The organism is Pseudobutyrivibrio ruminis, from assembly GCF_015057245.1.
GTDB classification, from domain to species: Bacteria; Bacillota; Clostridia; order Lachnospirales; family Lachnospiraceae; genus Pseudobutyrivibrio; species Pseudobutyrivibrio ruminis_E.
The window spans coordinates 1-57,671 of sequence record NZ_SVET01000012.1 but is presented as its reverse complement, the minus strand read 5'-3'; the positions used below and the strand labels follow the sequence as shown (position 1 = coordinate 57,671).

Here is a 57,671-nt window from a genome sequence, read left to right as displayed (position 1 = left end):
GTTGTCCAAGCAAGGAAATAAGCATCCTCACCTACGATTTTGAAACGAACGATTGCAGAACGTTCCTTAACTGTCTTGTATCCCTGTGCAACTTCCTGTGCAGAAAGTGGAGTACCACAACGAGGGCAATATGGAACGATTTTGAATCCCTTGTAAAGGAGCTTCTTGTCCCAGATAGTCTTAAGTGCCCACCACTCTGATTCAATGAAATTGTCATCGTATGTGATGTAAGGATTGTCCATATCTGCCCAGAAACCTACTGTGCCAGAGAAATCCTCCCACATACCTTTATATTTCCATACAGATTCCTTACATTTCTTAATGAAAGGCTCCATACCGTATTCTTCGATTTGTTCTTTACCATTGAGACCAAGAAGCTTTTCAACTTCAAGCTCTACTGGAAGTCCATGTGTATCCCAACCAGCCTTACGAGGAACGAATTTGCCCTTCATAGTCTGATATCTAGGAATCATGTCCTTGATTGCACGAGTCTCAACATGTCCAATGTGAGGCTTACCGTTTGCTGTTGGAGGGCCATCATAAAATGTGTATGTCTCTCCCTCTTTTCTTGAATCCATTGATTTCTGGAAGATATCGTTTTCTTCCCAGAACTTTTGCACCTGCTTCTCCCTTTCAACGAAGTTCAGGCTTGCGTCTACCTTGTTGTACATATAAAAGTAATTCCTTTCTAGAGGATATCCTTTCTCGTCAGATATCCCTTCTCTTATTTAAATATGCCAAAAAGTGCTAAAAGCACCTCTAACCAAAATTATAATGTATCATCGTTATCCAATGAATGGAGCTCGTCCTCTAAAAGTTGATTATCATCAAGATAATTGTCAAAGTAATCTTCATCGTACTCTTCGTAGTACTGAATGAGATCTTCACTTGCGTCATAAATGTTTGCTATGTTTGCAATAATAAATCCATAGCAAGCTCCGCAAAGAACAACACTTAGAACTGATGTGATGATACCTGCAATTGCAAGGCCCTGGCTACCCTTTTGTCCCTTTGCCTGTGATAAATAAATACCTCCCAGAACGATTGAAACCAAGGCTAGTAAAATATTAAAGAATGATAAAAATAACAGCAAAGCAATAATGCCTAACACCAGTGATGCTATAGCCAAGCCATTATCTGCCTTTTTAGGAGGCTGCTGATAATAGTATGCCTGCTGGTTATATCCGTAGTTTGGATTGTTGTATTGATTGTTAAATTGATTGTTGTACTGGTTATTGTACTGGTTATTGTACTGACTATTATTGTGCTGATTGTTATATTGGTTGTTTGTATTCTGCTGTGATGACTGTTCATTTTCATCTTCAAACATGTAATCGTTACCCATAATATCTCCTAAACTATATAATTAACCTAATCTTAATTATGATAACTGTTTATGCCCTATTTTACAAGCAAAACCAAAAAAACCACCCTTTTAGCAAGGGTGGTAAAAAATCAATGAATTTTATTAGAAATCTGTAAGATTTGCAGCACGTCTCTCAAGGAATGCACCCATGCCCTCTGCCTTGTCGTGTGTAGAGCATGTAATACCAAAGAGATTAGCCTCCATCTCAACTGCATTCTTGATGTCCATATCGTAACCATTGTTGATTGCAGCCTTTGCAATAGAAACAGCGTAGCTTCCCTTTGAAGCAATCTTCTTAGCCATTTCCTTAGCTGTGTTCATAAGCTCTTCCTTAGCAACAACCTTGTTTACAAGACCAATTCTGTATGCCTCGTTTGCATCGATTGAATCGCATGTGAAGATAAGCTCCTTAGCGCGTCCCATACCAACAAGACGAGCAAGTCTCTGTGTGCCACCAAAACCTGGGATAATTCCAAGGCCTGTCTCTGGCTGACCAAATGTAGCATTGTCAGCTGCGATACGGATATCGCAAGCCATAGAGATTTCGCAACCACCGCCAAGTGCGAAGCCGTTAACAGCAGCAATTGTAACCTGTCTCATATTCATAAGCTTAAAGAATGGCACTGAAGCCTTCATACCAAATGCACGAGCCTCAGCTGCTGTGAAGTTAACCATCTCAGAGATGTCTGCACCAGCGACAAATGACTTGTATGGGTTATCCTTCTTATCAGGACCGCCTGTAAGAATAAGAACCTTTACATCGTCTCTTGCTTCGATTTCTGTTAATGCAACATTAAGCTCATCAAGAGTCTCGCTGTTAAGTGCATTAAGTGCTGCTGGACGAGAGATAGTAAGTACCGCAATCTCATCAGCAACTTCAAGCTTTAAATTGTTAAATTCGCTCATAGTAATCCTCCTCTTTGTAGGGCATTCCCCTTCGATTTTTCATGATTACTATATTAGAGCATTGTTAAAGTTTTGTCAATCATTTTTGTTTCCTATTTTTAATTATTTCTTTCATCTTCTTTTTGTTCTCGTACATAGCAGAATCTGCCCTGTCAAAAACGTCGGAAACAAATCTGTCCTCAGGACCAAATTTCGCCCAGCCAACAGCCATTGTCACGCTATTAGCCTTATCGTTTCTTTTATTGGCCCTATCAATTTTGCCAAGTCTGTTTTCAATCATTTCATAGTCTTTGCCCTGGGCTATGGCGACAAATTCATCACCACCGATTCTATATACAGGGCTTCTTGCAAAGGCGTCGCACAAAATCATACAGCCTTCTTTTATATAGTCATCACCAGCCTGATGTCCCTGATTGTCGTTTACTTGTTTCAAGCCATTTAAATCGCAAACAATAATGGCAAATTTTACCTCAACTTCCGCCTGTATCTGTGTATTTAAATGATCCTCCTCATCAACGTATGCTCTTTTATTTTTAACACCTGTAAGCTGGTCTTTTGTGGCCCTTTCCTCTGCTTCAATAAGCGAAGTTGCATATTCTCTTTCTTGAATCACTTGCTTTTCGATGTTCATAACACCTACAAGAAGTCGTGCTTCATTATCCTCTTGTATGAGGGTTGCTCTCAAGCACCAGTGAACAACCTGTTTTTCAACTATGACTCTATATTTGTATACAAAAATCCCATCCTCTTCTATTCTTTTAAGAACAGTTTTTTTATCAAAGACCTTTAAAAAGTCCTTAATGTCATCTGGATGGAAAGTGTGCCAAACATTTCGTGCAGTCTCCTCAAAGAAATCTTCACCTTTCATTGCCAGATTAAGCTTTCCATATTCTTCTGAGGAATTATAGCTGACATAATTATTAGTGACAGGATCAACAGAGTAGATGTTTATAAACTCCCCAGACAACGCCATGATACGAGAATAAGCTTTTCTCTCTTCTTTTATCTTCTCCATCGCCTCGCGCTGTTTCATCTGGTCATCAACATTATTGACACCTATCAGAATATAATTATCGTCTTCTCTGACCTTTACTGCCTTCAAGTTGACATATATAGGTTCACCGTTCACTATACGTCTATAGGTTATTGAAAATGTACCATTATTCTTTAGACTCTTTATAATTTTATCCTTTGTAAAGGATTTATTCATCATATCTAAATCTTCAGAATAGATTCTGCTAAAGAAGCTCTTCAAAGTTTTATTGAAGAAATCAGTTCCCTTCTTTTCAACAGATACATCTCTATTGAGGCCATCCGGATTGTATTCCACAAACTCATCAGTATCCATATTTACATAGAAAAGATTAATATAATCCTCTGATAAAGCTCGCGCTATATAGTTGTATGTAAGAGTGTCTGCCTGATTTATCTTTTCTCCAATTTGAAGAATTACAACAGCCACTGCGGCAACTTTCGTGACAGGATTTACAGCTACCCTTTGTAACAGCAATTGAATCGTCTTTTTATGCCTTGTTCTATCATCAAAGATTACCCTTTTCCCATCTCTAGCACATTTACGTATCGCATTTACGGTATATTCTCCAGCACTTTCTTTTGCATTTTCTTTGACTTTGTATATAAAATCTCTTCCTTCAATTCCGGAATTTGAATATAAGAAATTTCTAAAGGCATGGTTTTCTCTGATAATTTTTATAACATCATCATTGGATTCAACAATCGCAACTGGAAATGTGTCAAAATAATTGTCCAAATCCCCATTCTTTCTTGCAAAAGAAATATCATAAAGGTTTATCTTTCCAATTGACGCATAATAATCGGTTTCCTTTGGATTCTCAAAACCAATTTCCAATCCTTTTTCATAACGTTCAAGAACTTGGCTAACTGAAATAGGCTTGCAGTAATAGAATCCCTGCATACGGCTACATCCAATTTCATTTAAAAAGTCAACCTGTTCTGCTGACTCAACGCCCTCTACTACAGTCTCCATACCTAGTGACATAGCCATTCTGACAAATTCAGTCAAAATAATTCTAGCGCTTTCACTATTAGCAATTTGTCTTACGAAGAATATGTTTATTTTTAAAAGATCAAAATGCATCAACTGAAGCACAGCTGGCGCAGCATCTCCACTGCCATAATCATCAAGCCAAATCTGGAATCCCAGCTCCTGCAACTGCTCCAATTGAGAAAGGATAAAGTTATCCCCTAGATTAATTGAATCTTCAGAGACAGAAACTGCTATCATATGCTTTGATATTTTAGATTTTTCCACTCTTGTTGCTATTTCATCTACTACGTCACAAGTGTAAAAATCCACCTGTGAAAGATTAACAGATGTAGGAACAACAAAAAGACCTCGCTTTAGCTGCTCTTCCATTTTCTCAAGTGTTCGTTCTAGCACAAACAGGTCCAGCAAGTGGACCTTGTTTACTGCCTCCACGGCAGGAACAAAATCGATTGGATTAAGCATCCCAAAGACAGGGTCTTCCCATCTAACAAGCGCTTCCTCACCGCAGACTCGACCATTAGATGTACGAATTATTGGTTGATAGTACACCTCAATCCAGCCCTCAGAAAGCGCTCTGTCGATATTGTCGACAATGTATTTATTTTTATCAAACTCTTCCCCGAATACTCCCATTAAACGTTTAGTCTCCTTTGGATTTCGCCAACCACTTCACGTCCTTTGAATATTATTGCGCCTACAAAGAGAATAACGCTCACCAGCAAGCATATAATCCATACTAGAGGACAATCTCTTTCAGCAAAATAAAATACAATGTAAGGTAAAATTCCAACCACTAAATTGGTTAGAAGATATACCATTGAATTTCCATTTTTATCAAGCATCGCCAAAACAAAATTTGCAATCAGAGTACCCATGATTACAATAGGCGCTACCCATTCAGCTATAACCCATAACTGGCCTATATAGTATGATGTAATTCCCAACATACCTAAGACAATAAATACAAACAATGTCATTATTCTTGATGAGCTAATGCCTTTTTTGAACAATCGCATAATGCCAAATTCAAAAACAATGAGCCACATGGCCACAATCAAGCTCCAGTGTATATGAGCAAGTGCTGGCCAAAGCTTTACTCCAAAGAGAAAATCTACCCCTAAGCTTGCAATTACAATGGCCCAAATGATAAACAATTGAACCTTGTAAAAAAATGATTGTAACTGAAGTGTAGTCTGCTTTGGAAAATAAGGAGCCTCTGCTTCTCCATTTAACTTGCTTTGGCATAGTGGACATTTTTTAAGGTTGCCACCTACCTCTATCTTACAATAAGGACAGTTCTTCATTATCGAATCACCTCCGTAGCATAAACTCTAATGTTAATTCCCTCGTCCGTCAGTCCGCGTACCAGGTTCTTAACAACTCTGGTGTTGGAATAAGGTGATGATATTCCAAGTGACAAATCCCCATTGTAGCTAGACATTGTAGAGAAAAGATTTCCTGAGCTACAGAATGCACTGTAGTTCTGAACCTGCTCTGCCACTTCCTTTGGTGGTTTCTGAACTCCCAAATTAGAAAGAACCATTGAAACCTTTTTATCTGTAATCTTTGAGCCATAGCGAACAACCCACTGCTTTATAAAAAGCGGAACTGCTCGAACTGGAGCTACATACTCCATGGTCTCAAAGTTATCCATCTGCTTTTTAATGTTTTCCTCAGTAAGATTTGCCTTAAGCTTTTCATCGAATTCTTTAACCAAATCCTCAAATGAAATATCCTCATCAAAGACATGGGAAACATTAACATTGTTGAAGAAGTTTCTGGATGTCTGACTTGGATAGTAATTTCTAAGGTTTACAGGCATCGACACATTTATAGGTGTCTTGCGCTTTCTAGGAGGCATATCCTCCATGATTGCCAGCATGAATCTAGCGCCGATGTAGCTTGTGAGGGATACTCCTAGCTCCTTTGCCTTCGGCAACAGCTGCTCTGTAGGCATGTGAACCTCGAAAAACTGAAGCTGATCGTATGGAAGCTTTAATCCACTTGGATGATATGCGTACTTAAGGGATGAACCTTTAAGTCCCATACTTCCAAAGAACTGCTTGTAACTATCCTGATTCAAGTCATCCTCTGACGCTCCAGAGTGGATAGTTGTCTCCTCGTATCTTCCTGGATATTTTAGCTTTAAATAATCCAAAACTATGATATTTAAAAACTCTAGTGCACCTGTTCCATCAGAAATTGCATGGAACAAATCTAGATTAATTCTCTTGCCGTAATAAGTAACTCTGTAATGAAGCATTGGTCTGCCAGGAACATAAAGAATCGGACAAACTCTTCCGTGTTCTTCTGTAACAACTGGCTGAATATCTGTGTCCTCCATATAGTGCCAGAAAATGCCTCGGCGAATTCTCACCTGGAACTGTGGTCTTATTTGAATTGCAGAAAGCACTGCTTCCTGAAGTAAATCTGGATCAATATCCTCCCATAATGTACAGCTGACCCTAAGAGTTCGTGTATCTCTCTTAGCTGCCGTTGCCAAAAAAACCTTCGCGACATTGTCAACCTTATACCAATTATCTCTACTCATTCTCTCTTATCCTAACCCGCTGGTTACGTCCACAAGCCTACTGATTTCTCCGTTCGACAACACGTCTCACTTGAGAAATAGTAGAGCTTGTTTACTACCAGCTCATTTAAATATTATAGTTTTTCTAATAGATTACATTCGTGACGAACCGTGATAGGCGCTTCATAGCTCTCCCAGCCATAGGCAATGGCATCTGCTGATATACATGCCATCCATCTTTTTCTGTATCAAGTGTCACTTGACTGCCTGCTTTATGGATTTTTTTAGAAAGTTGTGCACTGTCTTCATAAAGGATTTCATTTTTGCCAACCATAATAAGAGTTGGTGGAAAATCCTTGAACTCTCCATATAACGGACTGTATTTTGCATCGGCTTTGTCTGCCTTCACACCTATATAGGCATCTCTCACTCCCTCCACATAATCCTTTGTAAGGATTGGATCCTTATCTTTGCAGGATTCATAGGATGAAGATGTAGCTGTCATATCTGTCCATGGGCTAAACAACAACATTGCCTTAGGCCCAATTCGACCTTCTTCTATAAGCTTTTGTGTCATACACAATACAAGATTTCCTCCTGCTGAATCTCCTGCAAGAAGAATCTGTTTTGCTCCATAGCCCTGCTGCACAAGATGATTCCATACAACCATTCCATCATCCAAAGCAGCTGGATATTTGTTTTCAGGGGCGAGTCTATACTCGAACGAGACTACAGAAAAGCCTGTGGATATAGCTAATTTTGCTGCAAGAATCCTTGCATAACCTAAACCGCCGCAAGTATATCCACCGCCATGCGCATATAAAATTATGTAGTTAGGATTATGGGCCAAATCCGGTTTAACCCACTCACAAGAAACACCCTCTGCAATAAAGCTTTCCACAGTAAACCCATCGTTTGGAGTGGCAAGCTTACTTGCCAATTCCATGGAAGATCTTTGCTTTTTAAGGTCCTCCTGGGTAAGCGATTTACCGCCAATAGAGTTAACTGCTTTGATTGCTTTCATCAAAGGATCGTTCAAATTGATTTTTAGTATAGCCATGTTTCCCCTCTAATTATAACTACGTTTATTATAATTATTCTTTTTTCATTTTTCTACAGTGCACATAAAAACTACACTTATTTCTCACACTTCTGCATAATTCACAGTTTGTTCACATATTAGTCACAATTTGACACCAAATAAAATATAGCAAATGATACACTTAAATAGAAATGAAAAAGATTCAGTCTTTTTTAGGGGAGGCGCCATATGGATATAGCCGAAATTTCTATGAGCCTAAGTCAAAATCAGTTAATGTCAGCAGTGGGGACTGCTATGCTCGGTAAGACATTAGATCTTGTAGAAGGACAGGGTCAGGCGCTAGCAGAAAGTATGAGTATGAATACTCCTTCACTAGAGAGCTTGGTCTATCCCACTTCCGGCACCATGATAGATGTGCGCGTATGAGTTAATTTAATGTATTTGGTGTTTTTATTAAAGCTGGTACGATGGTACCAGCTATTTGTTTGTAGCGTATTTAGTTACATGCATTAACATATTTCTATTATTTCACACCATCGGTTAGCAATTCACAAATACTATTTTTATTTTGCATTCTTTATTCACATATTTTCCATTGTTCCTTCAGAAATTGATTGTATTATAATTACATCGCAAGACAGAAGCGATGAACCATTTTTTTCATAACATTATTCTCCCTTTTTAAAAAAGACGCCCCGCCGGCGTCTTTTTTACTGCTTAAAAACAAGATTTTCTTTCTATTACTTTTGGCTCCAATAATATGTGAGCTTCTTTTTTCGAGATACTTCCATCGATAAGCCCCAATAATGTCTGGGCTGCTTTCTTGCCTAATTCCTCCTGAGGATGAGCAATTGTGGTGATACCTTTGCTGTGTGCAAGCAGAGAGTTGTCAAACCCTGTCACCGAAATATCATGAGGAACATTTCTGCCTATATTGGTCAAGCCCTTTATTACATCTGCTGCGATTTCATCGTTGTAGCAAACTACTCCATGACATGGAATTCCGTTTTCAAAAATCCTGAGAAGCCCTTCCATAGGCTTTGTAGTTTTGTCCTTTGTGTGATACCACACAACCAAATCAGGATCATAGGCAACGCCTGCAGAAGCCAATGCTTTTACATACCCCTTGTGTCGAAGAATGCCCTGTGTATCATCTGCTTTAAAAATGCCTGCAATCTGTCGATGCCCTAAACCAAGCAAATGCTCTGTGATAAGCTTGCCGCCTTCCACATCGTCAAGCATTACATAAGGCCGATCCATCATAGCCTCGTAACAGCCCTGAATAAATACATAAGGGATTCCCATTGCATCCATTTGCTCGTACAAGACCTGATGCTGGCAGCTGATAGCACTTTGGCTAGGTTCAATAATCATGCCGTCAATGTTTTTAGACAAAAGCTCTTCCATACACCAAGCCTCACCCTTACGGGAATTGTTGGTGGTTTTAAGAAGGATACTATATCCGTTTTCATCCAGAACCTGATTGATACCCTGAATAACTCTCGGGAAAATATAATCCGACATGTAAGTCGAAACCACAGCAATATTTTTGCTGTGGCCTCTTTTTGTTTTGGGACGTGCAACAAAGGTTCCGCTTCCATGACGTGCATAAAGATAGCCTTCAGAAATAAGCTGTCCTATGGCTTTTCGTACCGTTTGTCTACTAACACCATACTTTGCAGCCAGCTCATTTTCCGAAGCTATTTTCTCATCCACCCCATATTTTCCGGAATTGATTGCCTTTTTTATGTCTTTAATTATTAGTTCATACTTAGTATTAACCATATTTATAAGTTTTTGATTCGCTCAATAGCTCTAACTGTATTTTCAGCTGAACCAAAAGCAGTAAGTCTAAAGTAGCCCTCACCTGATGGTCCAAAGCCAGCACCTGGTGTTCCAACGATTTGAACATTCTCAAGAAGATAATCAAAGAAATCCCATGATGTCATGTTGTCAGGTGTCTTTAACCAAATATAAGGAGCATTAACTCCACCATATACCTGATATCCAGCATCCTTAAGACCAGTGTAGATTGTCTTGGCATTGTTCATGTAGAAGCCAACCTGCTGCTTAATCTGAGCCTGACCTTCTGCAGAGTAAACTGCCTCTCCTGCTCTTTGGATGATGTAAGGTGCCCCGTTGAACTTTGTACCGTGACGACGAGCCCACATACCGTGAAGTGACACACCATCATAAACAAGATCCTTTGGCACTACTGTGTATCCCAAACGAACGCCAGTGAAGCCAGCATTCTTTGAGAATGAATGAATCTCGATAGCGCAAGTCTTTGCACCAGTACATTCATAAATAGAATGAGGAACATCTTCCTCTGAAATATATGCTTCGTATGCTGCATCAAAAATGATGAGACATTTGTTTTTGTTTGCATAGTCAACCCAAAGCTGAAGCTGGCTCTTTGTAAGAGTAGTTCCTGTAGGGTTGTTTGGAAGACATAGATAGATTACATCTGATGTCTCCTTTGGAAATTCTGGAACGAAATTGTTCTCAGCTGTTGTTGGCATGTAGATAAGATCTGACCACTTACCAAGAGTGGCATCGTATGTACCACAGCGACCTGCCATAACATTTGAATCTACATATACTGGGTAAACAGGATCGCAAACTGCGATTTTAACATCTGCTGCAAATAATTCCTGAATATCAGCTGAATCTGATTTTGCTCCATCCGAAACAAAAACTTCATCTGCTGAAATATCACAGCCTCTGCTTTGATAATCATTCTTTGCAATGGCCTCACGTAGGAATGAATATCCTAAATCTGGAGCATAACCATGGAAGGTTTTAGCGTCTCCCATTTCATCAACTGCACTGTGAAGTGCGTTAATCATAGCTGGTGCAATTGGTTGTGTTACATCGCCAATACCAAGTCTGATAATATCTGCATTTGGATTAGCTTCTTGATATGCAGCTACTTTTTTTGCGATTGTAGAGAATAGATAGCTGCCTGGGAGTTTTTGGAAATTTGTGTTTACTTTAAACATGTGTACCTTCCTTTGTTGCCTTATTACCTAGTTACAATTCGTTTCACTATTCTTTCGTAGGATAAATCTCCTCCGAATAAATCCAGGCATGAGCCTACAGTGAAATCCATATTATTATCAGATAGATAGCTAATGAGTTCTATATCTCCGTAATCTGATACTCCACCTGCATATGTAATTGGAACACGCTTGTAACCTGATAAAAAACCAACTAAATCCCTATCAATACCGCTCTGTCTTCCCTCCACATCTGCTGCATGAATCAAAAACTCATCGCAATAGTATGCAAGTCTATCAAGGAAATTGTATGTGATAATCTCCTTGGAAACCTTCTGCCATCTGTCTGTAACAATGACATATTTATCATCTATTCTGGTACAAGATAAATCCAGAACCAAATGCTCTCTTCCAACGACCTCTGATATGCGCTTCAAAGCATCGTAATCGACTCTTCCATCGTTAAAAACAAAAGAAGTAACAATAACATGGCTGGCCCCAGCAGATATAAAATCTCTAGCGTTTTTATCATCTACTCCGCCACCATACTGCATTCCACCAGGATATGCTCTAAGAGCTTCCATAGCTTCTTCCTTTGAAGCCTCATACTCTGGTGTGCCTTTCATATTCAGATTGATGATGTGTCCGCCTCTAAGATCATCTGACTTGTAAAGGTTCGCAAAATAAGCTGCACCTTTATCCGCTACAAAATTCTCCTTCGGCTGACCATCTGCTTTCCCCAAATCTGAAATAGTTGAACCAACAATTTGCTTTACCTTACCGTTGTGAATGTCAATGCATGGTCTGAATTTCATCTCATTTTCCCCCAAGTGTCAATATAAGTGTGTCAAAGCCTTCAAAATTAATCAAAATTATAATCTGAGCCCGAAACATTTTCAATGACAGTTTCGTAAAATTTCGTAGCAATTTTAAGCAAATATTCGGTATCTTTCACACCTGCTGTCTCATATGGAGAATGCATAGCAAGCTGAGCTAATCCGATATCAACACCATTGATTGAAACATGAGCGTTTGAAATGTTGCCAAGTGTAGAACCACCAGCTACATCCGAACGGTTTACAAATGTCTGATATGGTACTTTTGCCTTGTTGCACATTTCTGTGAAAATTCCAAATGCCAAACCATCTGTCATGTATTTCTGATTTGCATTGAACTTGATTACAACGCCTTCATTCATATAAACCTTGTTTGTTGGGTCACTCTTTTCTGCATAGTTTGGATGTAGCGCATGAGCATTGTCTGCAGAAACCATAAATGAATTTGCAATTGCTGTGAGAAGGCTTGAGTTATTGCCACCCATGGCTTCGTTAATGCGAACCAAAGTATCATATAAGAATGTAGAATCAGCACCCTGCTTTGTACCACTTCCTACTTCTTCATTATCAAATGTTACGTGAATCTGAGCTGCTGTGTTTGAATTCTTAGCTCCAAGAAGTCCCATCATTGAGCTGTATGAGCACTGAAGGTCATCAAGTCTTCTGATAGAAATAAATTCTTCGTCTGCACCCCAAACCTTACCTGGCTCTCTGTTGTATAGGAATAAATCAGAACCTAGGATTTCCTCTTCCTTAACTGAAAGCTCTGCTGCAACAAGCTTCTTAAGATTGAAGTTTTCATCCATAGATACAAGTGGAAGTAAATCCTTCTGTGGATTGTATTTGTAACCATCGTTTGCTTCTCTGTTCATGTGGATTGCAAGTGAAGGAAGCATGCAAAGATCTCTATCGAAATCTATAAGCTTTGTCTCGATACCATTTTTACTTCTAACAATTACACGACCAGCGATTGAAAGTGGTCTGTCAAACCAAGGAGCCATAAGCATTCCGCCGTACTTTTCTGTGTTAAGCTTTACATAGTGGCCCTCTTTCATTTCTGGCTGCTCTTTGATTCTGAATGTTGGTGAATCGCTGTGTGAAGCCATAATCATGAAGCTCTTAAGCGAATCCTTAGGCATTCTAAATGCAAGAATTGATGAACCGTTTCTTGTAACGAAATAGTTCTTACCAAGCTCGATTTTCCACTCTTTAGCTTCGTTTAACTCTACGAAACCAGCATCTAAAAATCTCTGTCTCTCGTTTGCCACAACGTGAAACTGAGATGGGCTCTCCTCTATAAATTCAAATAGTCCTTTTACTGTCTTGTTCATTTTTTCTTTCCTTCTTTCTTTTTTATAGAGTAACCAAAGGTACCCTTTGGTTTTGTAAGGCCAAAATAAGTGCCATGGCAATATGCCAATGGCTCTGATTCTTCCAATTGAAACTTTCCTGTTTCATTCATATATTTCTCATCTGCATGGACAGCAAGAACATCTGCAACAAACATAGTATGGCTACCATATTCATGTGCTTCTCTCACCCTACACTCGATGTTGACTGGCGATTCAACTAGCATAGGAACATTGACTTCATCAGCCATTTCCTTGTGAAGGCCGCAAGCTTCGAACTTATCTACATCCCTACCACTTTTGACACCACAGAAATCTGTAGCAAAAGCAAGCTCCTCTGTAGTCAAGTTGATTACAAATTCACCTGTCTCTTTTATCATATTGTATGAGTATCTGCTAGGCCTAACTGAAATGTATGCCATAGGCGGATTGGTACATACTGTTCCTGTCCATGCAACAGTAAACACATTATCATTCCCTTCTTTATCTCGGCATGTAATCATTACAGCTGGAAGTGGATAAATCATATTACCTGCTTTCCACTTTTGTTTTCCCATTTTATATCTCCTTAGACTTTTCTTCCATCATCTCAGAGAAAGTACCCATATATACATTTCCCTGACCGAGTAAGAATCCTAAATCATCCATAAAAGCTTTTGTCTTTGGATTCTCGTGGAAGCCTTTACGCTTTAATTCTTCCAAGAAATCAGTACCTATCTTAGAATCGATGATTAGCTCATCATCCTCTTCCACATCCCCAAAGCTTCTATTTTTAACATATTCGCCTCTGAACTTTTTATATTCAGCAGCTCGTACTCCATCGTACTTCATCTGATCCTGCTCGATGATTCTGATGCAGTTAAGCATGTCTTCAGCATCTGCAAGAGCGTTATGCTCTACGTGACCACCAAGCCCACAAATTGTTTTCATGTCTGCAAGGGAAAGATTTGCATCTAAGCCTCCAGTAACATCCAAGCTGACTTCTTTTTGAATATTGTCAAAAGTGCTGATAAACTTTGCAACGCTTCGCTTAAGTGGCTTTTCCAGATTTCTAGATTCATAGTCTCTTTGAAAGCTGTTTTTATCTCCGCCCCAAACGCAGATTTTTCCAACCTGAAACTTACGAATGCGAGTGATAAGCTCAGTCATAACATCCTCGTAAGCTGGAGCATCCTCTAAATCTTCATTGGTAAGACCAGTGAGCTCAGTAATAAGCGGCGGTAATTTATGGCCAGGTCTTAGCTGAACTGTTGAGTAGAATCTATCAAGCTCCTCATGGGCTGGGTTTGTAATAATTACGCCCACAGAAATAACATCCTCGATGGAACTCTTTTTATATCTCGCACTAAGATATTCCGCATCAAGGAATGCTTGATTCTTGCCTTTGTATCCTGCAGGAGCAGTCTGACTAGGCCCTTTTACTTTGTTTTTTGTACTTGTATTATTTGTAGCCAAATTTATCTCCAAACTTTGTAAATTAATGTGAATTCATTGTACCAAAAAAATCTCTACTATACAAAAGCCATAAATAATAAATCACACGCAATTTGTTTTTGCAGAAATACACTCAAAAATGTTTTTATTTTAATACATTGTGAATTTTTTGTCACTCCTATGGTATATTATTAGAGGCTAGATTGTTAGACGCAACTAACTGTCCAAATTGTGGCTAATATAACCCCACTAGCCGGCGTTTGTAAGGCTTCCACCTAGCTTACAAACAGAACTATAAATTTTTATATTTTTATAAACAGAAAGGGAAACAAATCAATGGCAAATCATGATTTCGCACAATGGAATGGTTTCGTCGGTCGCGTTTGGAAAGATAACGTTGACGTACGTGACTTCATCCAGAACAACTACACTCCTTATGATGGAGATGAGTCTTTCTTAGCAGGTCCTACAGATGCTACTAACACACTTTGGGGTAAGCTTCAGGAACTTCAGGCAGCTGAGCGTGCTAAGGGCGGCGTTTTAGACATGGAAACAGAAATTGTTTCATCTCTTACTTCTTATGGCCCAGGTTACATCTCAGAAGATACAAAGGATCTTGAAAAGATCGTTGGTCTTCAGACAGACAAGCCTCTTAAGAGAGCTTTCATGCCATACGGTGGTATTAAAATGGCTGAGCAGTCTTGCAGAATGTACGGTTATGAGCCAAGCGAGAAGCTTCACGAAATCTTTACTGTTTATCACAAGACACACAATCAGGGAGTTTTCGATATCTACACACCAGAGATTATGAAAGCTCGTCACAATAAAATTCTTACAGGTCTTCCTGATACATACGGCCGTGGTCGTATCGTAGGCGATTACAGAAGAGTTGCTCTTTACGGTATCGATTACCTTATCGAAAAGAAGCAGATTGACTTCGCTAACACAAATCGTCAGGGTATGAGACGTTATGACTTCCAGCTTCGCGAGGAAATCACAGACCAGATTAACGCTCTTAAGGGCATGAAGGAAATGGCTGCTTCTTACGGCTTTGATATTTCTAAGCCAGCTGCAAACGCTAAGGAAGCTGCTCAGTGGTTATACTTCGGTTACCTTGCAGCTATCAAGACTCAGAACGGTGCTGCTATGTCAGTAGGACGTGTTTCTACATTCCTTGATATCTACATGACACGTGACCTTGCAAACGGTATTATCACAGAGTCTGAGGCACAGGAAATCATAGATCACTTCACAATGAAGTGCCGTATGGTTAAGTTTGCTCGTATCGAGTCTTACAACCAGTTATTCTCAGGTGACCCAGTATGGGCTACACTTGAAGTTGGTGGTATTGGTCTTGATGGACGTCACCAGGTTACAAAGACTTGCTACAGATTCCTTCACACACTTGAGAACATGGGTCCTTCACCAGAGCCAAACCTTACAGTTATGTACTCTAGCCGTCTTCCTGAAAGCTTCAAGAAGTACGCTGCAAAGATTTCTGTAAACACATCTTCTATCCAGTACGAGAACGATGATGTTATGAGAGTTACATGGGGCGATGATTACTCAATCTGCTGCTGTGTATCTGCTACAGAAACAGGTAAGGAGCTTCAGTTCTTCGGTGCTCGTGCAAACCTTGCTAAGTGTCTTCTTTACGCTATCAACGGTGGTGTTGATGAGAAGTCACATGATCAGGTTGGTCCTGAGTACACACCTATCACATCTGAGTACCTTGATTACGACGAGGTTATGCACAAGTTTGATCAGATGATGGATTGGTTAGCTCACATGTATGTTGGAGCACTCAACATGATTCACTACATGCATGATAAGTATTACTATGAAGTTTGCCAGATGGCCCTTATTGATACACACGTACGTCGTTCATTTGCTACAGGTATCGCTGGATTCTCACACTGTGTAGATTCACTTTCAGCTATCAAGTATGCAAAGGTTAAGGCTATCCGTGATGAGGACGGAATCACAAAGGATTTCGAAATCGAGGGAGACTTCCCACGTTATGGTAACGATGATGACAGAGCTGATGAGATTGCTGTATGGCTTCTTAGAACATTCATGACAAAGCTTCGTCATATCCACACATACAGAGATTCAGAGCCTACAACATCTATCCTTACAATTACATCAAACGTTGTATACGGTAAGGCAACAGGTGCTCTTCCAGACGGAAGACCAGCAGGCGAGCCACTTTCACCAGGCGCAAACCCAGCATATGGCGCAGAGAAGAACGGTCTTGTTGCTTCACTTAACTCAGTTGCTAAGCTTCCATATGAAGAAGCACTTGACGGAATCTCTAATACACAGACAATCAACCCAGGTGCCCTCGGACACTCAGAGGAAGAGCGTGTTAACAACCTTGTTAACGTACTTGACGGATACTTTGATCAGGGTGCTCATCACCTCAACGTTAACGTATTCGGCAAAGAAAAGCTTATCGATGCTATGGAGCATCCAGAGAAGCCAGAGTACGCTAACTTCACAATCCGTGTATCTGGATACGCTGTTAAGTTCATCGACTTAACAAAAGAGCAGCAGCTCGACGTTATTGCACGTACTTGCCACGAGGCACTCTAAATAATACGCTTTAAATATACTAGACACATTCGCAGACACGCTTGCGCTCTTGTCGCACTAGTTGCCCTACATAAGAGGCCATCTCAAGGATGCCCTCTAAGTAGGGACTGTGCTTTAAGGTCTGCTAAATGTTGTCTAGTATAATTTTAAAGCTTACTCTTTGAAGAACTGGAGGTAGTCAATTATGGCTATAACGGGATACGTAAATAAATTTGAAAGCTTCGGTGCTGTAGATGGACCAGGGGTACGTTTTTTGATTTTCTTAAATGGATGCAAGATGCGCTGTGCTTTTTGCCACAACCCAGAGACATGGGCTGAGCATCAGGGTGAGCAGTATAGTGCAGATCAGGTCCTTGAAAAAGCTCTTCGCTACAAGCCTTACTGGAAGAAGGATGGAGGAATTACTGTCAGTGGCGGCGAGCCACTTCTTCAGATTGATTTTGTGTTGGATTTATTTAAGAAAGCCAAAGCTAAAGGTATCACCACTTGTATTGATACTGCCGGCCAGCCATTCACTCATGAAGAGCCATTTTATAGCAAATGGAAGGAGCTAATGAGCGTAACTGACACTGTTATGCTTGATATCAAAAACATCGATCCTGAGGAGCATAAGAAGCTCACAGGGGTATCTAATGATAATATCCTTCAGATGGCACGAGAAATCTCTGATATGGGTGTAAGAATTTGGATTAGACATGTACTTGTTCCTGGTGGAAGCGATAATGATGAACTGTTACATCGTACACGTGAATTTATTGATACACTTAAAACTGTAGAGCGTGTAGAGGTTCTTCCATATCACAGTCTCGGTGTTCCAAAGTATGCTGAGCTAGGCATACCATATCGCCTTGAGGGAGTTGAATCACCAACTGCTGAAAGAATAAAAAATGCAAAAGAAATCCTAGGTGCAAACTAGCACCTAGGATTTTTTTAATATATCGTATATGCGGTAGGACTTGTAATCTTAAGGGTCTTTGTTTTACCCTTGTAACTTCTAATTACATTTATTGCATTATCATCTTCTACTATTGATATTTCTCCCAATTGCAATACCGGATTCTTTTTCAAAGCAATTAAACCCTTTACTTTTTCCAGGAAATCCATATCCCACTCTTTTCTGTCCCAATTAAAACAACGACGACAATCAGGATCATGATTGCCTTCCATAGCCTGCTCAGTTCCATAGTACAGACAAGGGGCACCAGGCATAAACATAGTCAATGCCATTGCTGTTTCCAATTTCTTTTTATCTTTGCCTATAGCAGTAAAGAAGCGCTCTGTATCATGAGAATCAAGCAAATTCAGCATCATATAGTTTACTTGCTTCATGTTACGCATCAAAATTCCATTTAGATGCTGGACAGTTTTTGCCTCATCACATATTCCTTTTGCAAAATAATCAAGGCAGATTTTAGTAAAAGCATAATTCATAATGCTATCCTGCTGGTCTCCTTGCAAAGATGGGTATGCATCATGCCAGTTTTCTCCAATGATTACGGCATCACTCTTTTTCGCTTTTACAGCCTTTCTGAACATTCTCCAGAAATCATGTGACACTTCATCAGCCACATCAAGGCGCCATCCATCAATGTCTGCAACATCTATCCAATAGGTAGCAATATCCAACAAATATTTTTGCACATCAGGATTCGCTGTGTTAAGTTTTGGCATGGACTTTGAATATGCAAAGCATTCGTAATTACGATTTTCTACGTCTGCCTTATCTCCATCAATAATGAACCAGTCGTGATACTTTGATTTACGTCCATTTTTTACTACATCCTGAAACTGCTCCATCTTTGTGCTGCAATGATTAAAAACTGCATCCAGCACAAGTCTTATACCTCTGGCATGAGCTTCCTTTACCAGTTCTATCAAATCCTCCGTCGTACCAAACTGTGGATCTATAGTTTTATAGTCAATAATATCGTACTTGTGATTTGATTCCGATAAAAATATAGGCGTTAAATATATTCCTGAAATGCCCAAATCCTTAAGATAATCAAGTCTCTTTATAATTCCTCGAAGATCGCCACCAGCATGGCTTTTAGTGGTAGGTTTATCGCCCCATCTCATGTCGATATAGGACATATCCTTGTTTTCATCCCCAACGCAGAATCTATCAACAAAAATCTGATAGAAAACAGAACCTGGCATCCATTCTACAAGTGGCATAACATCATTTTCATTGATGTATGGCAACTGAAAGAAATTATAATAACAATCGTCGTAATTGTAGCTTTCAGTAAGACCGTCTTCGCTGTAATAATATACTTTGTTATTCTTCTCCAGCTGGAAAATATAAACAAATCGAACGTCGTTTATTTTCAGCTGAATTTCATAATAAGCGAATAGCTCATCTTTATATTTAAGTGGAACATCCGCAGTGTATCTCTCTTCTTTATAATCATACTTAACACCGTAGATTAAGCTTACCTTAAGTCCACTTTCTGCATCTTCTCTGGCAGTTCTAAGTCTAAGAACTATTTCATCCGTCGATAATGGAAAACAATATCTTGATTCTGGTATGTGTAATAATGCGTGTCTGTTCATAAAACTCCCTTTACGTAATACAATATCAATAAACTCCTTCTAATAGTTTATCGATAAATGGCGATTTATCAACTGGTTATGCTGTTAACTAAACTTTTATTTTTCAATAAAAAATAGTCAGGAGATAATCTCCTGACTATTGGTATTTTTGTATTAAATTTGTGATAAAACATTTGCGCAATCTTCGCAAATCAAATCGCCGTGCTCTAATAAGAATGCCCCATCAAAGCTTTCTGTAAACATCTGATTTGCAAACTCTGCTATTACTAAAATCACTGCTGAGATTTGTCTGCGTGTAAGCTCAAAATTCAGCTTGATGTAGTAGTCATCTCCGTAACGGTACAAAGTACTCTTCATTCCGTCGTACTTTGGAAGATGCTTGCAAAGTAAAATTGCTGAATCTAAATCATCAAGTATTGCCCAAAGTGGAGTGTCCAGATACTGATCTGTCACCTCATCACTTTCGTCTGTAATGGCCTTTGCAGGCTGTACTGGAACATCAGATGTACTAGCTGAAATTGCTGCACTCTGAGGTGTTTTCGTAGTTGAAAGCGTCTCCTGTAAACCTGTGAGATGCTTTTTTAATTCTTCAATTGCTGTAGCCAGTCCTGTGCTTGAATCTGGAGATATAAGTAATGCAACATCACCCTGTGGCATCACTGTCATTTGAACGCTGTACGCCTTTGCATGAGTCTCAATTCCGAGGGTCTCACAGGCTTCAGCAAGAATATCCCTAATAAAGCTCTGGGTCTTTTCCTGGTCACTGACGAAATCACCAAGCTCCATGCCGTTCTGTTCCATTTCTTCTTTTGTGATGACACATCTAATCTTGTCCTCACCTATCTTCTTGAACTTCATCAGCTCCCCTCCTTTCAAATTGTGGACGTAAATAAAGTTTAGCAAATGAATTTGAAAGTGTCACGGAAAAATCTGAGTATATTGTGAGAAATTTCCGTGAACAATGTAACCATTCAATTATTATGTGTAGCAAAACCTTATTTCACTATGCCTATTATATTGTTGATATCCTCAATACCCTTCCTCTCCATATAATCCTTCATTCCGTTAAGTATATCCAGTGTTGCTGTAGGATTGTAGAAATTAGCTGTACCAATTGAAACGGCAGTTGCCCCCGCAAGCATCATTTCAATTGCATCTTCCCATGTTGAAATTCCACCCATTCCTATAATTGGAATTGAAACTGTAGAAGCACACTCATAGACCATACGAACAGCTATAGGATGAACAGCAGGACCTGACATACCACCGGTTTTGTTTGCCAGTACAAAGCTTTGACGTTCAACATCGATTTTCATCCCTGTAAGAGTATTAATAAGGGAAATGGCATCCGCTCCCCCAGCTTCCGCAGCTTTTGCCATAACCTTGATGTCTGTAACGTTTGGAGAAAGCTTCATGACGATTGGCTGCTTTGCATGAGATTTCACAAGTCTTGTGATTTCTTCTACTGCCTTAGGATCCTGACCAAAAGCGATTCCGCCCTCTTTAACGTTAGGACAAGAGATGTTGATTTCTAGCATATCAACTCGCTTTTCATCTGCCAATCTATCTACCACTTCAATATATTCTTCGGCTGAATGACCGCAAACATTAACCACTACCTTTGTATCTTTGTACTGTTCAAGGAATTTTAAATCTCTTTCACAGAACACCTCAACCCCTGGATTCTGCAGGCCGATGGCGTTAAGCATGCCTGATTTTACCTCGGCAATTCTTGGTGTTGGATTACCTGGCCAAGGCACATTTGCAACGCCTTTTGTAACAACAGCACCAAGCTTATTTAAGTCTACAAATTCTGAATACTCCATACCTGAACCAAAGGTTCCTGAAGCTTCCATAATAGGATTCTGAAATTCTACTCCTGCGATAGTAACCTTTGTATTCATTACAATTCCACCTCCGTAGATAAGAAAACTGGACCGTCTTTGCAGACTCTTTTATTTTTAACGTGGCTGTGATCATCTACTTCTTTAGACTGGCATACGCATCCCAAGCATGCACCAACACCACATGCCATTCTCTCTTCCATTGAAACATAGCATTTGATGCCTTTTTCAAGGGCATACTGTGCAACGCCTCTAAGCATTGGCTTTGGGCCACAAGCATAGATAACATCTGCAGTCAAATCATTTTCTTTCATAGCATCCACAACAGTGCCGTGAACTCCTACTGAGCCATCATCTGTAGCGATAATTACATCAGCTGCTGCATCAATAAATTCATCGGCAAGGAATAAATCATCGTTGCGATATCCCATTACTGCTGTAACAGAGCCCTTCAACTGCTTTGCAAGCTCTAGCATTGGAGGTACACCAATTCCGCCACCAACTACAATAGCCTTTTCTCCCTCAAGTGGAAAACCATTTCCAAGAGGACCAAGGATCTCTACAGTGTCGCCAGCTTTAAGCTCAGAAAACTCTGTTGTGCCTTCGCCTACAACTCGAAATACCACTCGAAGAGTATTTTTTAACTCGTTGATTTCACAAATGCTGATTGGACGAGGTAATAGCTTGCTCTTGTCATTTGAAAATATATTTATGAACTGACCAGGGACTGCATATTTGGTTGCATTTGTCTCAAGTTCAAGGCTATATACACCTTCTGCCAGTTTTTTCTGGGCTACTATTGTAGCTCTTTCTTTTATTTTCATATTTTATTAAACTCCTTACTTAACTTACTTAAGGGCTCCGCGGATATCAGCGAGCATATCCTCTACAGCTGCTCTACTTGCTCCTGCAAAGTTCTCTTCCCCATACTTCGCATATTTCTCCTGCTGGTATGCTGAGATGATGCCACGGCTTGAGTTTACAATAGCGCCAAGGCCATCCTCATTGAAGAAGTTTACAAGGTCAGCCCCCTTACCGCCCTGTGCACCGTAGCCTGGCACAAGGATATATGTGTGAGGCATAAGCTTACGAAGCTTTGCACCCATCTCTGGATAAGTAGCACCAACTACTGCACCTACATTAGAGTAGTTGCCCTCGCGAGTGTCTGCACCCCACTCTTCGATTTTCTCAGCCATGTGCTCGTAAAGTGGTCTGCCGTCGATAAGTCTATCCTGGAATTCTCCTGATGATGGATTTGATGTCTTACAAAGTACAAAGATTCCCTTGTCCTCTTCCTTACAAACATCTACAAAAGGCTTAACGCCATCTGTTCCAAGATATGGGTTTACTGTAGCCATGTCTGCATCAAAGCCCTGATACTTGTACTCGCCCACCTGAACTGAACCAAGGTGGCCAAGAGCATATGCTGTAGATGTGGAGCCAATGTCACCACGCTTGATATCTGCAATAACGATAAGACCAAGTTCCTTTGCATAATCAACTGTCTTTTTGTAAGCAATCATACCTGGGATGCCATAGCTTTCATACATAGCAATCTGTGGCTTTACTGCTGGAATCAAATCTGCAGTGGCATCCATAATCTGTCTGTTGTAGTCGAACATAGCCTCGCCTACTGCCTCAAGTGTCTGGCCGCATTCACCTATCCACTTATCAACAAGTGACTTTGGCATAAGCTTCATTGTTGGGTCTAAACCTACAACTATTGGTGCGTTCTTCTCAATAATTTGTTCAATTAATTTAGTTATCATAATATTCTCCTTTTCTTGGCATACTAAAAGCTTCCTTACAGTTAGCTTTTAGCATGCGTTTCATATACAACATTACCTCCAAATATAGTTTTTACAACTTTTCCCTGTACCTTTCGATTCTCATAAGGCATATTCTTTGACTTGCCAACAAAGTCGGCAGCATGAATTTCATATTCGATAGTTGGATCAAAGATTGTGATATCTGCTACTTTACCAACAGATATATCTCCCAAATCCTGTCTACCAAGGATTCTAGCTGGATTGCTACTCATATATGCAGCCATTGTAAGTGGTGTGATAAGACCGGATAACACAAGTTCTGTGTATGCAAGGCTGGCTGATGTTTCAAGACCAACTATCCCAAATGGTGATGCAAAGCCCTTGGCTTTTTCTTCTGCTGTGTGTGGAGCGTGGTCTGTAGATATTACCTCAAATACGCCCTCCGCAAGGCCACGTCTCAGTGCCTCTCTATCTTCAGCTGTACGAACTGGTGGATTCATTTTATAATTGCCGTCACCTGGGACGATATCGTCTTCTGTAAGTGTAAAATGATGAGGACAAACTTCGCCAGATACCTTGATTCCTCTAGCCTTTGCCTCTTTAAGAATGTCATAGCTTTCCTTTGTGGAGCAATGACAAAGATGAAGTGTAGCCCCTGTCTCTTCTGCAAGCATAATGTCACGGGCTTCAATGATGTTTTCTACTGCGTTGCTGATTCCCTTTTCTCCCATGGAATCGGATTTTGTTCCCATGTTCATAACGCCGCCCTGAACAAGATTGATATCCTCACAATGAGCAAGAACTGGAACATTTTTCTTTGCCACGATTTTCATAGCCTCTCGATATAAGCCGGAATCCATAACAGATTTACCGTCCTCGGAAATAGCTGGGATGCCGGCATTAATCATCCCATCCAAATCAGAAAGCTCCTTGCCTTCCATTCCCTTTGTAACTGAACCAACCTGAAGCACTCTGCATAGGCCAACTGCCTTGCCCTTATCATGGACATAGTTTACAAGCTCAGGATTATCAACCACTGGCTTTGTATTTGGCATAGCAAGAACAGTTGTAACACCACCTCTTGCTGCGGCCTTTGAACCTGTCTCAATATCTTCCTTAGCAGTCTGCCCCGGATCTCTGAAATGAACGTGCATATCGATAAGACCAGGGAACACATAGCAGCCCTTTGCATCGATTACCGTATCAGAAAAAACGGGAACAATTTCAGCCTCAATAGCTGAAATACTGTTCCCGTCTATCTTAATATCTAATATTTCGTCTGTGTTTGTAGGTGGATTCAAAACCCTTCCGTTTTTTATTATAAGGCTCATACTGTACCTTCCTTCCTAAACTGTAGGTAGTATACCATATGTAGCCTTTTGAGGAAACAAAAAATTCACCCATCTTTACACTATTATGTATTATTTTTTCTTAGTTAAGAATCTTGCCAATCCTCCCTGAGATATCACAAAAGCTCCTCCACCGGCAAATGCTATCATCACTACTATTAGTACTATAACAAGTGCAGTATTTCCGCTTTCTGTTTCAGTAGCTGCTGCTGGTGTTTCTGCATCCTGAATGCTCTGAGAATCTGTGTTGCTATCAGCTTCCTCTGTAGTTGCAGTTAAAGCTGTAGTATTAGAATCATCTGAGGTTGTATCCTTTGATGATTCCTTAGTAGCATTTGATGCAGTCTTTGTAACTGTAGTCTTCTCATTAGGAGTTTCTGACTCAGTGTCTGCTGTAGCTGTATTGTCTGTAGTAGTTGTAGCATCTGTAGCAGCTGTTTCATCTGTGCTTGTAGAAGCACTTACACTTGTTGATGAGCTTGATGTACTTGTACTTGTTGATGAAGTTGCGCTACTTGATGTACTTGTGCTTGCCTGGCTTGAGCTTGATGATGAACTTGTCTGGCCTGCGCTTGTAGAGCTCTCATTATTAGAAGTGTTATTCTCTTCCTTATTGTCATCTGTGGCCTCTGTTGTCTTTCCAAGCTCTTCATCTGTTGGACGATTAGTTGTTACTAAAGTCTCCGCGTCGTCAATCTGCTGATGAGTTCCTTTATCGTTAATAATTAGCTTTAATGTGCAGCCTGTATCACCTACCACATACACATTATTACTTGCTATAGTTAACCCCTCATCTTCTGCTTCATCCTCTTGAGTATCAGCATCCTCTTCTACTGCTTCTTCCTCTTGAGCATCAGCATCCTCTTCTACTTCTTCATCAAATTCTTCATCACTACTCTCTTCTGGCAACTCTTCTTCAATATCTTCGTTGTCTTCATCTACCTCTGTTGGTTCTTCCTCTTCTACATCTTCTTCATCTTCAGACAACTCTTCGCTCTCCCCGCGCATATTCCAGTATTCCTCTGGAATATCCACATAATGCCAACCTTTTCCGATATGAGTCATCTTGGTTCCTGGCCACTCTCCTAAAGGTAAGCCTCCACTATTTCCATCAGCCTGTTTCAGCCATGCATACATAAATACATCGCTATCCCAATCTGCACCCAGCTGATAGTACACACGAACCATGCCATCAGCTACTTCTGTCTCTTCCTCTACATCTTTGTATGTTACATCATTATCATCATCGTCATCTTCTTCTGTGGTTTTTCCAACTAGCTCCATAACCTCATCTTTAGAAGAAAATGCATCAGTGCTTCTAGATACAAAGTAAAGCTTTGTCTTGTCTGTCATTACATTGTCGTCTAACTGTGTTCCATTACCATTATTGAAGATTAAGTGTAAATCAGTTTTTTCAATTGCTTCTGTTAATACATTTGCAGCGTACCAATTATCGCCAATAAATGTCATCTGGGTACCTGGCCAATCGCCAATGCAATTGTTGTAATTGCCTCCCCAAGCATATACATATACATCATCCCACTGATTTTCATCGTAGAAATATACTAGAGTGTATCCATCCTCTTCTTCAACTTCTTCAGCTTCTCGCTCTGATGCTGCTTTTGCGGCTGCTTCAGCTTCTTCCTTTGAGCCATAGGCATTGCTGCCCCAGAAGTAAACATTTTTAATACTTGTAACCTTTAAATCACCAGTCTGACTACCTTTTCCCATGTCATTGAAAATGATATTGAAGTCATCACCTGGTGCCGCGTTGATGGTCATCTTCCACCAATCATCGCCATCATAGGTTGCCTCCTGGCCTGGCCAATCCCCAAGGCTTACTGCACCCCATGTATAAACTCCAACTGTCTCCCAGCCCTTTGTGTTATAGAAGTAAACAGTAGTCTTATCCGGATAAATTCCAGTAGCATCCATAGCCTCATCCTTTGAACTGTAAAGACCTACTGTAAGATTTCCATTGCTGCTACCACCATCTAAAGCGATATATGTCTTATCGGAAATCTTTATATCTACAGTCTGTGCGCCAGAGCCGTTATTAAATATGATAGAGAAATCATCGTCGCTCATAAGCTTGACATCAGCTCTCCACCAATAGTCTCCCTCATTTTTAGCTGTAGCTCCTGGCCATCCTCCAAAAATCTGTGCACCACCATCCAGCCAAGCATAGGCTTTAACTGTTGACCATTCCTCTGTGTTATAGAAATACACTGATGTGGTTACAACGCCAATTGCCTTTTCTGCCTCAGCCTTTGTCATGTAGCAAGTGCTGTTTTCTCCAGTCAAATATTTTCCTGAAGTACTTGTAATTGAAAACTTATCTGATTTGCTTGTTCCATCTGTAAATACTACTTCGAATTCTTCTGATGGAATGGTAACTTTCCACCAACCATCACCAGTGCTATCACAATCATAAGTATTATCATCAACAATGGCACTAACAGAAGACCACTGTTTTGAGTTAAAGAAGAACAGCGTGGAATACTCCCCATCAGTTGCTTCATCAAGAACAACAACTGACTTTGCTGCTATTTTTCCAGAAATAACTCCATCCTGCACTGTAAAGATGCTATCTTCACCTTCAACAGAATTAATGTATGTGCCATCTGCAAGATTTGTCTCTGATTCTAGGTCAAATGTTTCATCAGAACCGTTGATTATAACAGCTCCCTTTGTACCTCTCTCAACCATGAGAACAGAATTATTTCCATTTGGATTTCTAAGGTATTCATCCTCGCCTGCCATGGCAGTTCTAAACTTATTAACTGCAACAACCTGAGGATCTTTATATAAATCTGAACCTGCTGCGCCTAGAACATTATCTCCCCAAGGATTTTCAGCAGAGCTGTTATTTGGTCGGCTGAAAAACAGTGGTGTTCCAGCTTCTCTTGAAGCAATTATAGCCCAACCAAGGATTACCTCAGTGTCATCAACTGTGTTATAAGATTTGTCATTTATGTAGTTGTCATGTGATTCAACCCAAGTAACAAGCTTGTCGGAATCAGCTGTATAGGTTGTTCCTGTAGTTGTATCATCGCTAATGCCATAGCTTTCTAGTTTGCTTGCAGAAAGTGAACCTGATGAAACAGCACTTCTGATTTTCGCACCGTAGTTGCTGGCTGTAGTTCCTCCAAGCATATCCTGATATGCTGCAAGTCTGTCTGTATCACCCTGAAGAACTTCTCCATATACAAACAAATCTTCATAGTCCACTGTATCTAAATCATCAATATATGACTTCATATTTGGATAGAAATCATTTCTATCTTCCTGACCTGCATAAGCTTCTGGAACTCCATCATCTGGAAGTGCAATATGCTTTGCAGTATCAATTCTGAATCCATCAGCACCGCAATCAATACAATCTGCTAAGAACTGATAGAAATATGCCTGGAAAGCGTCACTTTCTGTATCAACATCTGGCAAACCACCCATTGGGTCATAAACAACTGACACTCTATCACTGTAATCAATATTTCTTGATACATCTGAGCCATTGATGTGATAAAGATTAGTTACATCATCGTAGCTTGCACCTACAGCATCAAGGAATTTTTGACTGATTTGATTGAATAATGGTGTTGTATGATTTGGATCAATATCAACTATTACAGCGATTCCATATTCATCGGCGGTTTCGCACATAGCCTTAAACTCATCCCTTGTGCCAAGCTGGTAGTTTCCAATAACCCAATCAGTAGGCTGATAATGGTAATACCACTTACCAGAATCACTATACAAAGTAAGACCTGGCTCTGTAGACAGGCAATCATTAATAGGTGATGTTTGGACAGCTGTATATCCTGCAGCTGCAATATCTGCCATATTCTCCTTGATAGTATTAAAATTCCAACAAAATGCGTGAAGAATAGCTCCGTCGTGAACCGACTCTCTGCTGACCTTTGATGCGGCCTGAACTGTGTTTAGGCCATTTTCTGATAGCATTGCTAGATTTGCACCAGGTAATCCTAGTAACATAGCAAAAGCAATGCAGACTGTGACAATTCGTTTTGTCACCTTCCCCATTCTTTTCATGAATAGAACCTCCCTTTCCATTACATGCTTTGAATCCTTAGTCGGCCTAATAACTAAAGCTCCAAAATTGAAACATTATTAAGTTGTTGCGCAATTGGTTGCGCATCTTGATTATTGGGGATTTTTTCAATCCCCAATAACAAGAATATAAGACAATTTAATTGTTTAGTCAATAATGAAAATAGAGTTTTTTGATATTAATAAGAATTTGTAAAATATGTCAGATTATAACTTTGTAGTTACAAAAATATCGTAGATAGCTTTAACTGCTGCTTCAAAATCTGCATTTTCCACACCAATTATGATATTAAGCTCGGAAGAGCCCTGATCAATCATACGTACATTTACATGGGCATGGCTAAGTGCTGCAAAGATTCTGCCGGCAGTACCACGAGTGTTTTTCATACCACGGCCTACAACTGCAATAAGTGCAAGATCTGACTCGATTTCGATAGAGTCTGGTGAACAGTTTCTGTGGATAGCTGAAACTACAGCCTGCTCCTTATTGATGAACTCATCCTCGTGAACAACTACAGTCATAGTATCGATACCTGAAGGCATATGCTCGATACAAATTCCATTGTCCTCAAACGCCTGAAGAGCCTTTCTACAGAAACCTACCTCAGAGTTCATAAGTGACTTAGTAATAAGAACTGTACAGAAGCCCTTCTTACCAGCAATACCTGTGATGACATATTCATTGCGCTGTCCAGTGCTTTCTACAATCCATGTACCTTCATCATCTGGCTTGTTAGTGTTCTTGATATTGATAGGAATACCTGCTGAGCGAACTGGGAAGATAGCATCTTCATGAAGCACTGAAGCGCCCATATAAGAAAGCTCGCGAAGCTCTCTGTAGGTGATTGTCTGCATAGCAACTGGATTCTTTACGATACGTGGGTCGCAAATCAAGAAACCTGAAACATCAGTCCAGTTCTCATATACATCAACTTTTGCAGCACCTGCGACGATTGAGCCAGTAACATCAGAACCACCGCGTGAGAAAGTCTTAACTTTGCCATCTTTACCGCATCCGTAGAAGCCTGGAATAACAGCATGTGGATGTTCCTCAAGGGCCTTTGACATTGTCTTTTCTGTTTTATATGCGTTAAGCTGTCCTTCTTCGTTGAAGAAAATAACATCCTTTGCATCGATGAAATCATAGCCTAAATATTCTGCCATAATCTTGCCGTTAAGGAACTCTCCACGGCTTGCTAAATAGTCTAATGAAAGGTCTTCTTTAATATCAGCGGCAATCTTTTTAAAATCCTCATCAAGAGAAAAGCCTTTTAAGTCCAGACCTGTAATGATTTCATCGTATCTTGCCTTAATTGCTGCAAGGTTTTCTGTAACATCCTTGCCTGCTTTTGCTGCCTCATATGTGGCAATAAGCATATCTGTAACTTTAGTATCTTTGCTATTTCTCTTTCCTGGTGCAGATGGTACTACAAATACCCTGTTTTCGTCTGCGCGGATGATGTCCCCAACCTTCTTAAACTGACCTGCATCAGCTAATGAACTTCCGCCAAATTTAACTACCTTTTTCATTATTATTTCCTCTTCCTGTTTTATATAGATATAGCTCGGTTATAATATAATACTAAAACACTTTAGTGATTTAAAGTGGTAACTTGCATAAAAGTTATGAAAGTAAAACCCTATCATTGTCTAATTCTTCCCCAGCTCCAGTTTTGAACTTCTCCAAAAGGTCTGCAACTGTAAGCTTTGAACGTTCCTCTCCAGAGGTGTCAAAGACAATGTGTCCTGCATTCATCATCAGGGTACGATTTCCAACCTCAAGTGCCTGATGCATGTTGTGAGTAACCATCAGACAAGTTATTCCCTGTTCCTTAACAATAGATTTTGTAAGGTCCAAAACCTTTTCTGCTGTGGCTGGGTCAAGGGCTGCGGTGTGCTCATCTAATAGCAATAGCTTTGGAGTAACAAATGTAGCCATTAAAAGTGTAAGAGCTTGTCTTTGTCCACCTGAAAGCAAACCAACCGGCTGTTTCATTCTATCCTCTAGTCCCATTCCAAGCAAGGATAATTGTTCTCTAAAGCGCGATTTATCCTTTGCGCTAATTCTTGAGAACAGCTTTCCTGAAGAATGAGAAGCACGAAGATATGCCAAAGCCATGTTTTCTTCGATGGTCATATTTGGAGCAGTTCCCTTTAAAGGGTCCTGGAAAAGATGTCCAATGACTCTGCTTCGCATATATTCCTTTTTGAAAGTGATATCCTCATCGTCCAAATAGATATTGCCCTCATCAACAATAAATGTTCCTGCAATGGCATTAAACATTGTTGATTTTCCTGCTCCGTTTGAACCAACGATTGTAGCAAAATCTCCATCTTTCAGCTCTAAAGAAAGATTTGTGAGTGCAGCTTTTTCATTAACTGTACCAGGGTTGAAGGTTTTAGAGATATTATCAATTTTTAGCATTACTTTACCTCCCCCTTTACATTGCCTCTATAGTTTGCAAACTCTCTCTTTTTAAGGGCAACCTTTTTCCTTACATAAGGAGCCGCAATAGCGATAGCAACAATAAGTGCTGATACAAGCTTTAATGCCTCTGCTGGTACAGAAAGTCGGAGCGCTATTGCAACAATAAAACGATAAAGCACAGATCCTAAAATAGTACCTAAAATTCTACGAAGCATACTTCCCTTATTTCCTATCAAAGTCTGACCAATGATAAGCGATGCAAGGGCTATTGTAACCATTCCTGTTCCAATATTAATGTCTGCCGACTTTTGATACTGAGCAATCAATGCTCCTGAAAGACCAGTAAGTGAGTTTGCAAGACAAAGGCCTACAGTAATTGTAAATGTAGGATTAATAGATGAAGATTTGACCATATCTGCATTGTCACCTGTGGCACGAATCGACATACCTAAAGTGGTACCTAAAAACCACCATAAAATAGAGGATATCACTGCAACAATAAGGGCCACCAAAATGACCTTGTACCAGTCCCCAAGGAAGGTGCTACCAAGAGTATCCTTTCCTATGGAAAATAAAGTGTCGCATCCAAAAAGATTTGCTATAGAAGAAAATCCCATAACAGCAATATTTATTGTGTATAGCCCGGTATTGACAATGATACCAGCAAGAATTGATTCAACCCCAAGCTTTGTCTGCAAAAAGGCTGTAACAAAACCCGCCATTGCACCTGCCACCATGGCAGCAATTAGTGCAAGAAATGGATGCCCAGCTAAAGTGACCATGGCACCAACCGCACAGCCTAATGTGAAACATCCATCTGTTGTCAAATCTGCAATATTAAGTATTGTAAAAGAAATAAAAAGTGCCAAAGCAACTAGGGCGTATATACACCCTAGTTCTAAAGCACTTTGAAAAATCGACACTGTAAAAATACTAGACATTAATCAAATTCCTCCGCTGTCTGCACTTCAACTAATCCATCGCACATATCGCGAAGCTTATCATAATCTAGATTAAGGGCTGCTGCTGTTTCAGTGTTAACAGTAGCTGTTCCATTATCAAGAGTCTTAACTGGAAGTGTTGCTGGATCTTTACCCTCTACAAGGATTTCTGCAACCATGTTTGCAGTCTCCTGGCCAAGTGTCGCATAGTTTACACCATATCCAAGGTAAGCGCCATTAAGAGCGAATGAATCTGCACCACAATAGTGTGGGATACCAGCGTCGATAAACTTCTCGTAGATGCCAAGCTCTGCTGTCATAATAGTGTTGTCTGTTGGTGTAAATACAGCCTCTACTCCCTCTGCAACAAGTGCATCTGCAGCAAGCATAACCTCATCATTTGTGTTTCCTGTCTTTTCAATATATTCGATGCCAGCAGCCTCAAGGTACTTCTTTGCATCCTCGATTGGTCCTGCTGATGCATCCTGCCCCTTATCATAAAGTAAACCTACTTTATTCAAGTCTCTATTCTGTGCAAGCATTAAATCAAGTACTGCCTCTGTATTTAACGCATCAGATGTACCTGTAACATTTGCACCTGGTGCGTCATTGCTCTCTACAAGACCTGCTGCCTCAGGATCTGATACAGCTGCAAACACCACTGGAATCTGATTATCCTCTGTTGCCGCCTGACAAATCATTGCTGTAGGAGTAGCAATTGGTACAATGACATCAACCTCGTCATTAATGAGCTCAGTAACAATCTGGTTGATTGTGGTTGAATCTGCATTGCCATTATAATAGTAGTCTTCATACTCAAATGTACATCCGTTTTCCTTGGCAAGCAAATCAAGCTGTGACTCAAGGTTGGCTACAATCTGATTTAATGAAGCATCGTCTACATACTGAACGATACCGACTTTATAAACCTGCCCCTCAGCACTGGCTGCAGTTTCCTCTTCTTTGATAGTCTCATTATTATCTGAAGATGCACCACAACCAACTAGCATTGCAGTAGCCATGACCATACTTAACATCATAGATAAGACTTTCTTTTTCATATATCTCTTCTCCTTTACCCAAAACTTATCATGTGATTCATTCTATCATATTACTTTAGCAAGTTAAAGTGTAGAATTATAACAATCCCAAAACAAAAAAAGACCGATGGATAATTCCATCGGTCCAGGCATTTCGGATCTATTTTGTAGTAACGCTGACAACCTTTAAGGTGTTACGTGCAACGAATACTGTTTTAACTCCTTTTTGAAGTAAGTCCTCTGCTCTTCTGTACAAATCTTCAGGACTTGTGCAAGTAATGATTTCACCAATAGCCATTTTTCCATGCCTCCCCGTCTATAAATTTCTCGTCTATATAGCGAACTTCTATATATTATTCTCACAACTTCGTTTTGTCTATAGGCATTTTGTGAACAATTTATGAACTTTTTGCTCTAAAACGTTTAAGATAATAGGTTTACCGGTTGCACTTTAACACTTTATCACTTTAATACATCAATTTGCATCCACTTTAAAGTGAATATATAATGTAAAAACTGTTGTTATTAAAGGAGATAAAATATTATGAATCAGGAATTCAAACCTTACGTTCCTGCAGACAAAGTAACTCCAGAGATGACTCCTACTTCTATTATCATGGGTCTTCTTCTTGCTGTTATCTTCGGTGCAGCGAACGCTTACTTGGGACTTAGAGTTGGTATGACAGTTTCAGCTTCTATCCCAGCAGCTGTTATTTCTATGGCAGTTATCCGTGTTATCTTAAAGAAGGACTCAATCCTTGAAAGTAACATGGTTCAGACTATCGGGTCAGCCGGTGAGTCTCTTGCTGCAGGTGCAATCTTTACAATGCCTGCACTTTTTCTTTGGGCAAAGGAAGGCGTTATGGAAACACCTTCACTTGTTACAATTACTGTAATCGCTCTATTTGGTGGTTTACTTGGAGTATTCTTCATGGTTCCACTTCGTAGCGCACTTATCGTTCAGGAGCATGGTGTTCTCCCTTATCCAGAAGGAACTGCTTGTGCAGAGGTTCTTCTTGCAGGAGAAGAGGGTGGCTCATCTGCTAAGTCCGTTTTCATTGGTATGGGAATCGGTGCTGTTGTAAAGATCCTTGTTGACGGTTTTTATGCTATCCAGGGTGTTGTTACAATCAAGCTTGATGCTTTAAAGACAGAGCTTTCTGCAGAAGTTTATCCAGCTCTTGTTTCAGTTGGTTATATCTGCGGTCCTCGTATTTCAGCTTACATGTTCGCCGGTGGTGTAATCGGATGGTTCGTTCTCATCCCAGCTATTGTTACATTTGGTGGCGACATCGTTATGTATCCAGCTAGCGTTTCTGTTGCAGAGCTTTATGCTACTGGCGGCGCTTCAGCTATCTGGGCAAGCTACATTAAGTATATCGGTGCAGGTGCCGTTGCTTCTGCTGGTATCATCAGCCTTATCAAGACACTTCCACTTATCGTTAAGACATTTATGGATTCTATCAAGAGCATCAAGAATGCTGGTACTACTACAAACGAGAGAACTGCTCTTGATATGGACATCAGATTTGTACTTGGTGCTATCGTAGTACTTATCCTTGCTATCTGGCTTGTACCTGCTGTACCAGTTTCATTACTTGGTGCTATTATCATCGTAGTATTCGGTTTCTTCTTCAGTGCCGTTTCTTCACGTATGGTTGGTCTTGTAGGTAGCTCAAACAACCCTGTTTCAGGTATGACAATTGCTACTATCCTTATCGCTACAATCTGCTTAAAGGTTGCTGGTGATACAGGCGCTCACGGTATGCAGGGTGCTATCGCAATCGGTTCTATCATTTGTATCGCAGCTTGTATGGCTGGTGATACTTCACAGGATCTTAAGACAGGTTATATCCTTGGTGCTACACCTAAGAAGCAGCAGTACGGTGAAATCATGGGTACTATCGCAGCAGCTCTTGCAATCGGTGGTGTTATGATTCTTCTTAACTCTGCTTATGGCTTCGGTACAGATGCTCTTGCAGCTCCACAGGCTACAATGATGAAGATGATTATCGAAGGTGTTATGAATGGAAACCTTCCATGGGCACTTATCTTTATCGGTGCTTTCATCTCAATCGCTATTGAGATTCTTGGAATTGGTGCGCTTCCAGTTGCTATCGGTCTTTACCTTCCACTTGAGCTTTCAGCTACAATCATGCTCGGTGGTCTTGTAAGACTTTTCGCAGACAAGAAGTATGGTGCAGAGAAGGACGAGAGCGGAAAGGGTATCCTCTTCTGTTCAGGACTTATCGCTGGTGAAGGTATCGTAGGTGTATTACTTGCTATCTTCGCTGTAGTAGGCCTTCTCGACAAGATGAACCTTTCAAGCGTTATCCCATCAGGAAACGTTCAGGCATTCATCCTTTTAGTTCTTGTAGTTGCTGTAGTTTGGTATGCTGCTAATGGAAAGAAAAATGAGAAATAATAAATCAGACAACTTTTTAGATTATGTATTTGAAATTAAAGATGGACTTACCTGGGCCACAGATGAATCAGGCGAAGTTATAGTTGATATGGAAAACACAGGCATTACAAATCGTATTGCTCAAAAGTTTTTTCATAAGCCAGCTGTTTCCCACATTCATTTAGAAGGAATGGGTAGCTACATTTTCACTTGTATTGATGGCAAGAAATCCGTTTACGAAATCGGACAGCTTGTAAAAGAGAAATACGGTGAAGAAGCCGAGCCACTTTACGAGCGACTTAGCGTATACATGAACAATCTAAAAAACGTCGGTTATATTACACTTAAAGCATAAATAAATCCCGAATCCAAACGGATTCGGGATTATTTTTTTAATCTATTGAGAAGTAACTGATCTTTTCATATAATTGCTTAGCTAAATCCTTGAGGGACTCAGATGCATTTGTAATAACCTCAAATGTTTCATTAAGATTATCCATGGAATTCTTAGTTTCTGTAGAAGATGCAGCATTCTGTTCTGAAATAGCTGAAAGATTATCAATAATTTCCACAAGGTTTGCCTTTGCAGCATCAAGATTATCAATCCTAGAAGAAATCTCCTTAGCATTAATTGATACGCTTTCAACACCTTCCTGCATCTTTTCCATATTCTGTTTTGTCTCGTCAAGTTGGTCAGACTGTTGAGCCAGGTCTGTATTCATCCGCTCAATAGTAGCAATTGAATTCTGAGACTCAGTTGTAAGCTCACCAATAATTGCATTTATCTGCTCTGCAGTCTCTGCTGACTGAGATGCAAGCTTTCCAATTTCATCTGCAACTACCGCAAATCCCTTGCCTGACTCTCCGGCACGAGCAGCCTCTATAGAAGCATTAAGCGCCAACAAATTAGTTTGAGATGCAATATCAGTAATCAACTTAGAAGACTCTGCTATATTTTGTACAGATGCATTGGTGTTTCTAATCTGCTCATCAATTACCTTCATTGAATCCATAACATTTGAATTCTGCATAACCAAAACATCTAGAGCTTTCATAGAGCTAGAGCATGCATCCTTCATATCATCTGTATTTGTATTAAGTGTAGTTACATTCTCTGTGATTGTTTCAATATCGACACCGATTTCGCTAACATTCTCTGCTGAGCTTTGTACACTTTCAGCCTGACTAACAGCCCCTGTAGAAATATCATTGACTGCTGATGTTACCAAGTTAGATGCATTTGAAGCATCCTCCGCTGAATTAGCTAAATCATCTCCCGATGATGTAACTTCACCAGAAAGTCTTACGCTAGTACCAATAATATCAAGAAGCTTGTCCCGCAAATTACTAATGCTTTCTGCAATGGTTCCAAGCTCATCTCCTCGTTTAATAAGAACTTCAGGAACCTCCTCTGTAAGATTGCCTTCCTCTACCGCTATAATAGAATCAGCAATCATATTCATTGCCTTTGTGCCCTTCTTTGAGGATGTTATTCCTATAACTAATAAGGTGATGCACACAATTATATTTACCAAAACAACAACGCCAGATACTCTGTATATGGTTGCGTTAATAGATGAAGCATCACGACCTACAAACATCATACCTACTATTGTTCCATCGTCATTTGCTAATGGTGAATAGTAAACATAATAGTTAGTTCCTTGAATTGTAACATTAGGTTTATATAGTGCCTTGCCGCCCTTTACAACTGTATCCACCATTTCCTGAGAGGCTTGAGAATTTGTAAAGTACTCATCTGTGCCCTCTTTTTTAATAGTGGTTATTACTCTAGTGTCTCCATAAAATACGGTGTAATCAAGATTAGTCTGAGCTTTTAATTCCTCCATTGTAGCTAGATACTCTTCATAAACAGGCTCCTCGCCCTTCATGATAGTTGTACCATCCCAGCTCCAATCTCCGTCCCACATTTTTGTAAATTCGCTATCTGCAATTGTTACAGCTGTATGTAGTTCTTCTTCTGTCATATCCAAATATGTGGTGCGTATTTCTGTAATACCTATGATAGAAAGAAGAATACATCCAATGCCTGCCGCAATTATAGAAATTGCAACTACCCTACCAATTAGTTTACCTTTCCTATTCATGCTTATACCCCTCAATAATTATGATGTATATTTATACTCGTTTCGATTATCATAGCACCCAATTACGAAAAAACAGTGAAGCTACAATGGATTTTTTCAGACTAACTATGATCAGTTTTATAAAATAGTAATTATTACTAGTTTTATATTGACTTTTCACATTAACATGATATTATATAGATAATCATTATTGATTTTGCCAATCTGGTTTTAAAAGGCAGGTTCATTTTATGAATTATAGTAAACAAAGAGAATCCATAAAAGAATATTTAATGTCTACCAAGGAACACCCTACAGCAGATGTTATTTATCAGCATGTTAGGGAGGAAAATCCAAAAATCAGTCTTGGTACGGTTTATAGAAATCTCACTCTTCTTGTAGAATTAGGAGAGGTACGAAAGATTTCAACTGGCGATGGAACCGACCACTTTGATGCTGATACTTCAGCTCACAGCCACTACTTCTGTAGATGCTGCCACAGACTGATGGATGTAGATGTTACTCCTAGTGTAGAACAAATTCTTGCTGCATCTAGCGCTGGAATTGGCACAGTAGAACAAGCATCACTACTATTTACTGGTGTTTGCAAGGACTGTGTAATTAATAATGAAACAAATAACAATGGTTAATGTGAAAGGAGTCTAATTATGGCAAAATATGTTTGTTCTGTATGCGGTTATGTTTATGAAGGCGAGAATCCACCAGAGGAGTGCCCTATCTGTCACGCAAAGAGCGATAAGTTTAAGAAGGTAGAAGGCGAGCTTACACTTGCTGCTGAGCACGAATTTGGCGTATATGCATCTACAGTTAAGAATAACCCAGAGATTTCTGATGAAGATAAGAAATATATTTTCGAGCAGCTCAAGTCTAACTTTGAAGGCGAGTGCTCAGAAGTTGGTATGTACCTTTGCATGGCTCGTGTAGCTCACAGAGAAGGTTATCCTGAAATTGGTTTATATTGGGAAAAAGCTGCTTTTGAAGAAGCTGAGCATGCAGCTAAGTTTGCAGAATTGCTTGGTTCTGACTTAGAAGTTAATATGACAGATTCTACAAAGAAGAATCTTGCTTGGCGTGTAGATTGTGAATACGGTGCTACATCTGGTAAGTTCGATCTTGCAAAATGTGCAAAGAAAAACAACCTTGATGCAATCCACGATACAGTACACGAAATGGCTCGCGACGAAGCTCGTCACGGTAAGGCACTCGAAGGCTTACTCAAGCGCTACTTCGGATAGTGGCTAGCCACTAGCATATATAAAAAACAGCCTGTTACGGCTACAAGCCTACTGATTTCTCCGCTCGATGGAATATCTCGCTTGAGAAATAGTAGAGCTTGTTGCCTACAGGCTGTTTTAATTTACACTATGTGTGTCTTACCTACCACTCTTACGGTTATGAATAAAGACGACGTACGTTGCTTTCCACGATGTTTTCTGCTTTGATTTCGAAATCTCCATTTAAGAATGATTCGAGCTGTCCCTTAGAGTTGATTGTCTTGCCATTTACTAAGATGATAAATGGCTTCTGGCCATCTGCATTAAGAGTCATTCTGTAATCAACTCTATCTAATGCATACTCAATGCTCATCTCGTATGAATCGAAATAGCATCTTGTATTTCCTAATGTGTGATCAGATGTAATCCAGTACTCTTCTACTAAGTTAATCTCTGGCTCAATCTGAGTCATCTTTATGAATTTTTCATTACTCTCTTCGCGTAATAATTTGTACTCTTTATTAAGTGTTGTAAGTTCCATATTTCACCTCACTATAAAACCTAGTTAAAATATATCATCACCTAAACCTAGAGAACTTTATCATGATTATTGTTATATGTCAACAATTTTTTCACATAATTTTTGTTAATATAACCTATTTTCTAAAAAAGGTTATAAAATGCAACAAAAATGCCGAAAAACATAGTAAAATGGAGCTACTCGCTAGATTATTGTACACATAATTATGAGAAGGAGATTAATGTATTATGGAAAAAAAGTCTAGGGCTGGATTCAGCCTAAATGCACTATTGCTCACAATGGTGCTTCCCCTTATTGTTGCTTTATTAATCAGTAATCTTGTAAGCGGATATCGTCAGTCGGAAATCATGCTTCAAGACGAGAAGGTCTATTTCGACACACTGTATTCAATAAGCAACCTTCTTACAAATGCGGATCGTGATTTTTACCAGGCACAGTTAGCAGGAACTCAATACAACGCCTATGAACGCTACGTAGATAACGCCACTGCGCAGCGCTACCTTGATGAGGTAGAGGAAAACAATGCGGAAGTTATAGAGCGTGTAAATGAGGCTGTAGAACTTGCCAAAACAAACGACTATCTATGGAATCAGGTAACATCTGAAAATGGCAACACAATGTCTACTCTCTACGATGATTTCAACACAAACTATGCTCTATGGGAGAAAGACTATGACTTTGTTACCGGTCAAGGTGATTTCATTACTTGGATTAATCATTTTTCAGCAGCCCGCAATGCTTTATCAGAAATGAGCGATATTGTAGAGATTTGGGCTGAACAGGAAAGAGAATACACTCATACAAATGTGACTATCGCAATTCTTGTAACACTTGGTATATTTGTCGTGATTTCACTCATACTTTTACTCTTCTCAATTTTTATAATCATGACTATAAATAAAAACCTCAAGAATATACGAACTTCTGTTGACACAATCTCTGGCGGAGATTTCGTCACAAAGATACGTCCTAACTCATTTATCCGTGATTTTAACGCCATTGGCAACTCACTTGAGTCAATGCGTCACGATTTGAGAAACGCTCTTGTAAAGGTAATTAGCCACGCTCAGGACGTCAATGCAAAGGCAGAAATTGCAAAGGACAACCTTTCTGCATCTCAGCAAACAACAAACAACATCAATTCAGCTGTTTATGATATTGCCGAAAGTGCTACCGCTATGGCACAGGATGTTAGCAATGCTTCTGGTATCACAATGGAAATTGGTGAAGCTGTTGATAAGGTTCTTGAATCGGCCAACAACAACCTTGAAAACGGCCAGATGGTATATGATAAATCTTCTAAGTTAAAAGAGATGCTTGAGCAGATAAAGATTCAGGATCAAAATACAGATACAGTTGCTAGCGAGGTTTCTGATTCAGTGGGAGAGACAGCAAACGTTGTATCTCAGATTTCTGCTGCTGCCGAAGGTATCATCAACATTTCCAGTCAGACAAATCTTCTTGCCCTCAACGCTTCTATCGAAGCTGCACGAGCAGGAGAAGCCGGCCGTGGATTTGCCGTTGTTGCAGATAACATCAAAAACCTTGCAGAGGAAACAAATACACTTGCAGGGGAAATAACAGGTATGTTATCAACAATCACACACTATTCTGAGAACAATAAACAGCTTGCTGAAGAAATAAAAGCAGCAACCACAACTGAGGCTGCTGCTCTTGAAGAAATGAGCGTATCATTTGACGAAATGCTTAACCTGCTTCAGGAAACCGAAGCTGGTAATAATCAGATTGTTGAGCTTGTAAAGAATGTGGATGATGGTAAGAATAATATTCTTCAGTCTGTAGATTCTCTATCTTCTATTTCACAGGAGAATGCAGCATCTACCGAAGAAACCAGTGCATCACTATCACAGCTTGATGAATCAATGACAGCTGTTGTAGAACAAGCAAATGAGCTCCAGGCAATTGCTGAAGCTCTTACTGAAAACGTACGATTCTTCCAGGTGGAATTACCAGCAGAAGAAATCAAAGTTACAACTATTCAGAGAAATGATCGACCTGTTTCCAAAGGCGAGGGAGCGGCAGTGTAAGCAAGGTTGCCTTGATTACATTGTCAGCAATCATACAAGTCCAAACATAAACCAGTCCCTGGTTGAAGAAATGAATTCCAAGGTATGTGGCAAGTATTCTAACAAGCCACATACCTCCAAATTCTATTACGAATGGATACTTGGTTTTGCCAAGTCCATAATAAATACCTTCTGAGATTACATACATTCCGTAGAAAGGTTCGCTGAATGCGACCATCTTGAGAACTGTAGTGCCCAGTGCAATAACGCTGGCATCTGTAGTGAAAAATCCCATCAATGTTTCTGCAAAAATGAATAGCAAAACACCGCTGAGCGTCATAACTGCAAGGGTACAAACTATACTGCTGACGCACACAGCATGATACTTTTCATGATTCTGCTCGCCATAGGCAATTCCAACCATAGTATTTGCTGCGGATTTGAAGCCATATCCACCTATATAGAACAGCTCCTCTGCACCAACTGCAATACTGTGTGCTGCAAAGATTATTGTACCCATGTGTGATACTAAGCCTGCAAAAACAACATAGCCTGATGTTGATGCAACGTTTATTAGCAGAATTGGAAGAGATAGCTTCCACATCTTCTGAGTAGTCTCTTTGTCTTCCTCGAAAAGATTTCCATTAAATGACAACAACGGATTCTTGAAGAACACGATTAATGTGAGGATTCCACCTAAGGCTGCTGATATACAGGTAGCATAGGCAGCTCCATCTACTCCAAGTCCTAGCATGTATATGAATATATAATCCAGCACAAGGTTTACAGCATTAATAGAAATACTGATAACCATTGGTGTCTTTGTGTCTTTTGTGGCTCTGATTGCAGATGCCAAAATGTACTGTACCGACTTTAAAATTACTGGTACTGATATCCAGAAAAAGTATCGAGTAGCTGCAGGCCTAATTGCCTCTTCTGCTCCCATCCAAGTGGCAACAAATGGAGATAGCGCAAGGCAGATAACCTCTAACACAGCACCTACTCCGAGAGCAAATACTAAGCTTCGCTTAGCCACAAGCTTTATCTTATGCTCTTCGCCTGCTCCAATCGCTTGCGCAATAAGTGTCATTGCAGCAACACCAAAAGCATATGGCATACTGCCTACTAACCATGTGATTGTGGTAGAGGTAGACACAGCTGCTGTAGCATTGGCACCAAGACGGCCTACCATGGCAGTATCAACATATTGCATAAGTACAGATAGAATCTGCTCTAGCATAGTTGGTAAAGCTACCACCACTACCGACCAAAATATACTTTCTTTTTTATTCTTTATTACTTCCTTCATCTTTTCCTAAACCATTAGCCCATACCATGGACTGTATTGCTCGTGCAACGCGGATAGCATCTATGGCATCCATTGCACGTTTATAATCTTCATCCTGTTTCTTTACCTTTGCAGAGAATTCCTTCTGCTTTTGCTCGAATTCCTCTGCCTTACGCTGCTTTTGCCTAGCAGCTTTCTTTTGGAATGCTGCATAATCTGCATTGCTAGCTGTTGAGCGTTTGCTTGTCTTACCAAGGACTTTGCTGTGAACAAGAGCCTTGCCATCATTGTCCGCCTGAAGGTACTTGTACGCCTCTACGATTTTGTTGTAGGCAGTGATATCTGCACTTCCAGTGGCATCAGGATGGAATCTCTTAACCAAATCCTTATATGCATTTTTTATCTGAGCCTCTGTAGCGTTTGGAGCCAATCCAAGCTGCTGTAATGCCTCTTGTCTAGTTCGAAACATATTCTCATCCTTTCATGCCAAGCACTTCACCTATAAAATACAACGAACCAAATGCAACAACCTTTTCATCCTGCGACAGGGCCTGATTTAAGGCATCCTGATAGGAATCACAGGATTTTGCATCTATACCAAGCTCTCCTATTGCATCAGCCAATTCCTTGGCCTGTAAAGCCCTATCTGACTCAACCGTAACTGTATAAATCCTTTGGGCAATAGGAGCCATGATTTTTGCCATAGACAAATAATCCTTGTCTGCCATTACTGCCATTATAAATGATATTTTTTCCTTTGGAAATTCTGTACGCAAGCTTTCATATAAAGCCTGCACTCCAGATGGGTTATGAGCTCCATCCACCATTATAAAAGGATGTTCAGATATGATTTGCATCCTTCCAGGCCAAACTGCTTTTGCAAGTCCTGAATCAATGTTCTGATTATTAATAGCCAACTTAAGGCTTTTTACAGTCTCTATTGCTACCGCAGCGTTTTTTCTCTGATAATTTCCAAATAATCCTAACTTTTTATCCTGCGAAACTTCACCTGCCATAGTGTACTGGCAGCCAAGTTCCTTACACTTGTTTATTATAACCTCACTGGCTTCATCAGGCATCTCACCTATAACAACAGGCACGCCTGCTTTAATGATTCCCGCCTTCTCACCCGCAATTTTTCCAAGTGTATTTCCCAGGTACTGAGTATGTTCCAACCCAATAGAAGTGATTGCACAAACCTCTGGCTTTACACTCAATCCATTGGTTGAATCTTTTGCTCCACCCAGTCCCGTTTCAAGCACCACATATTTAACATTTTGCTCTTTAAAATAAAGCATTGCCATAGCCAACCAGTAGTCAAACATAGTTGGTTCTAGATTCAACTCCAGTGATAACAGGCGTTCACCCAGTCTTGTAACATCTTCTCTAGAAATCTGCTTTCCATCAATCTGAATACGCTCTGTGTACTCAATAAGATGAGGTGATGTGAAAAGACCTACCTTAAAATGATCCTTAGATGCAAAAGAAGCAGCCTGTAAGATACTACTCACAAAAGCTGCTACTGAACCTTTACCGTTGGTTCCAGCAATGTGAATGATATGTAAATCCTTTTCAGGATAGTCCAGAGCTTTCATTAGCTCCTTTGTTACATCTCTTCCACATGCTTTGCCGAATCGGCGTTTATTATCAATTGTAAAAACTATTTCTTCGTATGTCATTGCAATTAAATGACCATTATCAAGCCTCCGTCATTGGCATACATGCTGCTGACGCCGCGTGTATCAACAATGAAGATTTCCTTGAACTTAGCCATAGACTCCATTTTTTCCTTTAATGATAAAGCACGCTCTAAACAGTTGCAATGAGATATTGCAAGAATCTTTTCCTCGCAGTTTTCTGTCACATCTACAAGACACTGGCCCATTTTATCCAAGGCCTTTACCATGCCTCTGGCCTGACCAAGCTGCTGAATGCTTCCCTCGTCGGTAGAACCCATAACAGGCTTGATATTTAATGTGCCGGCAATAGCTGCCTTAAGATTAGAAAGACGACCTGCCTTTCTAAGAGTTTCAAGTGTCTCAAGAACGAAGAATGTGTGCTGTCCAGCAATGTATTCTTCAACTGTTTTTACTACCTCTTCAAAGGACATACCTTTGTTTTCACACTCGGCGATTTTAAGACCGATAAGTGTTTCACCAATGGATGCTGACTTTGAATCAAACACATATATCTGCTTTGACTCATCATCTTCTTCGTATAAGTCCTTTGCTAAGCATGCACTATTATATGAACCAGATAATTGTGCTGAAAGTGTAACTACGTAGATTCGCTCTGCGTCGCACTCCATCTCTACCATATAGGCATTTGGTGAAGGGCAAGCTGATTTAGGAGATGTGCTGCATTCTGCAACAGCTTTTAAGAATGATGCCTGATCAAAACTCTCGTCATCTATGATCTGCTGATCTCCTACCTCCAGAGTGAGAGGGACGTTAACAAAATGTCCATCCTCCTGCATTTCTTTTGTTAACTCTCCACAACTATCAATAATAACTCTATACATGGTATACAATTCCTCCGTGGTACTTATTATAGCACCCCTATTGTTCCACGTAAATAGTTTTTATTAATTCAACATGTAGTTTTTAAAACCACATGCATATTATCTCCATTTTATAGTTATTACATTTGAGTTTTCGTCCAATAAATAATAAACGGACTGTAGCTCTTGTATATAGTCGGAAATGTGCTTTTCATCAAAGAAATAAGTCAAAACTCTGGTGTATAAATCAGAATTGCTAAACTTTAATGATATCTCTTCATCTCCAGCATTATATGACTCTGCCAATCGTGCACCGATAGCATCAACCCCAAACCAGTCGTAATAAAGACCTTTTTTCACGAAATAATTATCAGCATTAGATAAGCATTCTGGCACTTCAAATGATGATGTTATAACGTGATTTTGGCTGATTTCCTCAGTTGTCATGGCAAGATAAGCATAGTTTATTCTTTTTGATGTGTCATTGTTGTCGTCAAGGTATTTGCTATTTCCCCATGTAACGTCCATATAGTAGTAGGCATCGTCCAAATAAACCAAATTCCATGCATGGCTTTCATTGTTGGCTGTTCCTGTGACTATGGTGCTCTTAATGCCAAGCTGATCCAGCAAATACCAGGCAGCATCTGCATATCCCTGACAAACGGTAGACTGATATATAAATACGCTTAAGATATTCTGATTTTCCTGACTATTTACATCATAATCTACCTTTTCTATTAAGGTTTCAAAAACATACAGCGCCTTGTCAAAATCGCTAGCTTCTGGATTAATTCCATACAGCCAATCTGCTACCACTGAATCTATCTTCACCTGATAGATGTCCCTCTGCTCCTGATTCATGGTGTACTTAGGCTCAAATTCCAGTCCTAAGATATTGCTACCAGAAGCATATGTATTGTACTGATAGCCACTTATCCAAAACAGATTACCGTAGTCCGCCATCACTCCCTCATAGGCCTTGGCTAGCACGTCTTTATCCTTTGTGGAAAGAGTGACCTTGTCCTTGTAGTTTATGATGCAATCATATATCTGATCGTAGGTTTCCTGCTCCTCTTCTGACATAGTCTGATATACATATCTGTCATAGGATACAGACTCCACAATGACTGGCTCTCCAATCATTGCTTCCATTGATTCCCCATGATACCAATCAACTAAATCTGAAACACTTCTAACGCTAGCCAGTCCCTCTAAATCAAAGTCCTCTTTGGTAAAGCTGAGAAATAAACAAACTGCAATAAACAGACCTGTCATTATCAACAACGCAGCTATTAAATTAACAATAGTGTGTATAAACCTTTTCAAACTTTCTCCTTAAAAAAACAAGGCAGCGTAATTTCTTACACTGCCTCTCCCCTTAATCTTTTTTGTATTGCCTTAAAGCTTGTTTTTCATAACATAACCAAAGGTATCCGAAAAATAGATTAATGATTAAAAAATTGATTAACGTACAACTGTTACGTTAACAGCCTGTGGTCCCTTTGCCCCATCAGTTACTTCATACTCAACTGTAGCACCTTCTTCGAGAGTCTTGAAGCCCTCTGAGTTGATGCCGCTGAAGTGAACGAATACATCGTTTCCAGCTTCGTCTGAGATAAATCCGTAGCCCTTTGAATTGTTGAACCACTTAACTGTACCTTTGCTCATGCTAAAGTACCTCCAATATATTACTTGCCGAGCTTTACTCGACTAAACTTAGTTTAACAGAACACTTATTCAAAGTAAAGAAAATGTCCGAATATTTTGAACAAATTTTTATTTTCGTTACTTAATGCCTGTTAACACCAAATAATACCGGAGTTACATAACAGTAAGTTCTTAATTAGCAGCTGCTTTTTCAGGTATCATTCCTGTTGTCCTAACCAGGATTCTAGGACCACCTTTTTTCTCGATATAATCCTCAGTAATGATTACCTGACCGATATTATCATCCTTAGGAATCTCATACATGATATCCAGCATGAATTCCTCTATGATAGAGCGAAGACCTCTCGCTCCAAGCTTTTTATCAAGAGCTTTTCTTGCAATGGCATGGAGGGCCTCATCTTCGAAGTCAAGCTTAACCTCATCAAGCTCAAGAAGTTTCTGGTACTGCTTAATAATTGCATTCTTTGGCTCCTTAAGGATACGAACAAGCATATCCTCATCGAGCATCTCTGTAGCAAATACGATTGGAAGACGTCCGATAAATTCTGGAATCATACCGAACTCTCTTAAATCCTCCACTGTAACCTTCTGAAGGATATTTTTGTCGTCGTCATATTTGTCCTTAAGATCTGCCATGAATCCCATAGATGAATGCTTATTAAGACGAGCCTTGATAATTTCATCCATAGCTGGGAAAGCGCCACCGCAAATAAATAGAATGTTGCGTGTGTTGATTGTAGTGGTAGGCACCATAGCATTCTTGCTTGAAGCTCCGATAGGTACTTCAACATCTGCACCTTCAAGAAGCTTGAGCATTCCCTGCTGTACAGACTCGCCACTTACATCACGCTGATTTGCATTTTTCTTTTTTGCAAGCTTATCAATCTCATCGATGAAAATGATTCCCTGCTGACAACGCTCAACATCATTTCCAGCTGCTGCAAGAAGCTTGCTAACTACTGATTCGATATCATCGCCAATATAGCCTGCTTCTGTAAGAGATGTGGCATCTGTGATAGCAAGAGGCACATCCAAAAGACGAGCTAATGTACGAACAAGATATGTCTTTCCTGAACCAGTAGGTCCAAGCATAAGCATATTTGACTTCTCGATTTCGATATCATCCATTGTGCCTGTAGCAACACGCTTGTAATGGTTATAAACAGCAACAGACATAACCTTTTTAGCATAATCCTGTCCAACCACAAACTCATCAAGCATAGCCTTGATTTTGTGAGGTGGGATGATGTTGTTGATGTCGATTGCTGGTGCTGGTCTATCCTCTGCCTTTTGGCTAGCAGCGCCGTGTGCGTTCTTGACCTTTGGTCCTTCACCGAAGAGACTGCCAAGATTCAAAAAGCTGATGTTAGGAATCTTGTTCATATCAACATTGCTCTTTGAATTGTCTCCTCCGCCGAAACCAAATCCACCCATAGAATCGAATGTGTGCTGCATACAATCGCGGCATACGCTCATTCCAGGTGCCATTTTGATTAATGGGCCTGCGATATTGTCTGGTCTGTGGCAGATATAGCAGAACTCGGTAGGCTTATCCTCGTAATCTGCCTTATCCTTATTTATTTCCTGACCTGTAACTTCCTCTATAACCTCGTCTGAGATATCTGTAGTAGATTTCTCATCTGGGTCAAATTCTCTAAAATCTTTATCTGACATTGCTAACTCCTATTCTAAACCCTGCATAAAACTAAATACTTCGTTGTAATACTCAAGGATAATGTCATCTGTTGCATTAAATATTTCATGCTTGCTACCTTCGAATCTTTTAAGCTGACAGTTCTGTGCTCGCTTTGCAAATTCGTTTTGAGCCTCTGGCATTACCAATGTATCCATCGCTGCTTGCATTATTATAACAGGAATTTTTACTAGGCTTGCGTTTTTTAGATTTTTTTTAGAAACATTAAATGCTTCTCTAGACCAGCCAAAGGTGCATCCGTTTGTACGATAATGCTTCTCTCTTTCTCTCTCCTCATATTGGAACGTATATCTCGCCTTTGATAAAGCTGAACATCTAGGATATTTGAAGGTGTGATCATAATCATGATACCCCGGCAAATATCTCTTTTTTAAGAAAGGTATGTACGATAGCAAAGCTAACATCTTAACAATTACCTTGCTGGTATCACCTGTAGAAAGCTTTATCATAGGTGATGAAAGAATAGCTCTTTTAAACACATCTGGATATTGCTCCAAATATAATGCACCGATTCCTCCGCCCATTGAATGTGCAAACAAGATTAAACGCTCCGTTACGCTTTCCGGCCTAACAATTTTTTCAATAAAGTCGTTAAAATCCGAAATGTAATCCTGGAAGCTGTTTACGTGGATTTTGTAGTATCCATCCACTTCTCTATCAGAAAGACCATGTCCTCTGTGGTCCAAAATGAACACAGAATACCCCATCTGATAGAAGTAATACAACATTTCCGAATACTTGGTTGTGAATTCGCAGTAGCCATGTGAAATAACGATGGATGCCTTTTCATCTGGGCGCACCATCATTGCATAGTGCAGTTGCATTCCATCCTTATTCTCAAAATACCCTTCTTTTGTTTTATCCTTTAGAAAAGGAAGGACTTTGCCCTTCATAGTGTTGGCAAAATCCTGTTCCTTAATAAATATATCTTCAAATTTCATTTTAGTCCCAATTGTAGCTGTTTACTATTTCTAATGCCTTGTCTGGATAGTTTGTGATGATTCCATCCAATCCCATTTCGCATGCCATGTGCATATACTGCTTAGAATTAACAGTCCATGTGTTGATTTTCAATCCAAGCTCATGGCATCTCTGTACGTAATTAGGATACTGTACATTATAAAGAGCAGGGTGCAATGCTTCCACACCATGTTCCTTACCATATTCAGGCATATTCAGAGTGCCATCCATATAGAGGAATCCTGTCCTTGCAGTAGGATCAAGTTCTTTTATTTTCATTATGCTATAGTGATTAAATGATGAATAGATTACCCTGTCTTCCATGCCAAATTCCTTGGTCATAGCAAGAATATCTGCCTCTATTCCCTCATAAAAAACAATACCTGTTTTGAGTTCGATATTGATGATTAGATTGGTTGGCTTAATAAGCTCGAACACTTCTCGCATGGTAGGAATAGGCGCTTCCTTACATTCTGGATGAGTTGCATTGTAATTGAATTTTCTAAGCTCCTCCAAAGTGTAATCCTTAACATCACCCTTACCATTAGAAGTTCTGTCTATTTTTTCATCATGGATAACAACAAGCTGTCCATCCTTTGTCTTATGTATATCTAGCTCTATTCCGTCTGCTCCCATTCTAACTGCCTCTTTGAAGGCAGGAAGAGTGTTTTCAGGGAAATAACCGCTGGCTCCCCTGTGAGCAAATACTAATGGTTTATTCATTGTTTTATTACCTCTTTTCCTTGCTTTCGTAACATCAATCCATATCTTCAAAAGCTTCCAAGCCGCGTTTAGCCTCCACATTTCCATCTCCATGTTTTACAAACATCATTGTTATAAATGCCATTATCGCAAATACGGTAGCATATGGGAAAAGTGTGATATATCCCACATGTAACAACAACCAACCTGCAACAATAGGAGTTACGATTTGTGCCGCCATAGAGAATGTGTAGTAGTATCCTGTAAATTTTCCGATATCCGAACCCTTACACATCTCTACAACCATAGGAAGTGAATTTACATTGATAAATGCCCAGCCTATACCCACACAGGCAAAAAGAACATAAAGCAGTGGCGAAAAGCTTGGATGAATCAGTGTAAAAATAAAGCCTGCCAAAAAGCTACCTCCCAGAATCACGATTCCAAGAAGGATTGTCTTCTTTCTGCCGATTTTGGATGCCACAATACCTGATGGAATAAAGAAAACAATAGCTCCTGCTGTGGCTACAAGAAGACATAGCGAAGCATCTCCCAGTGCCATATCCCACATTTTCACAGCATAGGTGGTAAACCAAGTTTCCATGCCATTGTAAGCAATGAACCAAAGTGCTACAGAAATAAGTAAGAATACCAATGAGCGCTTTACTTCTTTTGGAAGCACTTCATTTCCAGATTCATCCTCTATTGTGAACACTTCCTCTGGATGAAGAAGCTCATAGTTTTCCACCTGCTTGTTAAGTGCCACCTCATCCACAGTGATCATTACGATGCAAAGAGACACAAGCATGATTCCTGCTACTACTGCAAAAACCAACATGTAATTAACATGCTCCAAATCCTTTATCTTTGAAGCAGGGTAAAGAACTGCCGCAACTCCAAGATAAATGATTCCTCCAACGGCTCCCATCAAATTGATGATAGCGTTGGCCCTTGAACGGAATGGCTTGATAGTACAATCTGCCATAAGAGCAACGGCTGGGCTACGATATGTGCCCATTGCCACAAGAAGTGCACCAAGTATTCCAATAAACAAAATCTCTTTTTCAATTGTTGGATTTGCAAAATAGCTATTATCAACAATTGGCAACAGCATCATCAAAATAACTGCTGCGATAGTTCCAAAAAGAATGAATGGCTTACGCTTACCCATCTTGCTTTTGCACTTATCTGATATAGCACCAAACATTGGTAGTAAGAAAAGTGCAAGCACATTATCCATGGCCATAATTACCCCGGATATGGTCTCATTTAGATGAAATGTGCTTGTAAGTACAAGCGGAATCAACGCGTTGTACATCTGCCAAAATGCGCAAATCGAAAGAAATGCAAACCCCATTTGCACTGTCTTCTTAACATCTAATTTCATTATTTAATTCCCCCTATACTACGCTGGTTACAATAACAAGCCTACTGATTTCTCCGCTCGATAACATATCTCGCTTGAGAAATAGTAGAGCTTGTTATCTACCAGCTCATTGTGCTCTGCTATTAGATTCACTATGCACGATAAATCAGCATCTGATTCTCGTGCTGAGAAACCACGTCATCAATAGCCTTTATACGTCCCTTTATTGCATATTCAATCTGCTTGATCTCCTGTGCAAGCGGATTGAGTTCTTTATAGATTGCTTCCATATGCTGCTTCATATTGTCTGTTTCGTACCCCTCAGGAAACTCCAATACTACTAAATGGCGAACAATCTTTGTATCCTCTTCGACCTTTGTAAGGAAGCTGATAGATTTAATATCATCATGCTCCTGTCCATATTCCTTAAGCTTGCTACGAATAGCAACAACCTCTTCTGTCTCCTTTGGAACGCCAAGAAGTATTCTCTTTCCTGCTGGAATCTTCTGCTCCTGAACAGCGCCTGCTCCATCTCCCTTGATTCCGAAATCGTTTTTGTAGCCCGGTGTGTTTGTGATAGTGTCCAAATATGGAATTGGAAGTGTACATGGAACTTCGTTAAATGGATTAACAGCAATTCCTGAATAAACATTTCCACGCTTGAGCATTCCGTACACATCCTGGAATGAAAGGATTTGAGTGTGTACTCTCTGTCCATCCTTTGCAAGATTCTTCCATCCGCGAAGTGATGCCCAGTCTGTAAAAAGTGGAAGTACTAAGCTGTCTTTATCCTCTGGTGTACCAGGAAGCTTAATCTGAGACTTAAGCATGTAGAATCCGATTTTTGTATCCTTGCTGATTTTTGCTACACCATTTTCATTGAGTTCAGGCTCAATATCCATTTTGATTGGTGTAATGAAATGACCATGACTAAGCCAGTAAGCAAGTGTTGCATGGAAGCCATTGTCCTTGCCAAACTTAACCATACCATTAATAATTCCTGCTAATGCTGGATTTTCTATAGAAACCCTTGGGTCCACCTTTTCCTGTGGCTTAAGATTTGTGATGACAGCATACTTACGAACTGCCACCTCATCTGGAAGATTGAGCTGTAGAGAAACTGATGTATTCTCTGCCTCATCTACGATTGAAGTCTTTTCTTCAATAAGCGCCTCAACTGCCTGAATTTCGCATTCTGCGACCTGTGCATTGGCCTGATATAAATATACCTGGTCGCCCTTGTGGAGCTGGCCGTAAAGCTGTCCTGAAATAATGCTTCCATTTCCGTCAAGCATTGATGTGACACCCTCTACCAATACGAAGAATCTATTGCTAGTATCTACCTTGTCAGTCACGTCAGTATCTTCGATGTTGAGGTTTTCAGCTGCCTTTGTGTTAACCTCTTGTTCTTTTTTCTTTTTGTCAAATAAACCCATAACAAATTCTCCTGATTTAATAATTCGATTATTCTATTATAATCGAAACCAACATAAAAAAAAACCTCTCACACGCCTGTGTGAGAAGTCTTTCTTTATCAGTAAAATAGGCTTATAAAGCCTCGCCGAATGTGTTTGAAGTAACCAATCCATAGTATTTTACATACCAATCAATTGCCTCTTCGATTTCCGCTTTACAATCGGCTTCTTTTTCATATCCATAGTAATTAAACTTTTTGTCAAACTTTGTTTCGTATTGTACTGTTGTGGTGGTTGTACCAAGAATCTTTTCGTAACCACATTCACCCTTTTCATTGATGCTAACATTGTTGATTTCAACATATGTATAGAATGTAAATGTATCTGTGTCTAATGAATCTGTATCAGAAAGCATCACTGAACACTCAAAAACAGCAATTACTTCATTTCCTTCAGAGTAATCTGCCTCCTGAAGAAGGTATGAACCTAAGTACTTTACACTCTGCATTTCCTCCATTTCACTAAGACGAGAAACATCCTCAATCTTCTTTGTACAATCTTCGATTACGCTGGCAAAGCTCTCCTCGGTAATCTCTGTAGAATCCTTAAGAAGATGTCCAAGGCCCTCTACTTTGTAATCCTTTGTAACAGCTGTAGGAACCATGCCATATTTCTCTGCACACATTTCAGCAAGCTCATCCTCACTGTATGATGGTGCGTATGTTACAGTAATGATATCTCCCTCTGATAAGTAGTAGCTCTGGCTTGATGAATATGAGAAATCGTTATAAACTGCATCTTCCTTAACTACCTTGATAGATGCCTTACCATCTCCATCAATACCTGTATAAGAAATTTCGATTCCATCGAATGGATCGAACTCTTTGACCTCTTCAAGCTTTTCTACTGTGTATGTAGTATCCTCGTACTCAACCTTGACACCATATTTCTTTTCGATTGAATCAACCTTTATCTTCCAAGAAACTGATACTTCATCTCCGTTCGAAAGCTTCTTTTCTGGATCCACATCATAGCTAATTTTATTGCCAACTGCTTCTTCCATATAATCTGCAGGGCCATAGTGTGAAGTAAATGACTTCTTTACCTTTGATTTATCATCAAATCTAGACTTGCTATATAAATCTTCCCAGAATGACTCATCGATTGTAACTTCAGCCTTGCCCATTGAATCATAGCCTGTGAACTCTACAGTCACGTAATCATTTACATTGATTGTCTTTGAACGATGTAAAACAAATACTGCTGCTATAGCTGCTGCAACCACTAGAACTGCAATAATAATCCAAACAAAAATTGGTGGCTTTTTACTTCCGCCTTCATTATTTGCCTTGGCAGCTTTCTTTGCAGCCTTAGCTGCTCTCTTTTCAGCCTTCTTTGCTTCCTTGGCAGCCTTTTTTGCAGCTTTCACATCCACCTGCTGAGGCATAGGTTGTGGAGCTGGCTGTGGAATAGGCTGTGGTGCTGGCTGTTCAGCTGCTGGTACTGGAGTACCACATCCAGTACAGAATCTAGTACCTGGAATTATTTCTCTACCGCATTTTACACAAAACATTTAGATTAATCCTCCCTCTAAATCTGTTCGCAATTTGTATATTATGATTTTGCCAAATATTAAGTATAAAATCAATACTTATTTTTCAAATTTTATTATTTTTACATTTTGAACTAAATTTTAATATTCTAGTAGTAGATTATTGTTTAAGATTATTGCCAATATCTGTTTAAATCGGTAAAATAAATGTGTTTAATGTATTTCACACTTTTCATTTATAGGGAGGTAATCTATGGGTAAAAAAAATGGTTTTATTTCTGAGTTTAAAGAATTTATTCTTCGTGGAAATGTAATGGACATGGCTGTCGGTGTTATCGTAGGTGGTGCTTTCACAGCTATTGTGACTTCCCTTAACGAAGATATCCTCACTCCAATCCTTGGAATCTTTGGAGGAACAGATTTTTCTGAGTTAAAGGTTACCCTTGGAACTGGAGAGGCCGCACCTGTTCTTACATATGGTAATTTTATTACAGCAATTATCAATTTCCTTATTACTGCTCTTGTAATCTTCTGCATTATCAAGGGTATCAACAGAGGAACTGAAAAAGCCGCTGCACTTTTAAAGAAAAATAAAGAAGAAGCTGAGGCAGCCGAGCCTACAGAAAAAGATTGCCCATACTGCTACAGCAAGATTCATATCAAGGCAACTCGTTGCCCACATTGTACAGCTCAGCTTTAATATTGATTAAAAAATGCAGTGGGAATTATTCTTCCCACTGCATTCCTTTTTCATACATTCTATCCAACAACTCATCAAGAGGCATAGGTTTTCCGAAGTAGAAGCCTTGAGCCCTTTCACAACCAGCTTCCTTAAGGAATTCATAGTGTTCCTTAGTCTCAACGCCTTCACATAGCGGAGATGCTCCCAATTGATTTGCGGTCTTTATAATATAACTCATTAAAGTTTTAGTCTTTGGATTTTTATCTGCGCTTCGTAGAAATACCATATCAAGCTTCAATACATCGAATTGATAATCTGCCAAGGTGGTAAGTGATGAATAGCCACTGCCAAAATCATCAATCCAAATCTCGTAGCCTGCCTCGCGGATTCTGCCTACCTCTTCTTTGATTAGTCCAGTATTATCTGTAAAAGCACTTTCTGTGATTTCCACATCTATCATGTTTCTTGGAACTTCGTATATTTCACAGAAATCTGAAAGAAGCTTATATACATTACAAATCTCAAAATCCAGCCTTGAAATATTTACTGATATTGGAACCAAAGATTCTCCCTCATCAGCAAGCTTTCTATAATCCTGACAAACTTTTTTTACTACGTATTCATCTACAAGATGAATTAAATGAAAATGCTCCAATGTTTCAATAAAGTATCCTGGAGGAAGCATTCCATTTTCAGGATCCACCCATCTTACAAGAGCTTCATATCCACATATCTTTCCTGTGTTGACTCTTATAATTGGCTGATAGAATACCTTTATATAATCCTTTGCAATGGCCTCATCAATATGGTCAACAACAAACTGCTGACGGCGCAGGCCATCACGAATAATATCATCGTAAACGCAATAGTTTATATCATGTCGACTTTTTATACTATTGCAGGCAAGTCTTGCATGGTCGCATGCTAATCCAACTTCTGCACGGCGGTCTTCCATGAAATATATGCCTGCTTTTATTTTTACTTTTTTATTTACATCATCTGTGAGAAGCATCTTGCGATATACCTCTTCTACGCATTCGATAACTTCTTCCTTTGGTGCTGTGCAATACACCACAAAGTGATCATCGGAAAATCTTGCAACAGTTCCGCCATAAAAAACTTCACTTATCGTTCTACCAAAATCGCACAAAAGCTCGTCGCCCATCTTGAAACCATGGCGCTCATTGTACAGTTTAAAATTAGGAATATCAAAATGGACAAAGGAGGCCAGCTGCCGACGTGATTCAGGAGCAGATAACAGCAACTGAACCTTATTATAGAAATAAGCCATATTTAATAGTCCTGTCAGTTCATCGGTCTCTCGATTTGATGACAGAACCTCAGCCTCAGCATATGAATTGCTTGTGGTATTCAAATACTCATTTTGGTCAACATCAACTATGAATACAGAGTAATAGCTCTTTCCATCCCCACAGTGAAGAAGATGCCCAAAATCTTCAATATAGCGTAAGTCACCTTGCTTGGTAATTATTCTATATCGCACATAATCATGTCTTTTTTCTGCATAGATGGTCTGGGCCTCGATTTGATTCTCGATTTTAAATAAATCATCCGGATGAACCATGCCTTTAAAATTGCCACCAACCAATTCCATAAAATCATCAAAGCTATCACAACCAAATAGTCTTACTACGTTTGGCTCAGCAAATACTATATTTTCATCACCGCCTGCTTCATATACAAAAAATCCGCCAGGAAGCCCCTTTGGAATTTTTCCAGACATCATGGTGTCGTAGTATTCTTCTCTCATTCTTACCCCCAAAGTATGCAAAATAAAGATAGTTTACCAGTTTACTTACATATTCTTTTTTGATTCTACTATACAATTGTGTCTAAAAAATGGAGATTTCCGACTATTATGTTCTTTATGTGAATTAATATACACCCCCTACTATTATATAAAGTCATAGTCTTTCTTTACCTTTTCTATAGGTTTGACTATGCTATTTTAAGATACTGTGGATTGGTGCTATCCCCCTACCGCATCGACGGTTTGAAAAAGGCTCCAACCACAGTCTCTTTGTTCATTTGTTAATCAGTTAGTTACCGCATGACGGTTTATCAAGAAGTAGGTTACGATTGCAAGGAGCCCTGTGGATCTTAAAACAGTATCAATACTATCTATCTTAAGGAGGCCCTATATGATTATCGTAGGAATTGATGTCGCTAAAGATAAACACGATTGCTTTATCACAAACACTGATGGAGAGGTGCTTTTCAAGTCCTTTTCCTTCACCAACAAACTTGATGGGTTCGACGAACTTTATCAGAAAATAGAATCCGTTATGGAAGATTCTTCTAAAGTAAAAGTAGGCCTTGAAGCCACTGGACACTATAGTTACAATCTCCTCGGATATCTTCTTGATAAAGGTTTGCCTACCTACGTTATCAATCCGTTACATACAAATCTGTACAGAAAAAGTCTAAG

General features: G+C 39.7%; 50 protein-coding genes (1 of these 50 running past the window's edge). 10 read left to right on the top strand and 40 right to left on the bottom strand.

Annotation, left to right across the window (positions count from 1 at the left end):
- The 7 genes from ileS to E7274_RS10530 form a co-directional block, all read right to left on the bottom strand.
- Window positions 1-671 carry the 5' end (the start) of an isoleucine--tRNA ligase gene (gene ileS, locus E7274_RS10560; RefSeq protein WP_304175812.1) on the bottom strand. It extends 2,485 nt beyond the left edge of the window, so the window shows 671 of its 3,156 coding nt (coding positions 1-671); the start codon lies at window positions 669-671; its stop codon lies beyond the left edge, outside the window.
- A gap of 98 nt (window positions 672-769) precedes the next feature.
- On the bottom strand, window positions 770-1,345 hold the full coding sequence (locus tag E7274_RS10555) for a DUF4190 domain-containing protein (RefSeq protein WP_304175810.1): 576 nt from the start codon (window positions 1,343-1,345) through the stop codon (window positions 770-772).
- Between the two features lie 123 nt (window positions 1,346-1,468).
- Window positions 1,469-2,272, bottom strand: a complete 804-nt coding sequence (locus E7274_RS10550) for an enoyl-CoA hydratase-related protein (protein WP_304175808.1) — start codon at window positions 2,270-2,272, stop codon at window positions 1,469-1,471.
- A gap of 79 nt (window positions 2,273-2,351) precedes the next feature.
- Window positions 2,352-4,934, bottom strand: coding sequence for a bifunctional diguanylate cyclase/phosphodiesterase (locus E7274_RS10545; RefSeq protein WP_304175807.1), 2,583 nt, complete (start codon window positions 4,932-4,934; stop codon window positions 2,352-2,354).
- Window positions 4,934-5,605, bottom strand: coding sequence for a DUF6320 domain-containing protein (locus E7274_RS10540; RefSeq protein WP_044937162.1), 672 nt, complete (start codon window positions 5,603-5,605; stop codon window positions 4,934-4,936). The genes E7274_RS10545 and E7274_RS10540 overlap by 1 nt, the downstream gene beginning before the upstream one ends.
- Window positions 5,605-6,852: a hypothetical protein gene (locus E7274_RS10535; RefSeq protein WP_044937160.1), complete on the bottom strand. Its 1,248-nt coding sequence runs from the start codon at window positions 6,850-6,852 to the stop codon at window positions 5,605-5,607. Before E7274_RS10535 ends, E7274_RS10540 begins: the two co-directional genes overlap by 1 nt.
- Before the next feature lie 124 nt (window positions 6,853-6,976).
- A complete protein-coding gene (locus E7274_RS10530; protein WP_304175805.1) occupies window positions 6,977-7,891 on the bottom strand; it encodes an alpha/beta hydrolase in 915 nt (304 codons plus the stop codon).
- Window positions 7,892-8,101: 210 nt separating this feature from the next.
- Between E7274_RS10530 and E7274_RS10525 the strand changes: the two genes are divergently transcribed.
- Window positions 8,102-8,299 carry a YjfB family protein gene (locus E7274_RS10525; protein WP_304175803.1) on the top strand — a complete coding sequence of 66 codons (198 nt, stop codon included), beginning with the start codon at window positions 8,102-8,104 and terminating at the stop codon, window positions 8,297-8,299.
- A 291-nt stretch (window positions 8,300-8,590) separates the two neighbouring features.
- On the opposite strand, the gene E7274_RS10520 is transcribed toward E7274_RS10525, so the two are convergent.
- Genes E7274_RS10520 through E7274_RS10495 form a run of 6 tightly spaced genes read right to left on the bottom strand, consistent with a single transcriptional unit; the run spans window position 8,591 to window position 14,512 of the window.
- Window positions 8,591-9,658, bottom strand: coding sequence for a GntR family transcriptional regulator (locus tag E7274_RS10520; RefSeq protein WP_097076192.1), 1,068 nt, complete (start codon window positions 9,656-9,658; stop codon window positions 8,591-8,593).
- A gap of 2 nt (window positions 9,659-9,660) precedes the next feature.
- Entirely contained in the window at window positions 9,661-10,875 is a 1,215-nt protein-coding gene (locus E7274_RS10515; RefSeq protein WP_304175801.1) for an LL-diaminopimelate aminotransferase, read from the bottom strand.
- Window positions 10,876-10,898: 23 nt separating this feature from the next.
- Window positions 10,899-11,687: a phosphoribosylformimino-5-aminoimidazole carboxamide ribotide isomerase gene (gene hisA, locus E7274_RS10510; RefSeq protein ID WP_090394272.1), complete on the bottom strand. Its 789-nt coding sequence runs from the start codon at window positions 11,685-11,687 to the stop codon at window positions 10,899-10,901.
- Between the two features lie 47 nt (window positions 11,688-11,734).
- Window positions 11,735-13,039 carry a M18 family aminopeptidase gene (locus E7274_RS10505; protein ID WP_090479319.1) on the bottom strand — a complete coding sequence of 435 codons (1,305 nt, stop codon included), beginning with the start codon at window positions 13,037-13,039 and terminating at the stop codon, window positions 11,735-11,737.
- Entirely contained in the window at window positions 13,036-13,614 is a 579-nt protein-coding gene (locus tag E7274_RS10500) for a flavin reductase family protein (RefSeq protein WP_044937144.1), read from the bottom strand. The genes E7274_RS10505 and E7274_RS10500 overlap by 4 nt, the downstream gene beginning before the upstream one ends.
- A 1-nt stretch (window position 13,615) precedes the next feature.
- Window positions 13,616-14,512 carry an exonuclease domain-containing protein gene (locus E7274_RS10495; RefSeq protein WP_044937141.1) on the bottom strand — a complete coding sequence of 299 codons (897 nt, stop codon included), beginning with the start codon at window positions 14,510-14,512 and terminating at the stop codon, window positions 13,616-13,618.
- Between the two features lie 315 nt (window positions 14,513-14,827).
- On the opposite strand from E7274_RS10495, the gene pflB reads away from it, so the two are divergent.
- Together pflB and pflA are read left to right on the top strand one after the other, a co-directional pair.
- The gene (pflB, locus tag E7274_RS10490; protein ID WP_304175799.1) at window positions 14,828-17,086 is read left to right on the top strand and encodes a formate C-acetyltransferase; all 2,259 of its coding nucleotides are present in this window, start codon (window positions 14,828-14,830) and stop codon (window positions 17,084-17,086) included.
- A gap of 184 nt (window positions 17,087-17,270) precedes the next feature.
- Window positions 17,271-18,002 (top strand): pyruvate formate-lyase-activating protein, encoded by a 732-nt coding sequence (pflA, locus tag E7274_RS10485; protein ID WP_304175798.1) that lies wholly within the window; start codon window positions 17,271-17,273, stop codon window positions 18,000-18,002.
- Window positions 18,003-18,016: 14 nt separating this feature from the next.
- On the opposite strand, the gene E7274_RS10480 is transcribed toward pflA, so the two are convergent.
- The 12 genes from E7274_RS10480 to E7274_RS10425 form a co-directional block, all read right to left on the bottom strand.
- Window positions 18,017-19,639 carry a glycoside hydrolase family 13 protein gene (locus E7274_RS10480; RefSeq protein WP_304175796.1) on the bottom strand — a complete coding sequence of 541 codons (1,623 nt, stop codon included), beginning with the start codon at window positions 19,637-19,639 and terminating at the stop codon, window positions 18,017-18,019.
- A gap of 153 nt (window positions 19,640-19,792) precedes the next feature.
- Window positions 19,793-20,497 carry an adaptor protein MecA gene (locus tag E7274_RS10475; protein WP_044937127.1) on the bottom strand — a complete coding sequence of 235 codons (705 nt, stop codon included), beginning with the start codon at window positions 20,495-20,497 and terminating at the stop codon, window positions 19,793-19,795.
- 137 nt (window positions 20,498-20,634) lie between these two features.
- Complete coding sequence (locus tag E7274_RS10470; RefSeq protein ID WP_304175794.1) at window positions 20,635-21,543, bottom strand: dihydroorotate dehydrogenase; 909 nt, start codon at window positions 21,541-21,543, stop codon at window positions 20,635-20,637.
- Window positions 21,543-22,307: a dihydroorotate dehydrogenase electron transfer subunit gene (locus E7274_RS10465; protein WP_304175792.1), complete on the bottom strand. Its 765-nt coding sequence runs from the start codon at window positions 22,305-22,307 to the stop codon at window positions 21,543-21,545. Before E7274_RS10465 ends, E7274_RS10470 begins: the two co-directional genes overlap by 1 nt.
- Window positions 22,308-22,331: 24 nt before the next feature.
- Window positions 22,332-23,252, bottom strand: coding sequence for an orotidine-5'-phosphate decarboxylase (gene pyrF / locus E7274_RS10460; protein WP_304175790.1), 921 nt, complete (start codon window positions 23,250-23,252; stop codon window positions 22,332-22,334).
- 41 nt (window positions 23,253-23,293) lie between these two features.
- On the bottom strand, window positions 23,294-24,583 hold the full coding sequence (locus tag E7274_RS10455; RefSeq protein ID WP_304175788.1) for a dihydroorotase: 1,290 nt from the start codon (window positions 24,581-24,583) through the stop codon (window positions 23,294-23,296).
- Window positions 24,584-24,673: 90 nt separating this feature from the next.
- A complete protein-coding gene (locus E7274_RS10450; protein WP_304175786.1) occupies window positions 24,674-28,654 on the bottom strand; it encodes a starch-binding protein in 3,981 nt (1,326 codons plus the stop codon).
- Between the two features lie 225 nt (window positions 28,655-28,879).
- Window positions 28,880-30,202: an aspartate kinase gene (locus E7274_RS10445; protein ID WP_033153416.1), complete on the bottom strand. Its 1,323-nt coding sequence runs from the start codon at window positions 30,200-30,202 to the stop codon at window positions 28,880-28,882.
- A 94-nt stretch (window positions 30,203-30,296) separates the two neighbouring features.
- Entirely contained in the window at window positions 30,297-31,097 is an 801-nt protein-coding gene (locus tag E7274_RS10440) for an ABC transporter ATP-binding protein (RefSeq protein WP_033153413.1), read from the bottom strand.
- On the bottom strand, window positions 31,097-32,041 hold the full coding sequence (locus E7274_RS10435) for an ABC transporter permease (protein ID WP_304175784.1): 945 nt from the start codon (window positions 32,039-32,041) through the stop codon (window positions 31,097-31,099). Before E7274_RS10435 ends, E7274_RS10440 begins: the two co-directional genes overlap by 1 nt.
- Window positions 32,041-33,102, bottom strand: a complete 1,062-nt coding sequence (locus tag E7274_RS10430; RefSeq protein ID WP_304175782.1) for an ABC transporter substrate-binding protein — start codon at window positions 33,100-33,102, stop codon at window positions 32,041-32,043. The genes E7274_RS10435 and E7274_RS10430 overlap by 1 nt, the downstream gene beginning before the upstream one ends.
- Window positions 33,103-33,241: 139 nt before the next feature.
- Window positions 33,242-33,379 (bottom strand): hypothetical protein, encoded by a 138-nt coding sequence (locus tag E7274_RS10425; RefSeq protein WP_167541216.1) that lies wholly within the window; start codon window positions 33,377-33,379, stop codon window positions 33,242-33,244.
- A gap of 246 nt (window positions 33,380-33,625) precedes the next feature.
- On the opposite strand from E7274_RS10425, the gene E7274_RS10420 reads away from it, so the two are divergent.
- Window positions 33,626-35,506: an OPT family oligopeptide transporter gene (locus E7274_RS10420; protein WP_304175780.1), complete on the top strand. Its 1,881-nt coding sequence runs from the start codon at window positions 33,626-33,628 to the stop codon at window positions 35,504-35,506.
- A complete protein-coding gene (locus E7274_RS10415; protein ID WP_304175778.1) occupies window positions 35,496-35,840 on the top strand; it encodes a PqqD family protein in 345 nt (114 codons plus the stop codon). The genes E7274_RS10420 and E7274_RS10415 overlap by 11 nt, the downstream gene beginning before the upstream one ends.
- A gap of 37 nt (window positions 35,841-35,877) precedes the next feature.
- Here E7274_RS10415 and E7274_RS10410 read toward each other — a convergent pair whose 3' ends face one another.
- A complete protein-coding gene (locus E7274_RS10410; protein WP_304175777.1) occupies window positions 35,878-37,593 on the bottom strand; it encodes a methyl-accepting chemotaxis protein in 1,716 nt (571 codons plus the stop codon).
- A 230-nt stretch (window positions 37,594-37,823) separates the two neighbouring features.
- Between E7274_RS10410 and E7274_RS10405 the strand changes: the two genes are divergently transcribed.
- Complete coding sequence (locus E7274_RS10405) at window positions 37,824-38,222, top strand: Fur family transcriptional regulator (protein WP_304175775.1); 399 nt, start codon at window positions 37,824-37,826, stop codon at window positions 38,220-38,222.
- Between the two features lie 18 nt (window positions 38,223-38,240).
- On the top strand, window positions 38,241-38,828 hold the full coding sequence (locus E7274_RS10400; protein WP_033153398.1) for an NADH peroxidase: 588 nt from the start codon (window positions 38,241-38,243) through the stop codon (window positions 38,826-38,828).
- A 157-nt stretch (window positions 38,829-38,985) separates the two neighbouring features.
- Here the strand turns inward: E7274_RS10400 and E7274_RS10395 are convergent, their stop codons facing one another.
- A complete protein-coding gene (locus tag E7274_RS10395) occupies window positions 38,986-39,348 on the bottom strand; it encodes a hypothetical protein (RefSeq protein WP_304175773.1) in 363 nt (120 codons plus the stop codon).
- A gap of 227 nt (window positions 39,349-39,575) precedes the next feature.
- On the opposite strand from E7274_RS10395, the gene E7274_RS10390 reads away from it, so the two are divergent.
- Entirely contained in the window at window positions 39,576-41,396 is a 1,821-nt protein-coding gene (locus E7274_RS10390; protein ID WP_304175771.1) for a methyl-accepting chemotaxis protein, read from the top strand.
- On the opposite strand, the gene E7274_RS10385 is transcribed toward E7274_RS10390, so the two are convergent.
- The 12 genes from E7274_RS10385 to E7274_RS10330 all read right to left on the bottom strand — a co-directional run bounded on the left by E7274_RS10385 (window position 41,344) and on the right by E7274_RS10330 (window position 54,561).
- Window positions 41,344-42,684, bottom strand: coding sequence for an MATE family efflux transporter (locus E7274_RS10385; RefSeq protein ID WP_304175769.1), 1,341 nt, complete (start codon window positions 42,682-42,684; stop codon window positions 41,344-41,346). The two genes, E7274_RS10390 and E7274_RS10385, sit on opposite strands and share 53 nt — an antisense overlap.
- Window positions 42,662-43,132, bottom strand: a complete 471-nt coding sequence (locus E7274_RS10380; RefSeq protein ID WP_304175767.1) for a J domain-containing protein — start codon at window positions 43,130-43,132, stop codon at window positions 42,662-42,664. Before E7274_RS10380 ends, E7274_RS10385 begins: the two co-directional genes overlap by 23 nt.
- A 4-nt stretch (window positions 43,133-43,136) precedes the next feature.
- The gene (locus E7274_RS10375) at window positions 43,137-44,342 is read right to left on the bottom strand and encodes a bifunctional folylpolyglutamate synthase/dihydrofolate synthase (protein ID WP_304175765.1); all 1,206 of its coding nucleotides are present in this window, start codon (window positions 44,340-44,342) and stop codon (window positions 43,137-43,139) included.
- Window positions 44,343-44,347: 5 nt separating this feature from the next.
- The gene (locus E7274_RS10370) at window positions 44,348-45,184 is read right to left on the bottom strand and encodes a DegV family protein (RefSeq protein WP_074788654.1); all 837 of its coding nucleotides are present in this window, start codon (window positions 45,182-45,184) and stop codon (window positions 44,348-44,350) included.
- A gap of 99 nt (window positions 45,185-45,283) precedes the next feature.
- A complete protein-coding gene (locus E7274_RS10365) occupies window positions 45,284-46,489 on the bottom strand; it encodes a transglutaminase domain-containing protein (protein WP_304175763.1) in 1,206 nt (401 codons plus the stop codon).
- A 138-nt stretch (window positions 46,490-46,627) separates the two neighbouring features.
- Window positions 46,628-46,831, bottom strand: coding sequence for a cold-shock protein (locus tag E7274_RS10360; protein ID WP_028235478.1), 204 nt, complete (start codon window positions 46,829-46,831; stop codon window positions 46,628-46,630).
- 171 nt (window positions 46,832-47,002) lie between these two features.
- Entirely contained in the window at window positions 47,003-48,505 is a 1,503-nt protein-coding gene (gene clpX, locus E7274_RS10355) for an ATP-dependent Clp protease ATP-binding subunit ClpX (RefSeq protein WP_304175761.1), read from the bottom strand.
- A gap of 9 nt (window positions 48,506-48,514) precedes the next feature.
- Window positions 48,515-49,486 (bottom strand): alpha/beta hydrolase, encoded by a 972-nt coding sequence (locus E7274_RS10350; RefSeq protein WP_304175759.1) that lies wholly within the window; start codon window positions 49,484-49,486, stop codon window positions 48,515-48,517.
- A gap of 1 nt (window position 49,487) precedes the next feature.
- Window positions 49,488-50,228, bottom strand: coding sequence for a glycerophosphodiester phosphodiesterase (locus tag E7274_RS10345; protein ID WP_304175757.1), 741 nt, complete (start codon window positions 50,226-50,228; stop codon window positions 49,488-49,490).
- A gap of 34 nt (window positions 50,229-50,262) precedes the next feature.
- Window positions 50,263-51,594 carry an MFS transporter gene (locus E7274_RS10340; RefSeq protein ID WP_304175755.1) on the bottom strand — a complete coding sequence of 444 codons (1,332 nt, stop codon included), beginning with the start codon at window positions 51,592-51,594 and terminating at the stop codon, window positions 50,263-50,265.
- Window positions 51,595-51,725: 131 nt separating this feature from the next.
- Window positions 51,726-53,009 carry an SseB family protein gene (locus E7274_RS10335; RefSeq protein WP_304175753.1) on the bottom strand — a complete coding sequence of 428 codons (1,284 nt, stop codon included), beginning with the start codon at window positions 53,007-53,009 and terminating at the stop codon, window positions 51,726-51,728.
- A 112-nt stretch (window positions 53,010-53,121) separates the two neighbouring features.
- Window positions 53,122-54,561: a zinc ribbon domain-containing protein gene (locus E7274_RS10330; RefSeq protein ID WP_304175751.1), complete on the bottom strand. Its 1,440-nt coding sequence runs from the start codon at window positions 54,559-54,561 to the stop codon at window positions 53,122-53,124.
- Between the two features lie 232 nt (window positions 54,562-54,793).
- Here E7274_RS10330 and mscL point away from each other — a divergent pair, with 232 nt between their 5' ends.
- Window positions 54,794-55,240, top strand: coding sequence for a large conductance mechanosensitive channel protein MscL (gene mscL, locus E7274_RS10325; RefSeq protein WP_304175749.1), 447 nt, complete (start codon window positions 54,794-54,796; stop codon window positions 55,238-55,240).
- 25 nt (window positions 55,241-55,265) lie between these two features.
- On the opposite strand, the gene E7274_RS10320 is transcribed toward mscL, so the two are convergent.
- Window positions 55,266-56,993: a GGDEF and EAL domain-containing protein gene (locus E7274_RS10320; protein ID WP_304175747.1), complete on the bottom strand. Its 1,728-nt coding sequence runs from the start codon at window positions 56,991-56,993 to the stop codon at window positions 55,266-55,268.
- Between the two features lie 391 nt (window positions 56,994-57,384).
- Between E7274_RS10320 and E7274_RS10315 the strand changes: the two genes are divergently transcribed.
- Window positions 57,385-57,671: IS110 family transposase (locus E7274_RS10315; RefSeq protein ID WP_304175745.1), on the top strand; the 287-nt coding region annotated here is incomplete at its 3' end.

Excerpts from the sequence above, each read along its gene's own strand:
- E7274_RS10555 (WP_304175810.1), bottom strand. The coding sequence starts at position 1,345 with ATGGGTAACGATTACATGTTTGAAGATGAAAATGAACAGTCATCACAG.
- E7274_RS10550 (WP_304175808.1), bottom strand. The coding sequence starts at position 2,272 with ATGAGCGAATTTAACAATTTAAAGCTTGAAGTTGCTGATGAGATTGCG.
- E7274_RS10545 (WP_304175807.1), bottom strand. The coding sequence starts at position 4,934 with ATGGGAGTATTCGGGGAAGAGTTTGATAAAAATAAATACATTGTCGAC.
- E7274_RS10540 (WP_044937162.1), bottom strand. The coding sequence starts at position 5,605 with ATGAAGAACTGTCCTTATTGTAAGATAGAGGTAGGTGGCAACCTTAAA.
- E7274_RS10535 (WP_044937160.1), bottom strand. The coding sequence starts at position 6,852 with ATGAGTAGAGATAATTGGTATAAGGTTGACAATGTCGCGAAGGTTTTT.
- E7274_RS10530 (WP_304175805.1), bottom strand. The coding sequence starts at position 7,891 with ATGGCTATACTAAAAATCAATTTGAACGATCCTTTGATGAAAGCAATC.
- E7274_RS10525 (WP_304175803.1), top strand. The coding sequence starts at position 8,102 with ATGGATATAGCCGAAATTTCTATGAGCCTAAGTCAAAATCAGTTAATG.
- E7274_RS10520 (WP_097076192.1), bottom strand. The coding sequence starts at position 9,658 with ATGGTTAATACTAAGTATGAACTAATAATTAAAGACATAAAAAAGGCA.
- E7274_RS10515 (WP_304175801.1), bottom strand. The coding sequence starts at position 10,875 with ATGTTTAAAGTAAACACAAATTTCCAAAAACTCCCAGGCAGCTATCTA.
- hisA (WP_090394272.1), bottom strand. The coding sequence starts at position 11,687 with ATGAAATTCAGACCATGCATTGACATTCACAACGGTAAGGTAAAGCAA.
- E7274_RS10505 (WP_090479319.1), bottom strand. The coding sequence starts at position 13,039 with ATGAACAAGACAGTAAAAGGACTATTTGAATTTATAGAGGAGAGCCCA.
- E7274_RS10500 (WP_044937144.1), bottom strand. The coding sequence starts at position 13,614 with ATGGGAAAACAAAAGTGGAAAGCAGGTAATATGATTTATCCACTTCCA.
- pflB (WP_304175799.1), top strand. The coding sequence starts at position 14,828 with ATGGCAAATCATGATTTCGCACAATGGAATGGTTTCGTCGGTCGCGTT.
- pflA (WP_304175798.1), top strand. The coding sequence starts at position 17,271 with ATGGCTATAACGGGATACGTAAATAAATTTGAAAGCTTCGGTGCTGTA.
- E7274_RS10480 (WP_304175796.1), bottom strand. The coding sequence starts at position 19,639 with ATGAACAGACACGCATTATTACACATACCAGAATCAAGATATTGTTTT.
- E7274_RS10475 (WP_044937127.1), bottom strand. The coding sequence starts at position 20,497 with ATGAAGTTCAAGAAGATAGGTGAGGACAAGATTAGATGTGTCATCACA.
- E7274_RS10470 (WP_304175794.1), bottom strand. The coding sequence starts at position 21,543 with ATGAATACAAAGGTTACTATCGCAGGAGTAGAATTTCAGAATCCTATT.
- E7274_RS10465 (WP_304175792.1), bottom strand. The coding sequence starts at position 22,307 with ATGAAAATAAAAGAAAGAGCTACAATAGTAGCCCAGAAAAAACTGGCA.
- pyrF (WP_304175790.1), bottom strand. The coding sequence starts at position 23,252 with ATGATAACTAAATTAATTGAACAAATTATTGAGAAGAACGCACCAATA.
- E7274_RS10455 (WP_304175788.1), bottom strand. The coding sequence starts at position 24,583 with ATGAGCCTTATAATAAAAAACGGAAGGGTTTTGAATCCACCTACAAAC.
- E7274_RS10450 (WP_304175786.1), bottom strand. The coding sequence starts at position 28,654 with ATGAAAAGAATGGGGAAGGTGACAAAACGAATTGTCACAGTCTGCATT.
- E7274_RS10445 (WP_033153416.1), bottom strand. The coding sequence starts at position 30,202 with ATGAAAAAGGTAGTTAAATTTGGCGGAAGTTCATTAGCTGATGCAGGT.
- E7274_RS10440 (WP_033153413.1), bottom strand. The coding sequence starts at position 31,097 with ATGCTAAAAATTGATAATATCTCTAAAACCTTCAACCCTGGTACAGTT.
- E7274_RS10435 (WP_304175784.1), bottom strand. The coding sequence starts at position 32,041 with ATGTCTAGTATTTTTACAGTGTCGATTTTTCAAAGTGCTTTAGAACTA.
- E7274_RS10430 (WP_304175782.1), bottom strand. The coding sequence starts at position 33,102 with ATGAAAAAGAAAGTCTTATCTATGATGTTAAGTATGGTCATGGCTACT.
- E7274_RS10425 (WP_167541216.1), bottom strand. The coding sequence starts at position 33,379 with ATGGCTATTGGTGAAATCATTACTTGCACAAGTCCTGAAGATTTGTAC.
- E7274_RS10420 (WP_304175780.1), top strand. The coding sequence starts at position 33,626 with ATGAATCAGGAATTCAAACCTTACGTTCCTGCAGACAAAGTAACTCCA.
- E7274_RS10415 (WP_304175778.1), top strand. The coding sequence starts at position 35,496 with ATGAGAAATAATAAATCAGACAACTTTTTAGATTATGTATTTGAAATT.
- E7274_RS10410 (WP_304175777.1), bottom strand. The coding sequence starts at position 37,593 with ATGAATAGGAAAGGTAAACTAATTGGTAGGGTAGTTGCAATTTCTATA.
- E7274_RS10405 (WP_304175775.1), top strand. The coding sequence starts at position 37,824 with ATGAATTATAGTAAACAAAGAGAATCCATAAAAGAATATTTAATGTCT.
- E7274_RS10400 (WP_033153398.1), top strand. The coding sequence starts at position 38,241 with ATGGCAAAATATGTTTGTTCTGTATGCGGTTATGTTTATGAAGGCGAG.
- E7274_RS10395 (WP_304175773.1), bottom strand. The coding sequence starts at position 39,348 with ATGGAACTTACAACACTTAATAAAGAGTACAAATTATTACGCGAAGAG.
- E7274_RS10390 (WP_304175771.1), top strand. The coding sequence starts at position 39,576 with ATGGAAAAAAAGTCTAGGGCTGGATTCAGCCTAAATGCACTATTGCTC.
- E7274_RS10385 (WP_304175769.1), bottom strand. The coding sequence starts at position 42,684 with ATGAAGGAAGTAATAAAGAATAAAAAAGAAAGTATATTTTGGTCGGTA.
- E7274_RS10380 (WP_304175767.1), bottom strand. The coding sequence starts at position 43,132 with ATGTTTCGAACTAGACAAGAGGCATTACAGCAGCTTGGATTGGCTCCA.
- E7274_RS10375 (WP_304175765.1), bottom strand. The coding sequence starts at position 44,342 with ATGACATACGAAGAAATAGTTTTTACAATTGATAATAAACGCCGATTC.
- E7274_RS10370 (WP_074788654.1), bottom strand. The coding sequence starts at position 45,184 with ATGTATAGAGTTATTATTGATAGTTGTGGAGAGTTAACAAAAGAAATG.
- E7274_RS10360 (WP_028235478.1), bottom strand. The coding sequence starts at position 46,831 with ATGAGCAAAGGTACAGTTAAGTGGTTCAACAATTCAAAGGGCTACGGA.
- clpX (WP_304175761.1), bottom strand. The coding sequence starts at position 48,505 with ATGTCAGATAAAGATTTTAGAGAATTTGACCCAGATGAGAAATCTACT.
- E7274_RS10350 (WP_304175759.1), bottom strand. The coding sequence starts at position 49,486 with ATGAAATTTGAAGATATATTTATTAAGGAACAGGATTTTGCCAACACT.
- E7274_RS10345 (WP_304175757.1), bottom strand. The coding sequence starts at position 50,228 with ATGAATAAACCATTAGTATTTGCTCACAGGGGAGCCAGCGGTTATTTC.
- E7274_RS10340 (WP_304175755.1), bottom strand. The coding sequence starts at position 51,594 with ATGAAATTAGATGTTAAGAAGACAGTGCAAATGGGGTTTGCATTTCTT.
- E7274_RS10335 (WP_304175753.1), bottom strand. The coding sequence starts at position 53,009 with ATGGGTTTATTTGACAAAAAGAAAAAAGAACAAGAGGTTAACACAAAG.
- E7274_RS10330 (WP_304175751.1), bottom strand. The coding sequence starts at position 54,561 with ATGTTTTGTGTAAAATGCGGTAGAGAAATAATTCCAGGTACTAGATTC.
- mscL (WP_304175749.1), top strand. The coding sequence starts at position 54,794 with ATGGGTAAAAAAAATGGTTTTATTTCTGAGTTTAAAGAATTTATTCTT.
- E7274_RS10320 (WP_304175747.1), bottom strand. The coding sequence starts at position 56,993 with ATGAGAGAAGAATACTACGACACCATGATGTCTGGAAAAATTCCAAAG.